Source organism: Streptococcus sp. SN-1, assembly GCF_041154385.1.
Lineage (GTDB): Bacteria > Bacillota > Bacilli > Lactobacillales > Streptococcaceae > Streptococcus > Streptococcus mitis_CT.
The window spans coordinates 634,387-692,057 of record NZ_AP028929.1 but is presented as its reverse complement, the minus strand read 5'-3'; the positions used below and the strand labels follow the sequence as shown (position 1 = coordinate 692,057).

The following is a 57,671-nucleotide window of genomic DNA, read 5'->3' as shown; positions in this document are numbered from 1 at the left end:
AGGTCTTGTAACAGGTGTCGCAGGAACTGTCGCTGCACTTGCAGGTGCAGTATACGCATTTAAAAAGAAAGTGATTGAACCAGAGGAGCAAAAAGCAGCTTTCATCGAAGAAAACCGTAAAAAAGCAGCTCGTCGCCGCGTATCACGTTAGGAAATAAAAGAAGTTGGGATTCATTATCTCAACTTCTTTTTTTCTATTCTTTTAAATAGCTAAATCAAACTTCAACTGTGGTTTGACAGGGTCATAATCCACCAACTCAAAATCTTCTGCTTTGATATCAAAGAAATTAGTTCCATCAGGAACATTCAAAACCAAACGAGGTTGGCAGTTTGACGGCTCACGACGGAGCAATTCCTGAGCTTGTTCAAATTGATTGTCATAGATATGGAGGTTGTTGATAAAGTAGAAGAACTTTCCAACCTTCCAGCCGAAATGCTTGGCAATCATCATTTGAAGAGCTACGTACTGCATAGCATTGATGTGGTGGGCTACTAGCATGTCATTCGAACGCTGAGTCAAAGTCGCATCCAGATAGATCTCCCCATCTACACGACGGACATCAAACATGGTCTGAAAGGCGCATGGGAGCAGCCCTTCTGTTTCTTCGAAAGCTTGGTAATCCCAGAGCGAAATAATATTGCGGCGGTTCCAAGGGTTGGCTTCCAACTGTTTAAGAAGCTTATTGATAATGTCGTGTTTCTTAACGACCGCCCCGTAACGCTCACCAATAGTTCCCGTATCTCCCACTTCCCAGTCATTCCAGTAGTGGACATTGTACTTGTCATTGAGCACGTCTAAGCTATTGGACTGGTCTTGGTAAATCCAAAGGACTTCCTTGATGGCTGATTTGATGGCAATGGGACGCAAGGTTGTGATGGGGAATTCCCCTTTTGCCAAGTCATACTCTGCAAAGGCACCCGTTACATACTTGGAGTTGGCAACTGTCCCATCCTTGTACTTGGGACGAGCCTGCTCAGAAAAGACACCGTCTTTGAGGATTCGTTCAATATTTTCTTTAAAAATCGTATCTGCTTTTGTCATTCTCTCTCACCTCATTTATTGTCCTAACTAGTATAGCATAAAAAAAGAAAGGAGGAAAATCACTCGCTTCTGGAAAGCAATTTTCTCCTTTTTTATTTTATTGCAATACAAGTGATGCTGCTCCGATAACTCCAGCGTCATTTCCTAGAGTTGCAAGAGCTAGTTTAGTAGATGTGCGTACTTGTGGGAAAGTATTTTCATCGTAGACTTTTTGAACACCTTGTAGAAGGAATTCTCCTGCAGCCGACACACCACCACCGATGACGATTGTTGATGGGTTTAGGATTGAACCGATGTTAGCACAAGCGATTCCCAAGTAACGTGAGAAGTTACGGTAAACAATCAAAGCAAGGTCGTCTCCTTCTTTTGCAAGGTCAAAGACAGTCTTAGCAGTTACTTCTTCTCCGTTATCAATCAAGCGTTTCAAGGCTGCATCGCCTTCGTATTCATCGGCATAGCGACGAGTCAAGTTGACAATCCCTGTTGCTGAAGCCACTGTCTCAAGGCAGCCTTTCTTACCGCAAGTACATGCGATTGGTTGGTCAAAGTCAACAGTGATGTGGCCAAGCTCACCTGCTGCACCAGCAACACCATGAAGCAATTTGCCTTCTGCGACGATACCGCCACCAACACCAGTACCAAGTGTCATAAAGACAACGTCTGGTTGGTTATCACCAGCACCCATCCAACGTTCACCAAGAGCTGCCACGTTGGCATCATTATCGATGAAGAATGGAATGCCCAAGGCTTTTTCAATTTTTTCTTTAATCGGTTGAAGGGTTTTCCAGTTCAAGTTGTAGGCACCGATAACAGTCCCTTTTTCACGGTCAACCACACCTGGTGATCCCATTCCAATACCTTGGAAGTCCGCTGCTATCAATCCAAGCAAGTCCAAACGGTGTTGAATAGACTCAATCATATCATCAACGATATGACTTCCCTCATCCAAAATATTAGTCTTGATAGACCATTTTTCTTGGATTTCTCCTGCTGTTGTCAAGATTGCAAATTTGATAGAAGTTCCACCAAGGTCAATCCCAATAATCTTTTGACTCATCATATTCTCCTTTTTCATTATGAATTAATTGAAAATGCTTACAGATATAGTATAACAAAATTCAGTCATTTATGCAAAGGTTTGCATTCAGCTAATATAGATTTTTAATCTAGATAGTCTCCACCATCAAAGCCATAGTATTCCTCTAGTGTCAAACCACTTGCAGCAATGTCTTTAGCTTCTTTCCCAATATAGCGCAAATGCCATTCCTCATGCATATAACCAGTTATACTTTCCTTACCACGAGGATATCGAACAACAAAACCATAGTCTGGCGCATGTTCTAATAACCATTGAGCAGCACTTGAATCTTCAACCAATTGACCATCTGTGCCAATCACATCAAAAGCAAGTCCTGTCTGATGTTCACTATATCCAGGACGGGCGGAATAACGATCCGCAGCAGCCTGTCCCTCTTGGTTCACATAACTTTGATACAATTGTGCTTGAGTTGCATAACTTCTAAATCCACTATAATTATCGCTAATAGCGTAGCCTTCTTCCTTCATCTGTGCAATCAGTTTTAAAAAGGCTGCTTTTGCAGTAGCATTTTCACCTGGATAGTAATCTTTAGACATAGGATAGTGTTTATTAGCAACTATGATTTCATCATACTTCCCTTGAAGGCTATAATAAGAACCTTTATTGGTTACTTTTGAATTGTCTTTCCACAAACCAGTGGTATCTACATAATAACGTCCACCATCAACCCATTCATTGACAGCCATTTTGCCATCTGATTTCAAATAGTAATTTCCTTGCCATGCATTGCGAGCGTATGAACCATCTGATTTCAAGTAATACCAGGCTTGGTAAGAAGAGTCATAAACCCACTCACCTTGTGCCATTTTACCGTTTGATTTAAGGTAGTAAGCTCCTTGCCATACATTTTTTGCATAAGAACCATCTGATTTCAAATAATACCAAGCTTGATAGGAAGAGTCATAAACCCATTCACCTTTGGCCATCTTACCATCTGATTTCAAATAGTAATTTCCTTGCCATGCATTGCGAGCGTATGAACCATCTGATTTCAAGTAATACCAAGCTTGATAGGTAGCATCATAAACCCATTCGCTCTGGGCCATTTTACCGTCTGCTTTCAGGTAATAGCTTCCCTGCCAAGCATTTTTCACTGGATTTCCATTTCCATCAAAGTAGTACCAAGCACCGTCCTGCTTAACCCAACCACTTGTTGTTGATGAACTTGTATCAGTTTGAGTTGTAGTCTCTTGTTTTGCTTTAAAGGCGCCCTTAGGGGCATTTTTCAATTCGCAAGCCACACCATCATGGTCGCTATCTAACTTGGCAGAATAACCAGGATCCCCCTCATGAAGATCTGAATAGCCATTAGCCCAAGCTTCCTTACAGCTAGAAAAATGGATGTTTTCTTCTGCTAAAACAGATTGTGAAAACAAAGCTAAAACTGACAACGTCGTCAAACTCATTTTAAAAAATAGACGTTTGTTCATTACTTTCTCCTATAGGAATGTTATCGATTTCATGTTTATTTTATCAGATTTATTTCTTCAATTCAAGAGACTTTATGAGCTCATCTTTCAAATAATTCCGAACTTCTTTCCAAGACTCTGCTGACTGTCCTAAGCCGTGTAAAAATATCAGTTTCATCTAGTTTTCCTGTAATATTAACTCATACAAGCCTCTCACTGCATTACAGCCGTATATAGCTTCTGCTTGGTCTATGTCTGCCAAGGTCAAGACTTTCTCTTCTGCCTGTCCTGTTTCCAGCAAATGCTGACGGTAAATTCCTGGCAAGATTCCAAGTCGGATAGGCGGTGTGTAAAGTTTCTCATCGATTTTCAGAACCAAATTTCCGATAGAGAGTTCAAGCAATTCTCCTCTTGTATTATGGTAAATTTTCTCTTGTTCTCCTAATCTCAAATGCGGTCGGTGAGTCGTTTTGAAATAGGTAAATGCTTGTTGCAAATCCGCTTCCTGAAGACAGAGTTGGGACTGACAAAAGCTTGTACTGAGGGATGTTAATACTTGACGATTGACTTCTATCTCTCCAGACTTGCTAAGGCTAATTCGCAAGCGGAAGTCTTGATTAATGTCACAAGCCTGACACTCTTCCTTTATCTTTTGTTTCAAGTCTTCTGCATCAAAAGGATAAGCAAAATAGCGACTAGCTGTACTCAGCCTTTCTAGATGTTGTTCTTCAAACAGCAGATTCTTCTGGCTGATTTTCCCAGTCGTAATCAGTTTGAAACGAGCTTGTTTACGATAGAGAACAGCCGCCTTTTGATGAACTTCACGGTATTCAGACTCCCAGGTGCTATCCCATGTAATTCCTCCGCCAACTCCATAGATGGCTTTCCCTTGATACAGTTGAATAGTCCGAATAGCAACATTAAAAATTCGTCTCCCATTTGGAAGTAAAAGACCAATCGTTCCACAGTAGACTCCGCGCGGTTGTGGCTCCAAGTCCTTGATAATCTCCATAGTCGCAATTTTCGGAGCGCCCGTTATGGATCCGCAAGGAAAGAGTGAGCGAAAGATTTCAACAAGGTCAACATCCTCTCGCAACTGACTCTTGATGGTCGAAGTCATCTGCCAAACCGTTGAATATTGTTCTACTTGGCAGAGACGCTTCACATGCTCGCTCCCCACCTCAGAAATACGGTTCATATCATTGCGCAAGAGATCCACAATCATCATGTTTTCAGAGCGATTTTTGGGGTCCTGTTCCAACCAACTGGCCTGCTCCAAGTCTTCTTGGTCAGTCATGCCACGCTGAGTCGTTCCCTTCATTGGTCGCGTTGTCAACTCGCGCTTATTTTGCTCAAAAAAGAGCTCTGGACTCATGGAAATCACTGCCATCTCATCGTGTTCCACATAGGCATTATAGCCCGCCTCCTGCTCTACCACCATACGATTGTAGATGGCAAAAGGATTGGCACTTAAGTCTTGCTTGAGTTGAACGGTGTAGTTGACCTGATAGGTGTCTCCTTGCCGCAAATGATGGTGAATCTGGGCAATCGCCTTTTCATAATCCTCTGCAGACGTTACTTCCTGCCAGTTTGAAGGCAAATCAACCTCATCATAAGTCAGAGGAATAGGGGAGGTCTCCACCTTATCGTGAACAGTAAAGTAAAGCAAATACTCGTCCAGTAAAGGTGCCTTGTGAACTGCTAATTTCTCCTCAAAAGCAGGTGCAGCCTCGTAGCTGACATAGCCCACCACATAATAACCTTGCTCTTGGTATCTTTCCACTTGTGCCAGCAAATCTGCCACTTCTGCTATATTTCTCGTTTTAAACTCTTTAATCGGCTGTGTAAAGGTGTATCTCTCCCCCAAAGCCTTAAAATCAATCACTGTTTTTCTATGCATATCTTAAGTATAGCACAAAATAAGAAAACCCTCATCCGCAAAGCAGATGAGAGATTTCAATTATTTAAAGATTGAAGTTTTAAAGCTGTTTGTTTGTTGAAGAAGTTTTTTGAAGATTTTTTCTTTCAGTGCAACAGTGTTGTCAAATTTAACTGAACCATTATTAAGAGTTGCCTTATCTTTATCAACTGCTTCAGCAAATGCTTGTTTTAATTCATCGTAACTATTATAAGTTGTTCCATCGATTTCAACAGCATTAAATCCTGCTTTAGCCTTATCAACAACTTCTTTGAAGTATGCTTTCTTCCACTCTTCTAGAGTATTAAATTTACCATCAGAAACCTTCTTAATGATAAAGTCATCACCTAGAGTAGCATGACCTGCTTGTTTAGACTCATTTTTCAGCATGTTAGAAGCATAATTTAGGAAGCCTTTTTCATATCCAAAGTACCCCCACATACGGAAGGTGTTATGTTTGAATGACATTGCTCCAGGAGCACCTTCACTCGTGTTACCACCATAGATACCAGCAGTGATAGGCACCGTTACATAAGCAGAACCGAATCCAGTTGGGTCATACTGACCATTACCAGGACCGTGTTTAGTCATGAAGTTTTTCTCTACTAAGTCGTTAACAGATGTTAAATTATATTCTTTTTCTTCTGCATTTAAATCTCTAACGTTGTCGTATTGGTTCTTCGTATTAGCTCCACGAAGTTGCTTATCTACTTTCTTGAACCAAGCGTTGTTTAGTTCTTTACTACCTTTATCAATTACAGCTTCACCTTCAAGGTAATCAAGAAGCATGAGCGTATCATTGAATCCTTTCATGTAGTGATCGATTTCAGCGCGAGATGCAAGATCGTTTGGATTAGTATTATACCATTGGTTTCCATCATTTGGACGTTCGTAAGCCATGTTTAATCCAAGTGCTTTAAAGTCACCGTTTGGACTTGTTTCAGCAGGTGATTGCAACATACCTTGTGCAAATGCTTCTAGGTCAGTACCTTCACGGTGTCTTGAACCACCTAGGTAAACCATACGGTCATTTACGTGAGTCGTTTCGTGAGTGAAGGCTGAGATACCAAAGTCACTAATCATATCAGTAACCATGAAGAAGACTGAATCATCCTTATAAGGATTACCGTAGATACGAGCTACAGCTCCCATACGCCAGTCAGTAGCATGGTAACGACCTGTTGGTCCGTACAATTCACGGATAGGCGCTACATCCTTACCGCTATTCGTATGTCCGTATTTATCTGTGCTGATTCCTTTATAGTTTTGGTTATCTAACACAGGAGTTGGAACCATGTTATTGCTCTTAAGCAGTTGGTTACGAACTTTATCTAATGATAGACGAGACCAGAAGTCTAGGTAATTTTGTTGACCTTTAGCGACTTTATTGATTTCAGCTTTGAATGCTTCGCGTTCTTCGGCAGTATTCTTACCGTATTTTTCAAATGAACTGTAAGCCATAGTGTTATATGTTGAGATTAAGAACATATGTGCATCTTTTAAATTCAGAAGTGGCAGAATCATTTTACCGTGAACATCATTATTCAATCCTTCATAGGCTCTGTGTTTCTTATCAGCAAACTCAGGAGTTGTTGTTTTAGGTTCAACGATATATACATTATCTTTAGTTGCTTTTATAAACCAATCGTTTAAGTCTGTATCACTTGTGAAGAGACGCATATTATAGTCTAAGAAACTATTTAACTCGCCTATACCAATAACTCCACCGATCGTTTCGCGATAAGCTTCTAAAGTTCTATCACCTTTAATGTTACTTTCTTTAGAACCAACCTTAATCAAGAAGTCTAACACATTAACATTCTTACCGTAGAAATCAGGTTTGAATAGCATTAATTCTTTAATGTTAAAGTCATCGAATTTAACGCCGTAGTAACGATTTAGGTAAGATAATCCAAGAAGAACGGCAGCCTTATTGTCATCAATTTTCTTAATCAAGGCACGTTTTGCAGCTTCATCAGTGTTAAGCTGGTGATCTTCATTTTCTACTAACTTCGTAACAAATTGAGTAAGATTATCTTTAACGTACTTGAAGCTTTCTTCTAAGTACAAGTCCTTAATTGCATTGACTTTGTTGCCACCAGTTCTGCCCAAGTGTTGGTAAATCGGATCAGATTGCAATTCAACCGGACTTAACTTACTTTCAATAGCGCTGATTAAATCTGCACGATCTTTAACAACCATGTTTGGTGTGTAAACAACTTCACCAAGCTCAGCGACACTATATTCTTTCACTTGTTGAACTTTAGATTCTTTCGGTGAAATTGTAAAGATATCTTTTGTCTTATCTGCGTAGTGAACCAAAATATGGTCAGCATCTGTAAGGTCTGTGACAAAGTTATTGCCTTTCATCGCCGTAACAGACAAGACTTCTTTAGTCATTAATGGACTATCAGCAGCTAATTTATTACCTTGATTTACAATCCATTCTTTATTGTAGAACGGTTGAAGTTTTTCGATGTTACGGTAAGCAAGCTCACGAGATGCATCGTAATCATCGATATTTTTGTATTGATTAGCTTTACTTACAATATTGTTCAGTTTGTCTTCAACAGGAAGTGTGCTTTCGAATTTATCAGCAGTGATTCCCATTTTAGCGATTAATTCATCAGCTTTTTCTTTAGTTATGCTAGGAATTTTTTTAGAATTATTATAAGTTGTTTTACCTTCACTTACACCCTCAACACTGAAGTTGCGCTTCGTTCTAGAGTATGTAAAGTAATCATCAGCATCAATATCAGAGTGACCAAAGACCATTTCACCAGTCTTAACTTTCATCATAGTGATGTTGTCTTCTATAGCACCTAGTGCCCAGTTAGTTCCTAGCAATCCACCAGACATAACTGCTTCTTTGAGTTCAATAGAGCCTTTTGCTACAGAGTTTCGAAGAGTACCTTCTTTACCTAAAGTATTGTTGTTACCACCGTTTTGAGATGAATATACAATTCCGGCAGCTTTAGCTTTGTTACCTGTGATTTCAGCATCAACATAAGCTTTTTCTACAATACCCTTCCAGTTTTCACCGACGATACCTGTTAAATAACCACCTCGATTTCCAGCAGCGTGTACTTTACCGATAAATGCAACATTACTTAATTTTCCACTACCATCAATTTTATTGATAACACCAGATACATCATTATTACCAACAACGTTACCTGTTACTTTAATATTCTCTACAGTGGCATTATTTTTGATAACATTCGCTAGTGGTGCAATCCTATCAGTCCCTGACATGTCGATATTTACATTTTCAAGTAGTAAATCTTTTACCGTACCACCGACAATATCACCGAATAAAGGTCTGTTCATATTGCTAATGGTAAATTTATTACCGTCAGTGCTTGTTAATGTTCCTTTGAAAGCATTAGTAACATAAGATTTTCCTGCTGGTTTAACGTTAGCAGCATTGATATTGCTACCAAGCTTAAATGTGCCAGTCGGGTCTTTTTGCATAGCTTTTACAAGGTCGTCAAAGCTATAATATACATCACCTTCGTGTGTTTTTTGTTTTTCAAAGTAATGAACATACTCTTCGCTAAGTGTGTTATCAGCATTACGTTGAACTAAGTCTGGTGCTTTGGCAGTAACTTTATATAAAGTTTTTCCGTCTTTTTCTACTTCTTCAATCTTGTCAACAGCAAGTCGTGTAACCTTGTTGTCGTGAGTGGTCACTCGTAGGTAAAGTGGGGCAACATCAGCTGGTTTTTCTGTAAGCAAACTAGTATCTGTTTCATTACCGTCAGCGTCCACACTCATCAAGCTTGTTTCTTTAATGTTTTTGATTTCAACTTTTTTGAGGTCAAGTCTTAGAGGTTCTTCATTCAGAACTACTTCCTCATCGCCTTCACCACGGTCATAAACCATCTTAGTTTCAATCTTATAATCTTTGTAGTATTGCAAATCTGTCAGGCTAGCTGTTAAGTTGTCAGGTGAAACATTCAAGGTTTTGACAATCTCATTACCTTTTTTCAGAGTTAAGGTGATAGATTTAATGGCTGCCTTACTTGGATTTTCTAGACTGTATTTAACATCTGAAGTACGTTTCAAATCCTTAGGTTCAACTGCAGTGAGGGTCAATACTGGTTTTTCAAAGGTCTTAGTACCACGTTTCAAAATTCGGTCTTGAGGGGCCTCAATGACTTCTTCCGTTACTTTTGGTGCATCCTCAGTCTTAACTCCTTTGATAGTATTAAAGGTCTTAGTGATTTTTTTCTGACCTTCTTTACCTTCTTGAGCTACAACTTCTAAACCGTTTTTCAGTTGAGCATCTTCTTCAATCTTTTCTTCGAATGGAATCTTTTCAAGGCTTTCCTCTACAAGAGTTCCTTCAATTGGTTTTGTACCACGGCTTACCTGTTGGTTTACAGGCTCCTTGGTAACTTCTGTGCTAGTTGAAAGAACTTGGTCAGTTTTGACACCTTCTACCGTTTTATAGGTTGTTTTTGTAACTTGACTTCCTTTTTCACCATTTCGTAGGACAGTTTCTTCGTCTGTATACTTAGTTGGATCCTCAGTCGTTTCAGTTTTGTAGTCTAAATCTGTAGTAAATGTTTCAACAAGGGTTCCCTCAGTTACTTTGTACTCAGGTAATTGATCTTGAACAAGTGCTTGACCTTCCTTGCCTGCCTCTTGGGTTCCTTTAGACTCTACTTTAGCTTCTGGTAGTTCCGGTTGTGTTAGTGCTTGACCTTCCTTACCTGCCTCTTGAGTTCCTTTAGACTCTACGGTAGCTTCTGGCAATTCTGGCTGTGTTAGTGCTTGACCTTCTTTGCCTGCCTCTTGGGTTCCTTTAGACTCTACTGGAGCTTCTGGTAGTTCCGGTTGCGTTAAAGCTTGACCTTCCTTACCTGCCTCTTGAGTTCCTTTAGACTCTACTGGAGCTTCTGGTAATTCCGGTTGCGTTAGGGCTTGACCTTCCTTACCTGCCTCTTGAGTTCCTTTAGACTCTACCATAGCTTCTGGCAATTCTGGCTGTGTTAGGGCTTGACCTTCTTTGCCTGCCTCTTGGGTTCCTTTAGCTACTTGGTGGCTTGGTTCAGTTTGTGGTACTGGAGTTGGGGCAGGTTGCACCTCTTTCTTCGTTCCGACTGCAATGACTTGCGACACAGGATTTTGAACCACTTGGTCTTCAATGACTTCTCTAACTTCTTGACCATTGACCATCGATACTTTAGTTACAAGACGACGCTGACCCTTTACTCCGGCTGTGACGATACGAGTCTTTCCTTCTGCTAGATTCGTATCTGGGTTTGTGACCGTTTCAAAAGGAATCTCCACCAAGTTCTCTTCTTGTCTTGTCTGAGGCTTCTCAGAAACTGGTTTTTCTTCAACAGCAGGAGCAACTGGATTTTGTACTAGAGGTTTCTCGACAACAGTTTCAGGAGTGACAGCAGGTCTTTCTTGAACGACTTCTGTTTTCTCGATTTCATTTGCATTTTGCTTTTCTACTGGTAACTGAGACTTCTCAGCTGAAGCTGGTCTTGATGGATGGAGTTCTGCTTCCTTGAAGTATCCGATGTACTCATAGCCATCAATATGAATAATCCCTTCAGCTAAACCTTCATGTGTAGTGGCCGAAATAGTTTGGTTATAAGAAAGCAATTCTTTATTTTCAAATGCAAATGTCCCGTAAGGCACAAAGGTGCTAGCTCCTAAAGAACCAATCAGAAGAACACCTAGAACCTCTTTGCGACCTTTTTTGGACACCAAAAAGACTGCTAATGAGGCCGTTGCCAAACCAAGACCTGCCAAGGCTAGTTCCTTACTTCCTGTGTATGGAAGTTGTTGACTGTTAGTTGCCTTCTTACGATAAACTACATATAGAATATCATCATCTTGAAATTCTGTAGGAACCTCATGATGAATCAGGGCTTTTTCAGACTCGGTCAATTCCTGCTCCGCCAAATAACGGTAATGAACACTATGAGCACTGCCAACTTCATTGGCTTGAACCTTATCTACTGAAAGGGCACTGGCTCCAAAAAGGAAGGCTCCGATGGCTACAGGACCTACCCCAACAGTTAGCTTACGAATTGAATATTTTGTGATTTTTTCTAGTTGTTGTTTTGTTTTTCTCATTCTCACGACTTTCTAATAGAATCTTGTGGATAGTGCGCACGCGCACCTCCAATTAATTTTGGACGACTAGCCAGCGCCGTTACGTGGGCATGACCAATTTCTCTCAAAAGAGGGCGAATCGGAACCTGAACATGCTTAACATGCATGCCAATTGCAGTGTCTCCGATATCCAATCCAGCATGGGCCTTGATAAATTCAACCTCAACTGGATCCTTCATAAACTTGAAGGCTGCCAACTGACCTGAACCTCCTGCATGAAGGGTAGGAAGGACACTGACGATTTCTAGACCAAACTGCTCTGCCACCTGACGTTCAACGACGAGGGCCCGATTGACATGTTCACAACCTTGAACAGCTAGATGAATTCCTTTTTCCTCTAAGATATCTAGGATGGTCTTCACAATGATTTCTCCAATTTCTTGGCTGGATTCCTTGCCAATCTGACCACCTATCACTTCACTAGAAGAAAGGCCCAAAACAAAGATGGATCCTTGCTTCAAATTGGCCTTTTCCAATACATCTTCTACAATCTGGCTTGTTTCTCTTTGAATGTCTTTTTCCTTCATACTTGATACCTCTTTTGTCACTATCTATCATATCGTTTTTTCTACGTTTTAGCAAGATAGACAACCTGAAAATCTTACTCCAACCTGCATAAAACTCCCAGAATTGACTGGGAGTTAGCTAGTTTCTATTCTATTTATGTATATTTCAACTGTCGTCCCTTTTGAGGGAATAGAATCGATCTTCATTTGGTAATCTTCTCCAAAATGAAGTTTGAGCCGTTGGTCAACATTTTGCAGACCAACTCCCCCACGTTTAAGTTGACTTTGACTACTATCGCCAGCATCTTGGAAGCCAACTCCATCATCTTCAATACGGATGACCAAGCCCGAATCCTGTTTCTGGACAGAAACTCTAATATGTCCTTGACCTTCCTTTTCCTTAATGCCATTGTAAAGAGCATTTTCTACCAAGGGTTGTAACACCAACTTGGGCAAGACTAAATTATCAAAGGCAGGATTTTCATCAATCTCATATTCCAGCTTATCTCCATAGCGTTGTTTCTGGATAAAGAGATACTGGCGGACATGATTGATTTCGTCAGACAGGCAAATCAAATCCTTCCCCTGATTGAGAGCTAAGCGGAAATAGGTCGCCAAAGACTTGGTCACCTGAACCACTCGCTGACTGTCCTGAAATTCAGCCATCCAGATGATAGTATCCAAGGTGTTATAGAGGAAATGCGGATTAATCTGGCTCGATAGGGCTTGAAGTTGGTACTGACGGGTCGTTTCTTCCTGCCTGCGAATAGCTGCCATCAGCTGATCAATCTGATCCAACATGGTATTAAATTGGCGAGTTACTTCTCTCAGTTCATGGGCACCAGTTTCCTTGGCACGAAGATTCTGATTACCAGATGCAATCTCCAGCATGGTATCTCTCAAATCCTTCAAAGGAGCAATCCAGCGCTTAAGACTGAACCACACCAAACAGAGACAAGCAAGAAGAGATGTGACACTAGCCCCAAGCAAGGTCCACAAGAGTTGATTCCGAACCTGGTCTAACTTCTCTAGTGAAGACACGCCAAGCACCGTCCAATCAGTTCCAGCAATCTTTTCTTGACTGACGTAGGATTTGTGATCTGGAGTATAGCCCTGCCCTGTCTCAATATAGGGTTTCATAGCTTCCATTTCGCTAGACGAACTATAAACTGTGTGTTGAGGATGATAAACAAATTCATGGTTTTCATTGATGATAAAGGCAAAGCCCTGCTGACCCAACTGAAGTTGATTAAGATAGGCTTCCAGAGTTTCATAAGAAATATCCAAACGAAGCACACCTAGATTAGCTCCCTTTGCATCAACAAGTTCTTGAGTGACAGAAATGACCCACTGACTATCTGATTTACGAGCTGGTGTCAAAACTGGCTTAGCCCCCTGATGAATGGCCTTTTGGTACCAATCCTCAGCCATCATATCAGAGGAAGTTCTCATTTGCACACTATCATCTGTAGAAATGACCTGACCTGATTTGGTGACCAGTACAACAGTTTTCAAGTCCTGGTCTGCCTTCAAGATAGTCAAAAATAGATCTCGAATTCCCTTAACCTTGTCTTGACTGGGATTCTCAGCATAGGTCAGGACATCTGCCTGCTGGGTCAAACTAGTCGAGGTGGTTTCTAATTTTTTGATATAAGACTGGATAAAGTGGCTAGTCTGGCTGATAGTCGTTTGGCTATTGCCTTCAATGCTAGCCTCAATGGCCGAGGAACTAGATTGATAGTAGAAAGTCCCAACCAGAGCTAGGAGAATGAGAAAGACCAGAAAGATGGAAATAACCATTCTGACTAGGAGAGAAGAACGTTTCATCGACCGTCCCCCTTCTTAAACTGACGAGGTGTCACACCTGCAATCTGCTTAAAACGTTGGGTAAAATAGTTCATATCTTCAAAACCAACCTTCTCTGCGATCTCATAAATCTTCAGATCTGTAGTTAAAAGCAAGAGCTTGGCTTGTTTGACACGTTCTCTCACCAGGTAATCCTGAAAAGGCAGTCCCAACTCTTTCTTAATCAAAGAACTCAGATAAGTCGGACTAAAGCCCAAGTCACTGGCCAAAGATTTTAAACTAAACTGGCTATCAGCCAAATGGGACTGGATTTTCTGAGCCATATTTCCCTCAAACTTATCGGTCAATAAATCTTGTAACTGCTCTTCCTTTTCTTCCTTATCCAACTTTTGCTTGATTTTCCCCAACATTTCCTCAATATCCTGACGAGAAAAGGGCTTGAGCAGGTAGTCATCCACACCGAGTTTGACAGCAGACAAGGCATAATCAAAATCATCGTAACCTGTCAAAAAAACTAGATGCACCTGAGGATAGGTTTCTCGGACCAGACTGGCCAACTGGATGCCATTTAACTGAGGCATGTTGATATCGGTTAAAATGATATCTGGAACCTGCTTTTGTATCAATTCCCAAGCCTGTCTTCCGTTTTCAGCCTGACCGATGATTTCCATATCGTAGGCTGCGACATTGACCAGCTTGGTCAAGCCTTGTCTTACCAGATATTCATCTTCTACGATTAAGATTGTATAGGTCATGCTTCTCTCCTTTGTCACTTACTAGTATCAGTATAGCAAAATTCTCCTCTAACTGCTTAGGAAAGACTTCTTAATCAACATAATCTAGTAAATAAGCATAACCTTTTTCTTCCATTTGGTCTTTGGGAATAAAGCGGATAGAGAGACTATTAATACAGTAGCGCAAGCCACCCTTGTCCTGTGGGCCGTCCGTAAAGACATGGCCAAGGTGAGAATCTCCAACTCGGCTTCTCACTTCCATACGTGTCATATTGTAGGACTTATCTTCCTTGTAGGTGGCGACATCTGGACTGATTGGTTGGGTGAAACTAGGCCAGCCACAACCAGACTCAAACTTATCCTTTGATGAAAAGAGAGGTTCTCCAGTTGCTACATCCACATAGATACCAGATTCAAATTTATCCCAGTAGCGGTTTGAGAAAGCCCGTTCTGTTTGATTTTTCTGGGTGACTGCATACTCCTCAGGTGACAGGGTCTTTTTCAATTCCTCATCACTTGGTTTTGGGTATTTGCTGGCATCGATGACGGGATAGGCTGCCTGATTGACATTGATATGGCAGTAGCCATTTGGATTTTTCTTGAGATAATCTTGGTGATAATCCTCCGCCACTACAAAATTCTTCAAGGTTTCCTTTTCAACTGCTAGAGGTTGATCGTATTTCTTAGCTACCTCATCAAAGACTTGGTTAATCACCTCTAAATCCTTGTCATCTGTGTAATAAACACCGGTACGGTACTGGGTTCCCACATCATTTCCTTGTTTATTTTTGCTGGTTGGATTGATAATGCGGAAATAATGAAGCAGGATTTCCTTGAGGGAAATTTGATTGGCATCATAAGTAACATGAACAGTCTCCGCATGACCTGTTTGGTTAATCAATTCGTACTTGGTTGTTTCCCCTCTACCATTTGCATAGCCTGATACGGCATCTGTCACACCGGGAACGCGTGAGAAGTATTCCTCAACTCCCCAGAAACAACCTCCAGCCAGATAAATTTCGTGCAAGTCTGCATCTTTACTCACTTCTGTTTTTTTCACTGTTTTTACTCCTTGGCTAACTGATGCTTTCTCAATTTGCGAGCTATCTGTCTGCCCTGCATTTCGCATCAATAGAAAATAGAAACCGCTTATAGCTAGGAAAAAGATTCCTGCCAAGACAAACAATTTTACTTTATCATTCATGACCTTTCTCTACCCCATTTCTTTCAATGTTTTTAAAATCATATCCTTATCCATAAAACCAGGTTGCGTTTTGACTAGCTTACCTTCCTTGTCTATAAAGGCTTGAGTTGGGTAAGAGCGAACGCCATAAGTTTCCAAAAGTTTACCTGACGGGTCAATTAAAACTGGGAAATTTTTATAATCCAAGCCCTTGTACCAGTTCTTAAAGTCTGATTCTGCTTGTTCCCCCTTATGTCCAGGAGACACCACTGTCAAGACCACATAGTCGTCTCCAGCATCTTTGGCAATTTCATCCGTATCTGGAAGACTAGCTAGACAGATGGAACACCAAGAAGCCCAGAATTTGAGATAGACTTTCTTGCCCTTGTAATCAGACAAGCGGTAAGTCTTGCCATCTACTCCCGTCAGTTCGAAATCAGCAACTGCCTGACCTTTAGTCGCAGTTTGCGCACTGACTTGTTCTGTTTTGGTTTGCTCCTTCATAGTAGCTTCGTCTGACATATTTTTAGCCGAACAGGCTGCCAAGCAACAGATTGAGCCTACTCCAAGGAGACATGTTTGCCATTTTTTCATTTCTTTTTCCTCTCTATTCAAATAATGTAGTCAAAATGGAAGCATTTCCCAAAAGCACCAAGATTCCCATCACGATAATGAGGAAACCACCTACTTTTTTGAGGGTTCCAAGGTAGGGATGAAGTTTTCGGAAATGTTTCAAAACATAGCTGGAGGCAAGAGCTAGAACCAAGAATGGTAGTGCCAAACCCAGCGTGTAAACCAACATGAGACCAGCTCCCTGCCAAGCACCTGAACCACCTGAAGCCGCCAAGGCTAAAACAGAGCCAAGAACTGGTCCTACACATGGAGTCCAAGCAAAACTAAAGGTCAAGCCCAGTAAAAATGCCTGACTATAGCCCTTACCCTTTTGCACCTGTCTCTTTAATTGTAGCCTTCTTTCCTTGTAGAGTCCCTGAAAATGTAAGACTTCCATCTGGTGTAAGCCCAAGAGAATGATAACGGCACCTGTCACATATTGAAACCAAGAAGCATACAGCAAATTGCCTAAAAAACCAGCTCCATAGCCTAGTAAGATAAAAACAAAGGAAATCCCTATTATAAAAGCTAGAGTTCGCAATAAACTGACAAGTGAGATTGAAAATTTGCCACTAGAAGCCTGAGCACCATCTTTGTCATCCAACAAGACCCCTGCATAAACCGGTAACAAGGGTAAAATACAAGGAGAAAAGAAGGAAAGAATTCCAGCAAGAAAAACACTGATAAAAAAGATAATCGTATCCATTGTCTTCCTCCATTCTTTGGTTCGATAGGACTATTATAGCCCCAAAACTCCAGAAAAAACAGGGACAATGATAGGGAAAAATAGGAATTTAATCAGGTTATACTTCAAATAAATCAAAAAAACATGAGTAAAAGGGTAAGCTATCTTAGTTTTTTGAGCCAACATTTAGTAAATTAAAAAACAGATTCTTCCATCTATCACGGAAAAATCTGTCATTGATTTACTGATTTACAAAAACTCCAACCACGGTTTACGAACCTTATCTTTGCTGGTTCCTCTGTATTTTTTAGTTCTAAGAACCCCATTTTAACCATTATTGGTAATAGTCTTACAACAAGGCCTCAAACTCAGCAACGGTCATTCCCAATTGCTGGCTGGCAACCTCAGGTGTTAGAAGACCTTGGCGAACTAGATTTACTAAACCTACTTTTAACCCCTCTTTGATTCCCTCTGCACGGCCACGTTCTAAGCCTTTTTCTTCAGCTTGCTCCAAGGCATAGTCATGAGCCAATAATGCTTGTTCTTCTCGCATACGTAGTTGACTAAACATTTTCCTGTCCTCCTCGGACCAGCTCTTGTAGTCCAGCAGTTGGTCTGCTTGGCTGATGGCTCGCTCAGGTTGTTGGGTAAAGGGCTTGTTACCAAAAAACTCCAACCACGGCTTGCGAACCTTGTCTTTGCTGGTTTCTCTGTATTTTTTTAATTCCAAGAATGCCATCTTGACCAGATGGTTTTCTTGACCGTTATTTGTTATGGTTAAGACCTCACCTGTCGTGTCCTCTCGCATACTAAAGCTATGAAAAGCTTGATCATCTTGAAAGTAGTTACTATCTACAATTGCGATAGCGTATACTGGTGCGATGTGTTTATAACTCTGGTGAGTATTGCCTTCTTGCTGGCGAATTTTTTCAAGATTTTGATTGACCTGACTACACAGGTAAGCCCACAGGCGATTGATGAAAAAATTCTGATGATGCACCTGAATCTCAATAATTACTTGTGTCCCATTGTCCAACTCCGCTAAGACGTCTATACTGGTATAGAAATCCTGCGCCGAGTACGACAGGGTAGGCAAGACATGAATATTGCTTCCCTCCAAAATCGTTACAGTTTTTGCAGGTAAATCCAACATATCGCGAATAAATTGACAAGTGATTTCTGGATTGCTAAAAATCTTCTTAGCAACCAAATCGTTGGTCGGGCTGATGCCCGGATGTCTGAGAATCATTCTTTCTCTCCTTTCATTATAACACATTTTTTAATCTAGGATTACTAGATTCACTGACTCTATCTATTTATTCGGAAAAGAAAGGATAAATGAAATAGTAAATAAAAAAATAAGAACAGCGGATAAGCAATAAATGTTAAGCTTATCTATCCTTCTTACTTATCTGGTAATAAATGAGGTCCGCAAGATAGCCCTTTCTCTCCACCCCATTTGCAACAGTTTTTAGATAGGACATTCCAGCCTTCTCCATGACACGACCTGAAGCTGGATTGAGACTGACATAACGTGCCTTGACTTCTTGAAAACCTGCTTGAGTAAAACAAAAGTCCAAAACAGCTTTCAAGGCCTCTGTCATAATCCCATGTCCCCAGTAAGCCTTGCCTAGCACATAGCCAATTTCACAAGAAGAATCGTTCTCATCTATTGCAACGATACTGATATCTCCTATCACCTGCTCTGGCTTTTCTTTGAGACAAATGGCCCATTTGTAATAGTTGGGATTTGTATAGGAGGTAACCCAATTACGAATGGAGTTTCGAGTCACCTCGACATCAGGATGAGGATCCCAGGTGACGTAGGTTAGATTCTCAGCAGATGAAGCCCAATTCTGAAACATGGCTTCTGCATCACTTTCCACAAATCTTCGCAAGATTAAACGATCTGTCTGTAACGTTTGCGTACCGATTGATTTCATGACACTACCTCGCTTTCTGATAGATGATTCTCTGCCTAACCTCAATTTAAATTTACTTTGCTTTTGAATTTCAAGGTAATAAGCAAAAAAGGTCCACCGGACCTTCCTCGCTTTCTTATTTCTAAACTCAGGGTAAAAAGGTCCCCCGGACCTTTTTACTCCCAAAAGTTATCGAATACGGTGATTGGTAGGTGGCGTTTATGTTGGCCTTTGTGCCACCAGTTTTCGATTCTTGCTTGGGCTTCTGGGCTGATTGTTTTGCCTTCTAGGTAGTCGTCAATCTCTTCATAAGTGACTCCAAGTGCGACTTCGTCAGCTAGACCTGGTTTATCTTCTTCTAGGTCTGCTGTTGGGATTTTTTCATAAAGGGCTGGGTCTGCACCAAGTTCCTGCAAGAGTTGTTTTCCTTGGCGTTTATTGAGGCGGTAAAGAGGGAGAATATCCGCACCACCGTCACCAAACTTGGTAAAGAAACCTGTGATATTTTCCGCGGCGTGGTCTGTTCCAATGACCGATCCGCTATGGGAACCAGCAAGGGCATACTGAGCAATCATACGGCAACGAGCCTTGATATTTCCCTTGTTGAAGTCTGAAACAGGGCTTCCTGTCGCTTCAACTGCAGCTGTCATGGCGTCAGCTGATTCCTTGATATTCACAACCAAGCTGATATCTGGTTGGATGAAAGCAAGAGCTTTTTGAGCATCTGCTTCATCGGCTTGTACTCCGTATGGCAGACGGACAGCGATAAATTTGTAGCTATCATCCCCTGTCTCTGCTCGCAGTTCTTCCATGGCCAGTTGAGCCAATCGTCCTGCTAAGGTTGAGTCTTGTCCTCCAGAAATCCCTAGTACAAAAGTTTTAAGGAAGGGATGTTTTTTCAGATATCTTTTTAAGAAATCAATCGAACGACGAATTTCTTCCTGGGCATCAATCACGGGTTTGACACCCAGTTCTTGGATAATCGTTTCTTGCAAACTCATTCTTCTTCTCCTTCACCAAGAGCTTCCTTGCGCATTTTGTCAATCAAGTCCATCTTGTCTTGCCATACATCACGCGCCAAATCCACTGGATAATGCTGAGGATTGAGCACGCGCTTGTACTCATCCCAAAGCTTGTCAAATTCCTTACGGGCATAAGCCTGAATCTCAGTTAAGCTAGGCAGGTTGTAAATCAATTTTCCGTCTTTGAAGATATCCACCAAGAGAGGCACGGCATCAAAATTACGAACGGTCTTCTTGATGTAGGTATAAGTCGGATGGAACATCTTGATTTCTGTCATGTCGCTTACATCTACGCCATCATAAGTGATATAATCGCCTTCTGACTTGCCTTTTTCACGACTGGTAATACGCCACACCTGCTTCTTACCTGGCGTAGACACTTTTTCAGCATTATTTGACAGCTTAATAGTATTGCGCATCTGGCCATTTTCATCTTCGATTGCAACAATCTTGTAAACTGCCCCAAGAGCTGGCTGGTCATAAGCTGTAATCAGCTTGGTACCCACGCCCCAGACATCAATCTTGGCCTTTTGCATCTTGAGGTTGAGGATGGTATTTTCGTCCAAATCATTTGAAGCATAAATCTTAGCCTCTGTAAATCCAGCCTCGTCCAGTTGCTGACGGACTTTCTTGGAAATGTAAGCAATATCCCCAGAGTCAATCCGCACACCCATAAAGTTAATCTGGTCACCCAGTTCACGCGCCACCTGAATGGCAGCTGGAACTCCAATGCGAAGGGTATCATAGGTATCCACAAGAAAGACGCAATTTTTGTGGGTCGCAGCATAAGCCTTGAAAGCTTCATAGTCATTTCCATAAACCTGAACCAAAGCATGGGCATGGGTTCCCAAAACAGGAATGTCAAAGAGTTTACCAGCGCGCACGTTGCTGGTTCCATTGGCTCCACCAATCACCGCTGCGCGTGTTCCCCAGATAGCCGCATCCATTTCTTGAGCCCGACGTGTCCCAAACTCCATCAAGGGTTCATCTTCGATGACCGAACGAATACGAGCTGCCTTAGTCGCCACCAAGGTCTGGTAGTTGACGATGTTCAAAAGAGCCGTTTCGACCAACTGACATTGGGCTAGAGGACCTTCCACCTGCACAATCGGTTCATTGGCAAAAACCAAATCCCCTTCTTGGGCAGAACGAACGGTCAACTCCAACTGGAAATTGCGAAGGTAATCCAAGAATGCTCCATGATAGCCTAGAGACTCCAAATAGGCAATATCACTATCTGAAAAACGCAAGTCTTCAAGATAATTCACAATTCTTTCCAAACCTGCAAAAACCGCATAGCCATTCTTAAAAGGCTGTTGGCGGAAATAAACCTCAAAGACCGCCTTTTTATTGTGAATTCCTTGGTCAAAGTAAACCTGCATCATGTTAATCTGGTACAAGTCCGTGTGCAATGTCAAACTATCATCTGGATACATACTTTTCCTACTTCCTTAGCTAGAAACCCATGAAAATTTTCAAGAACTTTCATGTATTCCAATAAATTAGTACTATTATATCACATTTTATCTGGATTGAGAAAAGAGTAACAAGCTATTCTCCACTCTCCAGTTCATCCATGTCTTGCTCAAATTTTTTCTGAGCCCATTCGCCATAGCTCTTAAGACCAAGATTGCCAATAAAGACCCAGGGAAGATAAATAACATAAGTAATTGCCCAAGCAGATAGGTATTTAACGTTCAAAGGATTGTGCTGATAAACTTCTATGTTGAATTGATAATTCTGTAACATCAAAAGAGCCGTAATAGCCAAGGTTAAGAAAAAACAACCCAAAATCGTAAAATGAAAACGACTATAGTAGGTTACTCCCAGATAACGGGCACGATTGAAAAAGAAGAAAATTCCTACTATCAGAGTATACACTAGAAAATTCGGATTAAAAAGAGATGGAGATAACACTGCTACTAAATAGCTTAGAAGTACAAGCCCAATAAAGAGTGAAAAAGACTCTGCCCCAGCTTTATTGATTAGTTGTTCTTCTCTTTCGTCAAGTAATTGATAATGAATGAATTTATTTACCATCTTCTTCCTCCCAAAATAGTTGGTCTAGGGTTTTTCCTAAACATCTGCAAATAGACTGGCAAAGCGAGAGACTGGGATTGTATTTTCCCGCCTCTATCAAACCAATAGTCTGGCGCGTCACCCCCACAGCCTCTGCCAGTTGACCTTGAGTTAAATCAAGCTCTACACGAGCTAATTTCAATTTTAAATTTTTAGCCACCTGCGTCCTCCTTATAGTTTTAATACTCATCTACTCTTAAAAAATCCAAAACCAACACAAGCTGTCAGCTATTTATTATAACCTCATTAATTAGCACTCCAATATTATCTTCAGCCTAAAATCAGTATGTTGGATTGTTTGAAATAAACTTCCTAGTTTGCTATTTGATTTTTTGTTTAGTATTAGCTTTAGTAGGGTCTTTTAAACGAGTTTTGATTGCTTATATTTCTTATTTAGTTGATTTCATATCACTATTATATAATGCTTTTGGAAATGAGTCTAGCATAAGACAAAAACGTGTACACAACAAGAGCAGGAGCATACCAAGATGACTGATTTTTTGCTGGATTTTAAGTCTGTAAAATAATACTAAATGAAACTAAAATGAATACTTCTTGCTTTTCTTGAGAGTGAAAAAGTACAATAAAATGATTGTAGTGATTACCACAAGATACTGACTAATAGACATCGTATTTGAAGCAACAAATACAGGTAAGGAATAAAAAGGAAGAAGTTCAATTGCTTTGATAAACAAATCATTACTAGTATTCATCATAATCGTATTTAATATATTAGGGACAAAGAGTAGTAAAGCTACTAAAATACCAAATACCAAGCCACTTTTCAATTTGTATAAATAGAAAATGTAAGATAATAGAAAATAAAATAGGACTAACAAAATTGTATTGACTACAATGACTGCTATAAAATCTAATCCTAAATCACCTGGAACACCCAATTTACTTACGATGACTAGTAGCACAATGCCATTCAAAGCATAAATAATGGAAACTGAGATGGCATATAGAAAATTAGACAAGACATAAATCATCCGATTTTTCTGTTGATTATAAAACAAACTTACCGTATTGTGGGAAAAATCTCTACTAATGACTCGGTTAGCATGTATAACAGCCATTAACATACCGAGCATAGCATAAAAGTTTGAAATATGCTTAATACCAAGCGATGTCCCTTGAGTATTTAGAATAAAGAATGTAACCAATATCGGCGGTATAAACGAGATAAGCAAACCGAGATATATTACGCCTGATGAATATAAATCTCTTATATTTTCCTTAAGAAAATTCAATTTATTTAATTTCATGATTATAACCTTCCTTTATTTTGAACGATTTAGATAAATATCTTTAAGCGTTTCTTTTTTAGTTTCAAAATCAACTACTTTAATAGAGTTTTCGTTAAAAAATTTAAAAAGCTCACTACTTTGAATATTCCCAGACATAGTAATTCTCAGTCCCTCTTCCTGAACAATATCCCCAAATTCTTGTTTGGTAATGAAAATGTCTCTATCTGTAGCTGATGAAAAAGCTATCTCAAACAAGCAATTATGACTATCTTTTCCTACTTTTTGAAATGTCAAAAGCCCGTTCTCCAAGAAAAGAACCCTCTCACAAATTTCTTCAATATCTTCTAATTTATGACTCGATATTAAAATTCCAACATTTTCATGTAAAGCTAAATTTTTTAGAACCGCTAAAACTATTTGTGATGATTCAATATCTAAACCATTAGTCGGTTCATCTAAAATCAATATATCAGGTTCCGTAACAAGAGTTAGAAGCAAAGCTAATTTTTGTTTTGTACCCAAAGAATAGGTCTTTACTTTTTTATTAATAGACTGAGTCGAATCTAACTCTTGGATCAAACTTCCAAATCTTTCTTGATTGTAGTCAACACCATATAAGTTTGACAAATATTTTAAATTCTCTAAACCTGTTTTAGATAAAAATAATTTTGGTTCTTCGATTAAATACCCAACATTATCACTACTTATAATATTCCCTGAAGTCGGTTGATTATTCTGAACAAGAATTTTCATCAACGTACTCTTACCAACTCCGTTTCTCCCTACTAGACCAACAATTTCACCCTTGTTAAGTGCGAAATTTATATCTTTGAGAATGGTTGAATGACCATAATGCTTACTTACATTTATAACTTCCATTTTTTATTCCTCCATTAATATTCTTGGTTTTCTCTTTGATTCTCATTAATTTTAAAAAGTTGCGCCTCTTTTTAACAACATTATATCATATATCTAACTCAATGCAATATATAAATGTCATTTTGTAAAATTTTATTAACAAAAAACTCTCTACCATAAAAAATAGAGAGTGTTAAGTTTAAATATAGGGTTTCAAAATATCGACGACATCACTTCTTTTCTTAACCTGATAAGACTTGATTCCCAATTTCTCAGCTGCAATTGTATTGTCCTCAATATCACCTAGAAAGACACAATGTGTAGGATTTAACTGGTATTTATCGAGAATCTACTTCATACTTATGTCAAGCCCCCCTCTTTGATTTATGCTTTCATATTCTCCTTACAAATCCTTTTGGTAATAATATCTTTGCCCAATGTAGGGATAGTCTTGTAACCTAAAGACTTCCTTGTAGCCATGCCTTTTATAAAAATCAGGAGCTTGAAACTGGTAGGTATTGACAAAAGCAAAACGACAGTTTCGATTCTTAGCTTCAGTTTCTGCTTGCTGCAATAGCTTTGAACCGATTCCTTGCCTTCTCAGTTCCTCTTTTACAAATAAATACTCGATTTCTAGCCAATTTCCAAAAGTCTCTGCTATCAAACCTGCCAGGAGATTGCCCTTTTCATCTTCGACATAAAGATTAAGTGGCTCACTTTCAGCCTCTTCTCTTTTGGAACGATTATAAGCACGAATCAGATTCCCAATTTCTTGCGCCTTCTGGGAATCCTCATTTTCCAATTTAAAGTACATCTAAACCTCCTTGAAAACTGATACAGCTTGATTATAAATTTATTACAAGGATTTAGAAGTTGCGGTGCACTATTCTAGATTCAATATACTATACCTCTTCCTCCCTACTCACCTGAGTACAATCCTATTTAAAAAACATGGGCTCATATCAAAAAGCACCTCAAAAAGGTATTACCAAGTTGCAATACTTTTTTTGAGGCTCTTTTGTCTTGTTATTTTTTCAATTGACTATAAAATCTCCAATTTAATTGCTCGTCATTTTGTAAAGAGACTAAGAGGAACTGTATTAAACGAATTATAATCTGTATAAATAACCTTAATGTTCCATTATTAGATGTACACCGTAAAATACCTGCATAACAAATATAAAATATTAATCGTTATGCAGGAAACCTATCTATCCAATCAAGTAAGAAATAATCAGTAGGATATGTTCCAAAACTTCAAATCGCTTGTATATCAAATATCATGAGACGCTTACAAAAGTTTAAATAACATAATTTTTAACTATATTTTCAGCTACAATATTCCTCTGCTAATCTTACACATTATATTTAATCTTCTTTTCTTCGACCTACATATAGGCTCAATAGAATACCGCTACCTAAAAGAACAGATATATAATCAGATTGACTTCCAGTTTCTGGTAATTTTTCCCCATGGTTTTCTTTAACTGGAGTTGCTACTACTGGGTTAGCATTTACTGGAGTTGCTGGTTGACCCGGTGTTGGTACTACTGGTGGTTCTGGTTTAACCGGTACTTCTGGTGTTGGAACAACTGGAGTTGGAACAACTGGAGTTGGAACAACTGGAGTTGGTTGTACTGGCACATTTGGTGTTGGTTGCGCTGGTACTGTTGGAATATCTAATTTTGGTACCTCTTGTACTTCTGGCATTCCTGGTACTCCACCATTGAATTCTGGTAATTCGTGATTTTCAGGCATTCCTGGTACTCCACCATTGAATTCTGGTAATTCGTGATTTTCAGGCATTCCTGGTACTCCACCATTGAATTCTGGCAATTCATGAACTTCTGGCATTCCTGGCACACCACCGTTGAATTCTGGCAATTCATGAACTGGTGGTTCTGGCATTGCAAATGTTGGTCCTTCTGGCACATTTGGTGTTGGAGGAACTGGTTTGTCATTTGATGGTGTTACTGGTTTGTCTTGGCATCCACATTTATCATCTTTGCCATCCTTACCGTCTTTGCCATCACGTCCATCACGACCATCTTTACCGTCTTTAACAACTATTTTTGTCACAGTTCCGTCAGAATTGATGATTGTGATTGTATGACTACCATCTCCATTATCTTCAACAGAAACTTTTGGTGATTTACCATCTTTACCGTCTTTAATCACCATTTCTGTCTTACTTCCATCAGGATTAATAATTGTAACAACGTGAGTTCCATCGTTATTATTTTTAACAGTTACAGTTGGTGAAACGCCATCTTTGCCATCTTTGATAATAGATTTGTATTCACGACCATCAGAATCAACGATTGTTAAGGTGTGAGTTCCGTCTCCGTTATCAACGATGTTCGCTTTTGGTGATTTACCATCAAAGATTGTAGTTGTCGTTTCTTTACCATCAGTTCCTGTCACCTTAATAGTGTGTGAACCATTGTTGTTATCAATCACTTCAAGTTTTGGTGCTTTACCATCACGAACTGTAGTTGTTGTAGTTGTACCGTCTGAGTTCACAACTGTGATAGTGTGAGTTCCATATCCGTTAGCCACAACCTTAGCAGTTGGTGATTTACCGTCACGAACTGTAGTTTCAGAAACAGTACCATTACCGTTTTCTACACGAATTGTGTAAGTACCATCATGGTTATCAGTAACAGTGGCTACTGGTGATTTACCATCTTTAACAATGGTTTCAGTAGTTGTTCCATCTCCATTTAAAACTGAAATCTTATGTGTTCCATTTTGTTCATCAGTTATAGTAACTTTTGGTGATTTACCATCACGAACTGTAGTTTCAGTTGTCACACCTTCTGGATTTGTAATAACGATTGTATGACTTCCGTCTCCATTATCACGAACTGATGCGGTTGGAGTACGTCCGTCAACACCGTCACGTCCATTTTTCACAACAAATTCATTCTTAGTTCCATCTGGGTTTGTAATAGTTACTGTGTGGCTTCCGTCTGGATTTTCTCTTGTTGTAGCTGAAGCAGCTTTACCATCTTTACCATCTTTGATAATAGCATTTGTAATATTACCTTCTCCATCTATCACTTTAACAGTGTGAGTTCCATCGTTATTATCTGTTACTTCAACTTTTGGAGTCTTACCGTCTTTACCGTTTTTAACAACTGTTTCTTTTGTTGTTCCTTCTGGATTTGTTACAGTGATTGTATGACTTCCATCTGGATTATCTGTTGTTGTAATAGTAGCAGTTTTACCGTCTTTGCCATCTTTGACTTTAGTAGTTGATTCAGAGCCATCTCCATTGCGTACTGTAATAGAGTATGTGCCATCTCCATTATCTGTCATCGTTACAACTGGTGATTTACCATCTGCTCCGTTTGCTCCTGTTTCACCTTTATCACCTTTTGTAATTTTAGGAACCACAGTTGCTGTAACTAATGGACTAGTAGCTTTATTTGGTTCAGTTTGTGTTACAAAAATATTATCACCTTTCACCACGGCTTTGTCTAAAGTAACTGACCATGTTCCCTCCGAAACTGTAGCTGTTTTAACGGTACTATCTGGAAGGGTAACACTAATAGTAGAATCTGTTATCCCTGTTCCTGTAATCGTTGTAACACCTTCGATAATGGCATCTACCATCGCTTCCTTGGATACAACTAATCCCGATTGAGGAACAACAGTGGCACTGATGTCATTACTAATCGTTTTGTTTACTTCTTTTTGTCGAGCAGAAATACTTTGTCCTTTTACAAGAGGTGCTGGCGTATCTACCATCCATGTTCCATCCTCTACCACTAAAGCTGTTTTCTCAACTCCATCTGGAAGCGTAACGGTAACCGTAGCTCCTGCAACACCGCTTCCTTTAATTACATTAGAACCTTCTTTCGCATCTGTAATAATAGGAATCTTAGAAATAACTTCTACTACATTCAAGACAAAGGTTTCTCTAGCTTCACCACTACCTAATAGATCATCATTTCGCGCAATAAAAGTAAAAGTTATAGTACCCGTTCGCGTAGGAGTCCCACTAATGGTGTGTGTGCTGGCGTCATAGGTCAATCCATAAAACATCTTTAAGAATGCATCAATGTACGATTCCTCCATACCTCTTTCACTAGCATGATTAATATATCCACTACTGCCAAAAGAATCAAGTAATGCATCACTACCGTAAATCTTTGCATGATCATTTAGTTCTATCGTTGAGGGTTCCATAGGAGTCCCTACTTGGATGGTTTGATGATTGTGGGGAATCCTAATAGTAGCTGGAAGTGGATCTACCTGAATAGTCACTGTAGCTTTTCTTTCATTACCACGTATACCACTTGGGTTAGCAACCATTGTAATTGTAAAGGTTCCAGCTTGAGTAGGCGTTCCTTCAATCACCTTCTTATCGCTATTGTAAATAATCCCCTGAGGAAGAGTCCCGCTTTCTACACTAACCTCTATCCCATCTGGTACACTCACCGCCACTGGAGCAATCGCTGACATAACAGTCGTATGTCGTTCCTGATTATCCATAAAGTTAAATTCCTTAGCAGTCACCGTCAATGGAATCGTTAATTCATTTCTAACACCACCAGCAACTCCTGTGAAATTTTTGTCTAAGAATGTTGACAAATAGATTCTGTGATTCCCAACGACTGTAGGTATTCCCGTAATCTTACCTGTTGACGCATCATAGCTTAAGCCAATATCAGATAGAGAACCAAAATAACTATAGTCACGTTCCTTCACCAGTACATTTAGTTGTAAGGTAGAATGTGGTTCCTTGGTGACTGTAATAGTCGGAATAGAATCCTCGGCTGTTACTTCAACAGATGACCTATCTGCCTCTAAAATCGGTGTTAACGGTTCTACACGAAGAGTTACCTGCCTTCTTGTCACTTGACCTCCAAGTGCCTGTGGCATAACCGCCCGAATATTAAATTCATAGGTACCTACCCCTTCTGTTGGACTTCCTATAATTTGATGATTGGATGCATCATATCTCACTCCAGACGGAGCATTCTCTAAATCAATTGTTGCACGTTCATCAAAATCCGATACCGTAATTGGAATCATCTCTTTATCTGCAGCAAATGTCTGGTTTTCATTGTTAATACTAAGAGCTGATGTTATAGGAGTAACTTCAATATAAATTGTCTTCCAAATAGTTCTGCGAACGTTGCTATCTGCATAGTTATACGGCATTTCGGTCTGAACTAAAATTTGATAAACATATCCCTCGTAGGACATTGCACTTGGAATTCCTGTAATAGTTCCTGTATGTGTCGACTCATCATACGAATAACTCAAACCAGCTGGTAAAGAATTTGAATCGACTGTCAGTTTTGAATGCGAATCATGCTTGATTGTAATAGGTAGAATCTCTGTTCCAATCGATGCTGGGAGACGTGTTTCATTAGAAGTATAAGCATCTGTTGCTTGAGTTCCTGATCCGATTGTCAAGCTCGGACTTAGCCCTGTTACGTTAATGGTATAGGTAGTAGTTGTAGTACGAACAAGCCCATTTGAACCTCTTCTACTAATTGTTGCAGTGAGCTCATAGCGACCAACTGCAGTCGGTATCCCTGTAATTTTAGTCCCATCATTACTAATTTTTAGACCAGAATTAGAAAAATTATAGGAATCATTCGCACGATAAGTTACCACTGCATCGTCAGGTACCTCTTGCAATCCAAGAGCAGATACCTTGGATAAGACCGAAACTTCTGTGTTTTCTGGAGGAACGACAAATTCCTTCGGCTTCACAGTTAGACGCACAACAGTCGACTTAACAACATCTCCCTTAACAGCAAGTACTGGAACTTCATACTGCCCTTCATAAAGACCTTTCCCTATAATTTTATTATCAACAAATCGTGTCCCTTTTGGAAGTTTTGTCTTATCAACTTTAATGGTCACACCTTCACTTGGAGTCGTTGTGATGACCATTTCTTTCCAATCTTCACCCTCGGAAATTGTTTGATCTGTATTAGTAACATTAACCGCTAAATCGTCTACTATATTAGATTCTATCACATAATAAAAATCGGTAAAGGTTTCATGTTTTTTCCCTTCGTCATCTGTAAATGTCACATAAACACGCGCCTTTTGTTGTGACGACGTGTGCTTCAAACCGTAAATAGAAATAGTAGAGTCATTAGGGTTCCCTTCAAAAAAGGCATAACCGCCACTTGATTCCACACGAATTCCTGTTATTTTGGAGTTGTTTTCCATAGAAACTGGAATAGGGGTTGGAACTGTTCCCTCATGCCAATGCTGGTTTGGAATCGGATTAATAGCGTCTACTATCTCAAACTCAAATGTCCGCGGAGCACCAGTCTGATAGTGACCATCATAGGCATTCACTGAAAAAGAATATTTTCCCTTCGCAACTTTAATACCTGATTTTTTGACAACATAGGCTTCTGTCGGATGTCCTTCCGTAACCTTTCCAGGAACTGCCCTCAACTCAACCCCTGCTGGAAAACTATCTGCTTTTATATAGGCATTATCTTTATTGAGAGTTACTTTTCCTAAGATTTGTTCTTCATCAGAAATCGGAAGCGTAACCTTATCAGTAGATTTATCTACATACTCTTCATTAGGTTCAAAAAGAGCATCTGCATTGGTTAACGCATAAGTACGATTATCTGAAGCGTTGGAGTCTGAGCGTTCACTAGAAATAGAATTTTCATAAGTTGTAAAATTCAATGTAATCGTTTTGACTAAGTTCAAGCTATCAGTCATTTGAAATTTCACTGAATAGTTACCTGCTGTTTTAGGCAATTTCGTAAATTGAAGATAATATGGAGTTTTATCCAAGATACCATACATGTTATCTTTCAACAATCCACTTGACAAATCATACCCTGGCATTGTTTGGAAATCTACAGTATTACTGTAAACTCCCTTATCTGGAGCCTTGTCTTTCCTTAAGTCCACCAACTTAACTTCTACTCCATCTGAAGCGGATAACAACCGAAAATCTGTAATAGATAATCCTTGTTTATTATTATTAGCATAATCTGTAGAACGATCCATTAGAGCAAAGATTGGAATCATGGCATAATAACGTTTCGTATCTGCGGTAGCATTTTCAACAGTTTGATTACTAGAATCCATAAAATAACCAAAGGGAGTCGTTGGCATTCTGATTCCATCAATCGTGATGTCTATTTTTGGTCCAGAAGAATCTTTATATAGATCATTCAAATTACTTACTCCTTTATAAATAACCGGAGAAGTTCGAGAAGGATCTGTTATGCTACCATCATATGTAAACTCAGTCCTATCATCTCTATTATTGGGAAAATAAGACAAAGGATTGTCTCTCCCTGAAGTTGCTAACACCATAAATCCAAAGTGAGTTGTTGTCGTAATATTTATAAATCCAGCTACTTTCACTTCAGGATGTGAACGGGATTGGAATCCAACTTCATATTTTCCTCCTATTTCTCTTGTTGGCGTAAGGGTAGCAGTTAACCAGCCACCTTCCAAGTCTAAATTAAAGCCTAAATCCTTTGCCCCTTGGGTCATTTCCAAGTCAGAAGCGTCAATGTTTGAAAAACCAACTTTATACTTTATTTCATAAGTATGCTGAGCATTTCCAGCAAGAGTAATACTTTCTTCACCTAATTTGCCCGGAGTTATCTTTTCTAGTGTTAAGTATGGTTGCCCAGTAACGGCAGGGGAAGGATACTCTACTTTCCTCTTTTGCCTCACCTTTCCCTTATCAGAGTTATGGAGTTTAAAAATAACCTTTACAGGAACCCCTTCTGATAAGGTGATAGTTTGATGGCTTGTTGCATTATCAGAGATACTCCATCCCTTGAGGGATTCATTTCCATCAATGGAAGCTTGAACAGTCACTTCCTTTTTCACAACTGCTTCAAAGGTAGAAACCGTTTCTTCCTTGTCCTCACTATCTAGGACAAGCCCCGTCTTTTCATCAACGTATTCAACTGTATACTTAAGCGTGACAGTACGGTCTGTAGCTTCTGATTTCCCAAATCCCTCTACTTCGTAGACAAAAACATTGTCCTCCCCTTCAACAATTTCTTTTGTAAAGGTTGTTGGATTACCATCTGGAACATAGTAACTTTCTAATTGACTATCATTTGCTAGCTCTCCACCAATTTCTGTAACGATAACTTTTGCTTTTGCTTCAGTAGTTTCTACCGTCTTCGTCTTCGTTACCTCATGAACTACTTGATGAGATTTGCGATCTACATAGCGTACTTTATAGACAATACTTACTGCTCTTTTAGGAGTTGTAAGTTCTTCACTTGCTCTTATTCCTGTTTCTACCCCTGAAGCAGCTGTTTCAGTCGCATTTTCTTCTGGATGAGACGATGTAACAATAAGATGATTTGTTTCAATATCTCGGGTACTTGATTCACTACTCTCCGCCCTATCCAATGGCTTCAAATCAGGAATAGAAGCACTTTCTTCTGCTTGTACAGGAGACATCAGTACCCCCATTAAAACAGCCGGACCCACTAATCCAATCAAAGCCGAATTAGCTCCATATGCCTTATACTTACGGATTGAAAAGATTTCCTTATGTTCTTTTTTCACTACTAGTTCTCCTTTTCTATTTTTTCTACTTTAATACAATTTGATTTATTAAGGCGCGGGAGAAAGATAACCTGTTTTGAATTCTCACAAACATCTTCTGTTCGAGTAATATCTATTTCTATTTGTTCTTTTATTCGAGCAAAGTCCTCGGTCTCCGAGTTTTCAAAAGCATCTTTATATCGTCTCAAAGTGTCTTGCAATTCTTTAGATAACTCCTCTTTCTGCGCAACAACTCTATTTTTGATTCCGTTTAAAATTTCCATCGATTGATGAAAACGTGCAAATTCATCTGATATTGTTTTATTAGCATTATATAGCAACTCCGTTGCTTCTTGCTTAGCCTCTTCCACTAAACGTTTTGACAATTGTTTCGCATCAATAATAACCTCAGAAATAAGCTCCTCTTGAGAGCGAAATCCATGTAGTTGAACATTCAACTCTTCAATCATTTGTGCTTTCCCTTCAAGTTCTTGTTTGAGGCGTTCTTTATCCCCCTCTAAACTGCTAATCACATCATCAACTTCCTTTTTGTTATATCCAAAAAGACTTCTTCTTATATTCACCATATTTATTTCCTCTTTTGCAACGCCTGATACATAGTCGGATTTACCACATTTGTATTTCTTTATTCTACTTCACCAAACCATCATTATTATCAACTTGAAGTCCAAGTGATTTTTCATCATTGTTCCTTTCCTCAACTTTCATTTAACTAAAATATCTATGTAGAAAAAACATATAAAATTTATAACATTACATGGTTTCTAACTTATTTTCCGTATGCTATTTTAACAACTATACATTTTTACCTCTTCCTCCCTACTCACCTGAGTACAATCCCATTGAGAAAACATGGGCTCAATCAAAAAGCGCCTCAAAAAATATTACCAAGTTGCAATACATTTTACGAGACTATTTTATTCTCTTCTTGTTTCAATTGACCATGCTCTTTACTTTAGTTACACAAAGTCTCATATTAATTCTATTACCCCCCCCCCCCGAAATTGTCAATGATTTTTATGTTAAGTTTTTATTACATTTTCTTTACGTAGCACCTGTTTTCCTAAGAGATTAAACCTGACAGCTCAAAAATAATACTGATATAATACAGCGTACTATCCTAGATCCAAGCCGCTATATTTTTAAACAAAGAAAAACCCACCAACCTAAGCTGATGAGTTTCAAATCTATTTTCTAAATTTCCACTGGCTGTAAATCCCGAAACCAATAATCCAGATAGCTGAGCCGATTGCTCCTACAAATGTAGACTCTTGTAAAAAGAGGGTTACAAAGACAAAGACAAAGAAGAGCATGGTTAAAGGATTTAGGAAACGATAATGGGGCATGAGGTAGCCATCCGCCATAAAGTCTGGTGACTTGCGATATTTAAGGTGAGCAACCATGATCAAGATATAAATGGCGATATAGACACCTGATGACGATGCCGTAATCAAGGCAAAGGCATCGGAAACACCTGGCAATACGTTGATAAAGGCTGCTAGGGCAATCAAAACCGCTGAGGCAATGATGGCATTTTGTGGCACATTATGGCGAGAAAGGGTATCCGCCTTGATTGCTTTTAGGAATGGATTTGGCGAATCATGGGCAATCTGGTACAAATGACGACCTGTTGAGTAGAGGGTCGAGTTAAGGGCAGATGCTGCTGATGTCAAAACGACGAAGTTAATCAAGGCTGCCGCCCACTTGATACCGGCCAATTCAAATACTGTTACAAAAGGTGAATCAGCAGAAGCAAGCTCACGCCAAGGAATGATAGCCATAATGGCTAAGAGGGCACCACCGTAGAAAAAGGCGATACGCAAAGGAATTTCCTTAACGGCTTTTGGCAAGACCTGACGTGGATTTTTTGTTTCTGAAGTTGTGACCCCGATAAACTCAATCATAAGGTAGGCAAAGAAAACCATCTGGAAGGCCATGACAAAGTTAACTCCACCATTTGGGAAGAGGGAGAAATTGTCAGTAATATTTGCTAAACTTGCTACTCCATGAGGTGTCTTAAAGCCTGTCAAGACCATAAAGACTCCTGTGGCAATCATAGCTAAAATAGCCACAATCTTGACCATAGCAAACCAAAACTCAACTTCCCCAAAGAGCTTAACTGCAATCAGATTGACCAAGGCTAGAATGGTCAAAAATCCAATCTCAATCATCCAACTTGGCCAGCTAGGGAACCAAAACTGAACGTAGTGAGAGATAGCTGTGATTTCCGCCATACCGATAAAGACAACGGATAGCCAGTAAGACCAAACTGAGAAATAACCCCAGCCCTTACCCAAATGACGCGTGATAAAGTTGATAAAGGTATGTTGCTCAGGATCTTGATAAAGCATTTCCCCAACCGCACGCATCATGAGGAACATAAAGGCTCCAGTAATCATATAAATCAGTACAATGGAAGGACCTGTTAGGCTGATAGAGCGACCTGCTCCCAAAAAGAGTCCTGTTCCAATTGTTCCCGCAATGGCCATAACCTGCACGTGACGATTGGTCAGACCACGCTCCATCTTATTTTTTTTCTTCTTTGAACTCATATCGTCTCCAATTCAATTTAAAATGGAAAAAGGAGTGAGTGAAGCGCACTGCCTCCCCACTCCTTTCTTCTGTTTTTAGGCTGTTTTTTCAACCTTTAAGATTTTTACATCATAGCTACCAACAGGTGTTTCAATAGTTGCTGTATCACCTGTTTTCTTACCAATCAAGGCTTGTCCAATTGGACTTTCATTTGAAACTTTACCTGCAAAGGCATCCGCACCAGCTGAACCTACGATAATATAAACTTCTTCTTCATCCTCACCAATTTCTTGGATAGTGACTGTTTTACCAATCGCTACTTCGTCTTGGGCAACTGAGTCACTATTGACGATTTCAGCATAACGGATTTTTGTTTCCAAGCTAGAGATTTGTCCTTCGACAAAGGCTTGTTCATCCTTAGCCGCTTCGTATTCACTGTTTTCAGAAAGGTCACCGTATGAACGGGCAATCTTAATGCGTTCTACCACTTCTGGACGGCGAACCAATTTCAATTCTTCTAATTCTTTTTCAAGTTTTTCCTTTTCCGCAAGGGTCATAGGATATGTTTTTTCTGCCATTTTTCTCAACTTTCTTCTAATGATATTCTCTAAAGAAAATTATGTGAAGCATCACATGATTTTAGTTTGTTTGGTTTAATTTGCTGTTGACATGTTCAGCGACATTACGATCATGCTCCTCCTGAGTAGCAGCATAATAGACCTTGCCATCTGTAACATTAGCTACAAAGTATAAGTTATCACTCTTAGTCTGATTAATACTTGCCTCGATGGCATCCAAACTTGGACTATCTACTGGGCCTGGCATCAAACCAGCTTTCGTATAAACATTATACGGTGAATTAATTGTCGTATCAATTCCAGCATCATCAGCAAGACTAATCTTCTGACCAAGTTTGCCTTGGGCATACAAGATGGCAATATTGCTTTGAAGTGGCATACCAAGATTCAAGCGATTGTAGAAGACACCTGCAATCAACTTACGATCTTCAGTCTTAGCACCTTCTTTTTCAACAAGTGACGCAATTGTTAGCAATTCATTGACTGTCAAGTTTTTAGACTTGATTGCACTATAATGAGGCGCCAAAGTCTTGTCCATAGCTGCCAGCATCTCATCAATCAAGCTTTCAATAGTTGTGCTTTCCTTGATAGAGTAAGTCGCTGGGAAGAGGAAACCTTCTAAACGATAACGAACTCCACTTTCTTTCGTTGGCAAGCTTTCAAGTAGACTAGGATATTTGGCAACTTCTTGGCTGATAAAGTTCTCATCTTGAACTTTTGCCAGAAAGGCATCCGCTGTCAAAGGCTCTTTGAATTCACCTTGCAATTGACCTACTGCTTGTGCAATTTGATCAATCGTATAACCTTCTGGAATTGTTAAATTCGCAAGCGCAGGTTCTTGAGCTTCAGCTGTTCCACCTTTTTGTAGTTCGTGGATGATGTCTTCTGTACTCATGCTCTTTTGCAAATTGTAATAGCCAGATTTCAAATCTGAATAATTTTTATATTTCGCATAAAAAGCAAAAATCACTCCGTGTTTAATCAAGCCAGACTTTTCAAGAGTTGAACCAATTGTTTGAACATTAGCCCCTTCTGGGATTTGCACTGTCACATATTGTTTAGATGAAGCATCCACAGGCTGTAAAGATGACTGAACATACTGATAACCGAAGTAACCACCTGCTGAAATCAAACCTAGGAAAATCAGCAGAGAAATGAAGAAGGCCTTGAATCCTGATTTTTTCTTCTTAGTAGGCTGAATTGTCTCACGACGGCTACGACGTGGAGTTGCAGGCATTTCTTCTACAGCTTTCTTTTCCACTACTGGTTTTGAAGTAGGAACTTCTCTTTTTACCTCTCTCTGACCTTCCGTCTTATAAGAAACAGCTACCCTTGTTGGGATTTCATTAAATTCCTTCTCTACGTTTCTAGGACTAACAGGTCCTGGAGTTGGTCTTGATACTCCTTCCGCTGATGGAGTAGAAGGTCCTTCTTGACTCGGGTGACTAGGAGTAAGTGAAGCTTGTCTTGCAGTCTCTTCTGCTGGAGAAGAAGGAACATCTTGACTTGGATGGCTTGGAACAGTAAGAGTTTCTCTTTTTATCTCATCTGATGGAGAGGCTGGTAAATCTTGGCTGGGGTGAGTCGGCACGGTAGGAGCGTTTCTCATAATATCCTCTACAGCTGATAGAGAATCTTCCATCAAATCTTCTATTGACTGATCATTTTTAGAAGAAAGTTGGGGTTTTATTGAAGCTAAATTAACTTCTTCCTGATCTTCTTCATGTTTTTTAACTCGTTCTAAATCACGTAAAATCTGCTCTTTAAAGCTTAATTTTTCGTCTTCTCTTGATTTTTCACTCAAAAGTTTTTCCTCCTCGTTGACAATCCATAATATTATATCTTAAAAACGAAAGAAAAGCAACCTAGCATGCTTTTCTAGCTTATTTTTTACCTTCCCAGACCATATCATACCAGGTTTCCCCTGCAAAGGTTGACTGAGACAGACCTTCATTGACAAATCCATGCTTTTCGTAGTAGGCGATAAGATAGTCATGACAGGTTAGGTTAATGCCTTCTCTTTCGTGGGTAAGAGCCAGTTCTTTCAAGGCTGTTAGCAATTTCTGACCAAGCCCAAGTCCCTGTGCTTCCTTAGCAATAGACAGGCAGGTCACAGAGATATAGCCACCAGTCTCATGACTATAATCTTCTATCTCCTCTGTAAAAGACTGGTCTTGCAGATGGCGGTGCGGTCCAACTGGCCCTTCTATGTAACCCATGATTCTGCCTGCTTTTTCTGCAACCAGAAACGAGGTCTGAATTTCTCGCAAATGCGCCTCAAAAACAGAGCGAGGAATGGCTTCTTCAATCGAGAAATTTTCTAGTTCAATCTCAACGATACGATCCAAATCTTCTAATCTTGCTTTCCTAATTTCCATTTTGCCTCCTAAAAAAAGAGATTAAACCAAATCATACTAAAACACTGGCTAGTTGCATAAAGCGAAGTTTCTTCATCAATAAAACCGTTCATTTCAAAATAGGAAAGCAACTCAGAAGGACTCTCCAAACGAATCCCTTTGTAATCCAGCTCAACTGCCACATCTTTCAAAGCCGCAAGAAGAAGCGTGCCCAAGCCCTGTCTCTGATGGTCAGTATCAATGACTAAAGAATGTATTTCTAGACATTTCGGATTGTGTGGGTAAGGACCACCTAGAACATAGCCCAGAAGCTGATTTTCATCCCTAGCTAGAAGAAAGGTATCCGCACACTTACGGATACTTTCTTCTAAAATATGGGAAGGTTGATGCTTTTCAGCTGGAAAAGATGAAGCCTGGAGCGCCTCTATCTCAGCCAAATCAGACTTACTCGCCTGAATGATCTTAATTGAAATTTCCATGGTAATAGCCTATTGAACATTGCTTGTCAAGTTAGACAAGAGACGCTCAAATGAGTATTCATAGGTTTGGATGTCTCCTGCTCCCATAAAGACATAGACAGCATTATCATGGTCTAGGAGTGGAGAAACATTTTCAACAGTAATCACTTGATGTTTTTTGTTGATTTTATTGGCTAGGTCTTCTACCTTAACATCACCATGATCTACTTCACGAGCTGACCCATAAATTTGCGCTAGGTAAACAGCATCCGCTTGGTTCAAAGCGTGAGCAAATTCGTCCAACAAGGCAATGGTTCTTGTAAAGGTATGCGGTTGGAAGACTGCTACAATTTCCTTGCTTGGGTATTTCTGACGAGCCGCATCCAAGGTTGCAATAATTTCTGTTGGATGGTGGGCAAAGTCATCGATAATCACTGTATCATTGACAATTTTCTCAGTGAAACGACGCTTAACACCGGCAAATGTTTTCAAGTGCTCACGCACCAAGTTCAAATCAAATCCTGCTGTGTAAAGAAGACCAATAACAGCTATCGCATTCATGATATTGTGACGACCAAAGGTTGGGATGTGGAATTGACCCAATTCTTGTCCACGGAAATGAACTGTGAAGGTTGAACCAGTTGTTGAACGAAGAAGCTCACTAGCTACAAAATCATTGCCTTCAGCTTCAAAACCATAATAATAAATTGGTGAATCAGACGTAATTTTACGCAATTCTGCATCTTCACCATAGACAAAAAGACCCTTGGTAATTTGTTTGGCATAGTCGTTAAAGGCATTGAAAACATCCTCGAGACTTGTGAAATAGTCTGGATGGTCAAAGTCAATGTTGGTGATAATAGAGTATTCTGGATGGTAAGGCATAAAGTGACGCTCATATTCGTCAGATTCAAAGACAAAATATTTGGCATTGGCCGAACCACGACCTGTCCCATCCCCAATCAAGAAGCTAGTGTCTGTGATGTGAGACAAGACATGAGACAACATACCTGTCGTTGAAGTTTTTCCATGCGCTCCTGCTACTCCCATGCTAACAAAGTCACGCATAAAGCTACCTAGGAACTCATGGTAACGTTTGTAGCTGATACCATTTTGGTCTGCATAGGCAATTTCAACGTTGTTATCTGGACGAAAGGCATTTCCAGCGATAATTTCCATATCACCGTCTAGATTCTTTTCATCAAAAGGAAGAATGGTGATTCCTGCCTGCTCAAGACCACGTTGAGTAAAGTAGTACTTTTCAACATCTGATCCCTGTACCTTATGCCCCATTTGGTGCAACATCAAGGCCAAGGCACTCATCCCTGATCCCTTAATTCCGATAAAATGATATGTCTTTGGCATGTTTTCTCCCCTATTCTGTAATTCTGGTCAGATTCAACTCTTGGGCAACCCGACGTTCTTGTTCTGTTTGTTTACTTTTTTTATTGTAGATTTGGCTCTTCTTTAGAAAATCATAGTTGTTTTTCTTTGGAGCAGGTGCTGACACTTCTTCATTCTTGGTAGGGATAGAATGAACTTCTTCCGCCAAGATATAATGAGACTGGGTCAATTTTTGGCTATATTTGACAAATTCACCAGGATTTTCCTTTTGGAAAGGAGCTGTCGGTTGGTTACCCTGTCTAAGAAGGCCTGATTTAGAATGACGTCTCGCACGGCTGAAATCCTGAGTTAGATAGTTAGCAGAGCGTTTCTTTTTCAAGTCTGCACGCGCTTCTTCACGCGCCACCTCCGCATAGCTCTTTCCTTCTTTTTTAACCCCTAAAGGAGCTTTTTTAGGTTTCTCGACTTGCTTTTCAATCGGTTTTACTGGCACCTCTTCAGTAATAGGAGCCCATTCTAAATAATTTTTATCTCGATACTCACCCTTGATATTACTGATCAGATCAGACTCATCGTACAAGTTCATGACTGGCATTTCAGTCAGCATGACCTCGTCATCTGACACCAATGGAAATCGTTCTTGTTTCATTTTCTATTTCCTTTCAACACTTCATTATAGCGTATTGTCTTGATTTTTCAAGTGCTGGCTTCAGAAATTCCCAAAATTTCTCTAATTTCTGCTAGGGTCAGACTGCCACGTGACTCTGTTCCATCCAATACTTGTGACACCAGATGTTTCTTTTGTTCTTGGAGTTCCTGAATTTTTTCTTCAATGGTTCCCTTGGTTACCAAGCGATAGACCTCAACCGTTTCTTCCTGACCCATCCTATGGGCACGGCCAATGGCTTGCGCTTCCACCGCAGGATTCCACCAAAGGTCAACCAAGATAACCGTATCAGCACCTGTCAGGTTCAGTCCGACACCACCAGCCTTGAGGGAAATCAGAAAGGCATCTCTTTCCCCTTGGTTAAAGGCTTTGGTCATGTCTTGTCTTTCCTTGGCTGGGGTTGAACCTGTAATTTTAAAGGAAGTCATGCCCAAGTCTGGCAGTTCTTGTTCAATTTTCTCCAACATTCCCTTGAACTGCGAGAAAATCAAGACACGGTGTCCACCGTCTGCCACCTGTACCAGCAAGTCTCGGAGACTATCTAGTTTGCCACTGGCTCCCTGATAATCCTCCATAAAGAGGGCAGGAGTGTCACAGATTTGGCGCAAGCGCATCAGACCAGACAAGATTTCCACTCGACTACGCTGAAATTCCTGATCTGACACCTGAGCTAAACGGTCTCGCATCTGTTGCAACTGGGCTAGGTAGATAGCCTTTTGCTGGTCCTCCAGTTCATTCTTATAAACCACTTCGATTAAGTCTGGCAGTTCGGTCAGAACTTCTTCTTTCTTGCGCCGCATCACGAAGGGCTTGATAAACTGAGCTACGCGCTCAGCTGGTAATTTCATAAATTCTTTCTTGCCTGGCAAGAGTCCCGGCATGACGATTTGGAAAATAGACCACAACTCACCCAGATGGTTTTCAATCGGAGTTCCTGACAAGGCAAAGATCGACGGCACCACAAATTGTCTCAAGGTCTGGGCAATCTTAGTCTGGGCATTTTTCATGACCTGAGCTTCATCTAAGAAAAGGAAGTCAAAGGACATCCCCTGATAAAGTTCACTGTCCTGACGGAAGGTAGCATAGCTCGTCACATAGATTTGATGGCTTTCAGCAAGAATCTCTTCACGACTAGCTTTCAAACCATGCACAACAGCCACATCCAACTGTGGGGCAAACTTCTGAAATTCATCTGCCCAGTTGTAAATCAAACCTGACGGAGCTAAAATCAAGACTCGACTTGCTTTTGTCACTTGGCTGGTCAAAAATGCAATGGTCTGGAGGGTTTTCCCCAATCCCATATCATCAGCCAAAATCCCACCAAAACCATAATGATGGAGCATTTGCAGCCAGCCGATTCCCTTTTCCTGATAATCTCGCAAATCAGCCTGAACCTGAGTTGCTTGTCGAGGGAAGTCCTCTGGATGCGTCAAGTCGTGGGCCAGATTTTTGAATTCTTGTGAGAAAGAAACACGGTCACGCCCTTCAAAAAGATGAGCTAAGCTATAAGCCAAAGATTTCCGAGCCTGCAAGGTCCCATCTTTTAATTCAAACTGTCCTAGTTCCTGTAGATTTTGGCGAATTTTCTTGGTTTCTTCATCAAAAAAGTAGACTTGATTAGATGAATCAATGTAAAAATTCTTGTTGGCAAGCAAGGCCTGCATGGCTTGGTCAATTTCCTCTTGGGCAATATCTTGAAAATCAAATTGGATTTCCAAGAGACCTCCCTTGGAAGTAATCTGCACTTGAGGACTCGCCAGACTATAAAGTTCTTCTAACTTGTCTGATAGATCAACATTCCCGAGTTTTTCAAAAACTGGAATGATATCATGGAAGAAATGATAGACAGATTCTGCTTTTAAGGCCTGACGCCAAGATTGAAAGTCTGCTTCAAAACCAGCAGCCAAACAGACTTGGAAAACTCTTTCTTCTAAATCCGCATCACTCGAAAATGGCAATTCTTCTAGCTCCTGTCGGCTAGATACCTGTCTATCCCCATAGTCAAACTGGATTTCCAGACGAATCCGATTATCCTCTTCCCTGTCAAAGTAAAACGATGGCGAAAACGTTTTGATTTGTAAGCGTTCTGGAGCTGAAACAGTCCCCATCTGGCCAAAAAGAGTCAGACAAGAAGCCAACTTATCGCGGTCACTGCTATCAAATTGCAGGTGTTTTTTCCCATGTTGATCCACAGGCAACGCTTTGATTTCCTTTAGAAGACGCATCTGCTGGTCTCTTAGGAAATAAACCTGTCCTTTATGGAAAAGTACAGCTCCCTGATAAAAGACATTGACCCTGGGGCTCTCGCTGATTTCCATTTCAAAATAATCCGAGTATTCTGTTACTGTAAAGGTAAAGAGATTGGCATCCGCATTCATATCCTGAAAAAGCAGGGTTTGGTAGCTATCCACTTGATGGTCAAATTGAAAATGCGGCAAGGTCATCAGTAAATTCACACCCTGCTCAAAAAAGGTCAGAGGGAAAAAGAGATGACGGCCTTGATTTTGGAAAAAGAGGTCTGGAGCTAGTCCTTCCTCCGTTAGTCCCCGCAAGAAAGTCAAAAGTTCTTGGCTGGCCTCATCAAAGGATTCCCAAGACAAGGATTCCTCATAGGTTTTCCCAATCATATAAGGTTTTCTCTTCTCGACAACTTTTAAAAAGAGTGGGATATCCCGAATGACATAGTATTTTTGACTATTGACTTGCCCGATTCTCAGGGTCCACAAGATATGATTGGTTCCTGCTTCCACCTGCCCCACAGCCGATAATTCATAGGTTCGGTCTGGGTTTGGAGACAAGATTCGATCTAAAAATTTGCCACCCAAGGTCACCTTGGTTTCAACGGCTTCTTTTTCCTCATGACCTTCTTCCAGACTCTGCAAGATTTCCTGACCACGCTCATCATTTTTAAGAAAATGCTCCAACGCTGCCAAATGCACACAGTAGCCCCTCTTTTGGAAAAAATCGCAAGCACAAAAAACCAAATCATCCTCTAAACTATAGCGCAGTTCTTCTTCTGCAACGCGAGCGTAGAGCCGATTATTCTTTTCCTTGATGATGTCAACTTTACCAGTTTCATAAAGGGCAACGCCTTCGATACGGATTTTCCCCGGAATCAATTTAGCCATATTTTTACCTGTACCTTATCTTTTCATTATACCATATTCCCTACGAAAATAGCCTCCTAGGAAGACTTTTCTCCTAGAAGGCTGGATTTTTAAAGTTTAGCAAAAGTTGTCACAATCCGCTGACAAACTTCTTGCAGCAGAGATTTAGGCATAGCTACATTGAGGCGGGCATGGAGACTTCCTTCCTCCCCAAAATCCAAACCACGGTTGAGGATAACCTTAGCTTCATTTCTCAACAGCTCTTGCAATCTTTCATCAGTCAGATCATAGGCTGAAAAATCAAGCCAAATCAAGTAGGTTCCTTGCGGTTTCATGACCTTGATTTTAGTCTCTTTTCCAAATAAATCTACCACATAATTGATATGGTCTTCAAAGACTTGCTTGAGTTCCTCTAACCAATCTTTACCGTATCGATAGGCAGCTTCTGTCGCCAAATAACCCAAGCCTGAAATTTCATGCTGGTTATTGGCCAACTGGCGTTTCTGGTAAGCCAGTCTCAACTTAGGATTTTCAATGACTGCATAGGAATTTTTTGTCCCAGCAATATTAAAAGTTTTAGTGGCACTGCTCAAGACGATAGCCAATTCTTTGAAGGCAGGATTGATGGTATTGAAGGAATGGTGCTTATGACCAAAGAGGGCCAAATCTTGGTGAATTTCATCTGAAACTAGCAAAACACCGTGTTTTTGGCATAGTTGGCCAATCTTCTCCAACACTTCTTTTTCCCAAACACGTCCACCAGGATTGTGAGGGTTGCAAAGAATATAGAGTTTGACCTCCTCTTCCACCAAATCCTTTTCAAGTTGATCAAAGTCAATCTCAAACAGACCATCCTTTTCCACCAAAGAATTGGTAATCAATCTACGGTTGTTCAACTTGACACTGCGAGCAAAGGGGGGATAGACAGGTGTGTTAATCAGAACCGCTTCGCCTTCTTTTGTAAAGGCTTGAATAGCTGTTGAGATGGCTGGTACCACACCCTCGATAAAGACAAGAGCCTCTTTGTCAAAGTGGTAGCCGTGTTGTGTAGCTTCCCACTTTTGAACTTCCTTAATTAACTCTTCACTGGCATAGGTATAGCCATAGACCAATTGATCAGCGTAAGTCTGCACAGCTTGGCGGATTTCAGGCAAGACTACAAAGTCCATATCCGCTATCCAAGCCGGTAGGACTTCACTATCCGTTTCTGCCTCTTTCCATTTATAGGTATGGTGCCCTAAACGATTGGGCAGAGTTGTAAAATCATATTTCCCCATCTTTTTCTTATCCTTCTAAGGCTTGACGCAAATCTGCAATCAAATCTCTAGCATCCTCAATCCCAATTGACAAGCGCAAGAGGTCATCTGTCAAACCATAAGAATGACGCACTTCTGCTGGAATATCAGCGTGAGTTTGCGTCGTTGGATAAGTAATGAGACTTTCTACCCCACCCAAACTTTCCGCAAAAGAGAAGACCTTGAGACTGTTCAAAATATGAGGAATGCGTGTTTCATCGGCTACTTTAAAGGAAATCATGCCTCCACTACCAGTGTAGAGAACTTCCTTAACTGCTGGAGAATCCTTCAAAAAGGCAACCACTTCTTGGGCATTGGCTGTTGAGCGCTCCATACGAAGAGACAAGGTCTTGAGACCACGAATCAATTGATAACTGTCAAATGGAGACAAGACTGCCCCTGTCGTATTGAGATTGTAGAAAAGCTTTTCGTATAGTTCTACACTATTGGTCACAACCACTCCAGCCAAGACATCATTGTGGCCTGCCAGATACTTGGTTGCTGAATGAAGAACGATATCCGCTCCATCTTCAATCGGACGTTGGTAGATAGGACTGTAAAAGGTATTGTCCACCACCACTTTGGCACCCTTATCATGAGCCAATTTTGCTAGCTTTTCGATGTCAAATTCCAACATCAAGGGATTGGTTGGGGTTTCGATATAGAGAACATCCACATCTTTTTCTAACTCCGCAATCAATTCTTCTTCTGTATTGGCATAGGTGAAATGGAAACGACCTTCCTGCTCCACTTGATTGAACCAGCGGAAAGAACCACCGTAAAGATCACGCACTGCCAAGACCTTACTTCCTACTGGAAAGACGCTAAAGGCCAGTACAATAGCTGACATCCCTGAGCTAGTCGCTAGAGCATAGTCTGCTGACTCAATAGCCGCCAAGACTTCTTCCGCCTTACTACGAGTTGGGTTTTTGGTGCGCGTATAGTCAAATCCAGTAGATTGACCAAACTCTGGATGCTGATAGGTCGTTGAAAAATGAAGCGGTGTCACCAAGGCTCCTGTCGCTTCGTCTGACTTAATACCCGCCTGGGCTAAAATTGTGTTAATGTGTAATTCCTTGCTCATACAATTCCTCCAAATCTATAGTAACTATTGTACCACTTATTTTCATCAACTCATTTTCTTCTTTTCAAGAGCTAGTTATAGTTTCAAACTATATAAAAAACGACAGCTTCTTTCGAAACCATCGTTTTTTCTTGAAAAATCCTTATTTGACATGTTTTGCCAATTCTTCTTGGGCTTTTTTATTGGACTCTTCTTTTTCCTTCATCCATTTTTCTTTGGCTTTTTCATACTCGTCTTTTGTGACTGTCTTATCTTGTAATTTGAGATACTTGTATGATTCGACCCCTTTATTACCCGCCAATGAGAATGGGCTAGAGAAAGGAACTGTTTTTCTCAAAGTTGGTGTACCACCAAGTGATACGTTTGGAATTGCTAGTGAGCTATCTACCAACCAAGCTTGAGCCTCAGCGTATTTTTCATAACGTTTTGCTGGATCTTGCTCTTTATTAGCATCTTCTAACATCTGAGTGTAAGTATCTAGTCCAACTGCCTTAGCCTTGTCATTTACTTCTCCAGGCTCTAGACCTAAGTTTTGTAGAACTCCACCACTTTTCACATTAAAGATTTCAAGATAACTTGATGGGTCTTGGTAGTCTGCACTCCAACCACCATTGTATAAATCGTAATCTTTCTGAGCTGCAGTCTGAGCCAAATAGCTTGTATTATCAAAGTCTTCAGTAGAGAGTTGGTGAACATCAATCACAACATTATCAGCCCCCAAGACAGATTCAATCGATTGTTTCATGGAATTAATTCCTTGAATTTCTGCCTTATTGGTCAAATCTACAGATTTATCTAAGTGGATAGGGAATTGGACTCCTTTAGCTTGGAGTTCTTTCTTAGCTTCGGCAAATTTAGCCTTGGCTTTTTCTGGATTGTAGTATGGATCTTGAGCATCAGCAAAGTTGATTCCTTGCCATTCTTTACCATAATTGACCATCTTAGAGGCTACTACTTCACCAAAGTCTTTTCCGTTGATACTTACGAAGTTTGGTGGAACAACCAAATTACGTAAAATCTTAGTAGCACCATCTTCACCTTGAGATTGAGCACCATAGGCTGTACGGTCATAGGCAAAGTTAATAGCTTGACGGAAGTTCTTATTAAGAACGGCTTCTTGAGTCGATTTCTTTTCAGCATCACTCGTCTTAGCAGTGAATTTATAAGATTTTCTATCTAAGTTAAAGTTTAAGAAATAAGATGTCGCATCTTGAAGACTATATACGATATTGTCCTTGTTCTTCTCTTTAATCCCTTCAAAACTTGAGCTATTTGGATAGAGACGAGCATAACTATAGGCACCCTCCACAAAGTTACGTGCTAGTGCATCTTGATCACTACCATCAAAGTAAGCCAATTTCACATCATCTACAAAGACATTCTTGGCATCCCAGTAATTCGGATTTTTCTTGAATTCAATAACAGATTTTGAAACAAAGGATTTCATTAAGAAAGGACCATTGTACAAAATGCTAGATGGATCCACCTTGCCAAAATCATCCCCTTTAGATTTCAAGAAATCCGCATTAAGAGGAAAGAGAATTGTTGAAGTTGTTTTTGAATTCCAGTAAGGTTCTGGGCGAGTCAAAGTATATTGAACCGTTTGGTCGTCAATAGCCTTTACACCTACAGTTGAAAAGTCTTTCGTTTTACCGTTAATGTAGTCATCCAAACCTACAACGGATTCTTGTACTAGGTACAAGGCTTCTGATTTTTTATCAGCAGCATACTGAAGACCAGTTACGAAGTCTTTGGCAGTTACTGGGGCATATTCTTCACCTTCAGAGGTATACCATTTCGCTTCCTTACGAAGTTTGTAGGTATAAGTCAAACCGTCCTTAGAAACACTCCAATCCTCTGCCAAGGATGGAACATAATTCCCATATTGATCATTTTCCATGAGACCATCAACTAGATTAGTGATAATATCATTAGTTGTCGCACGATTTTCTGCTAAATAATTAAAACTAGATGGATCACTAGCATAGACATAATTATATGTTTTTGACCCTGTGCTAGAATTTCCACAGGCACTTAACAAAATACCTGCACTTAACACGACACCTGCAAGTGTTGCATACTTGGCCTTAGACTTTTTCATCTCCAGAACCTCCTGATTTAAATATTTGTCTTATTATACAACTTGAGTTTTATTTAGTCAATAGTTTTTTAAGTAAAATTTAAGAAAAATAAAATTACCATCTACAAACTTTATCTATTATTCTACAAATTAATAAAAAAGAGAATAATTTAAGCATTTCACGATAGAAATGTTCAAATTATCCCTTTTATTTATAAATGTTTTTTAAGTTAACTTTAATTTGATTCGTAAGCGATCTGCTTGGGCTTTTCCAATCACCTTATCCAATAAACGGGTACGGAGACTCAAGAATCCATAAACACCGCCACCCATGGCACCAACAAGGGCTACGTATAGGAAACTCCACAAACGTCCACTTGGTTGGAAGACAAATCCTAAAATCCACTGCAATGTCCCAACTACTAGAAACATGAAAAGAGTTAACAAACTGATTAAAATGGTTCTCTTCAAAATCACCTTACGCTTAACACCAGTTACTTGACAAATGTCCCGATACATCAAGACATTAGGAATAATGAGACCGATTGTAGTGGAAATCAAGGGTCCGTAACTATGGAAGAGAGCGATGGTTGGAAGTTGCAAAACTAGCTTGGCAATAGAACCATAGATAAAATAGAGAACTGCCTTGCGATTGTGGAACATGGCCTGAAGCATTGGAGACAAGACCATGTACAAGCCTAAAATAGTAGACTGCAAAACTGCAAAGACAAACAAGCCCATAGCCAAACTATCTGGCTTGCCATAAAAGACTGTATAAAGAGGTTCCCCTACCATGACCACTCCAACCGTTGCTGGTAGCAGGAATAAGAAAAGCATGGTGATGCTGTCCTGAACCAGACGAGAAGCCGCCTTCAAGTCTCCCTTGACATAGTTTTCAGTCAAAAGCGGCAAACCAACACTCCCAATCGAAACCCCAACAGAAATCAAAATCATAGTAATTTTATTCGGATTGGCTGAGAAATAAGAAAACATGACAACCAAGTCTTCATTACTATAGTTGGTAAACCAGCTCATACTATTGATAAAGGTCATCTGATCCAAGATTTGGAAAAGCTGGATGGCAGACCCTGTCAGGATGAAAGGAATGGCTTCCTTAATGGTATCGGCCAAAAGACGCTTGCTGTTGATCTTATCTCCTGTTTCAAGGACTCTTTTGAGTAATCCTTCTTTGGCAAGGAAATAAATCAAAACTCCAAAACTGGCTACCATGCCGACAAAGGCAGCAAAGGTGGATTGGGTAACCGCTGCTAGATAATCTCCTGAACCAATCTTCATAATGATAAAGGTAGCTAAAAGCATCCAGATAACACGAATGACCTGCTCGGCGATTTGGCTCATGGCATAAGGTTTCAGGTTATTCATCCCTTGGAAGAAACCTCGGATAACACTCATAGATGGGAAAATCAAGACCGCCCAAGCCAAGCTCTGCATGATTGGGATTAAGTCTTTGCCCACGCCAGATAAGTCTGCTAGCCAAGGAGCAAAGACATACAAGATTAAAGCAAAAACCAAACCTAGTCCTGTCATAAAACCTAAAAAGCTCCGAATCAGGGCAAAGCTATGCTCTTCTTCTCGCATGGTATTGTACTTGGCAACTTGCTTGGCCACCGCAACTGGAATCCCTGCTGTTGAAACCAGCAAAAACCAGGCATAGATATTGTAGCCCATGGTAAAAAGACCATTGGCCGTAGCTGCATAAGACCCCATCCAGATGTACCATGGGATAATATAAATAGCCCCGAGTAGGCGACTGATAAAATTACTAGCCGTTAGCCAAGCAGTCCCCCGTAACATCTGGGCCTGCTGGTGATTGTTTTCGTGCGACATAGATTCCTCATTCAATTTTGATAACTAGGAAAAACTCCTTATCTTCCATTATAAACTTTTCCTTGTTACTTGTAAATTTACGACTTTCGGTTTACAATAGAAAGTATGATTAAGATTGAAACCGTATTAGATATTTTAAAGAAAGATGGTCTCTTCCGTGAGATTATCGACCAAGGACATTATCACTACAACTACAGCCATGTCGTATTTGACACCATCTGCTATGACAGCCGCAAGGCTAAAGAAAAGAGCCTCTTTTTCGTCAAGGGTGCTGCCTTTAAGAAGGAATTCCTGATTTCTGCCATCTCTCAAGGGCTCGATTGGTATGTGGCTGAAAAAGACTATGAGGTTGGTATTCCTGCTATCATCGTTAGTGATATCAAGAAAGCCATGAGTTTGATTGCCATGGAGTTTTATGGCAATCCACAGAAAAAACTTAAACTCCTTGCCTTTACTGGTACTAAGGGTAAGACAACAGCAGCCTATTTCGCCTATAACATCTTATCTCAAGGGCATCGACCTGCTATGCTCTCGACCATGAACACAACTCTAGATGGCAAGACTTTCTTTAAGTCTGCATTGACAACCCCTGAGAGTATTGACCTCTTTGATATGATGCATCAAGCTGTGCAAAATGACCGCACCCACCTCATCATGGAAGTCTCCAGTCAAGCCTATCTGGTCAAACGTGTCTATGGTCTAACCTTTGATGTGGGAGTTTTCCTCAATATCAGTCCCGACCATATCGGCCCGATTGAACACCCTAGCTTTGAAGACTACTTCTACCACAAGCGTCTCTTGATGGAAAATAGCCGAGCAGTCATCATTAATAGTGACATGGATCACTTTTCTGTCTTGAAAGAACAAGTGGCAGATCAAGACCATGATTTCTATGGTAGTCAGTCAAGCAACCAAATTGAGAATTCCAAAGCCTTTAGTTTTTCAGCTATGGGTAAACTCGCTGGAGACTATGATATCCAACTGATTGGTCACTTCAACCAAGAAAATGCCGTTGCTGCAGGACTTGCTTGTCTCCGTCTCGGAGCTAGTCTTGAGGACATCAAAAAAGGAATCGCTGCAACCCGTGTTCCTGGTCGTATGGAAGTCCTCACTCAGGAAAACGGAGCCAAGGTCTTCATCGACTACGCCCACAATGGTGACAGTCTCAAAAAACTCATCAAGGTTGTAGAGACTCATCAAACTGGAAAAATTGCTCTGGTTCTGGGTTCAACAGGAAATAAGGGAGAAAGTCGTCGTAAGGACTTTGGCCTTCTCCTCAATCAACATCCTGAGATTCAAGTCTTTTTGACTGCTGATGACCCCAACTATGAGGACCCAATGGCCATTGCAGATGAAATCAGTAGCTACATCAATCATCCTGTTGAAAAAATTGCGGATCGCCAAGAAGCCATCAGGGCAGCTATGGCTATCACAAATCACGAATTAGATGCTGTCATTATTGCTGGTAAGGGAGCTGATTGCTACCAAATCGTTCAAGGCAAGAAAGAAGCCTATCCAGGAGATGCAGCCGTCGCAGAAAATTATTTATAAGATAGAAAAATCAAGGGAAATGAAACCCCTTGATTTTTTCTATCTTTATTTAAAAGCGTTTTTCAAGCCTTCAACGGCACCTTCTACAGCACCTTTAGCATCTTCAACAACTTCTTTTGCCTTAGCAACTGTCTTTTCTACAGCGCCTTCTGCTTCAGTCTTGCTATCCCCAGCAACCTTACCAAATCCTTCTTTGATAGCGCCTGTTGCTTGTTCCAATTTGTTTTCAAGTGACATTTGATTGTCTCCTTTAGTTTATTCCGATATGTGTTACCGGTTACATATAGTTTATACCGAATACTAAGGAAAGTCAAACAATGTGCTCAGAAATAAGAAATCACGCCAAGTAGAAAGTTAATCTTTCCTTATCAAAATCGATAGCCAACTTATACTTTCCATCTTCATTTTGGACAATATAACCTAGGACAACTAAACTGTCCACAAAGATATCACGGCGTTTCTGCATAAGCTGGTCTTTTTTGAGAAATTTCAACAAAAAAGTCGTCATATATTTAAGAGCATACTCAGGATTAACATCTCCCAAAATGGCATAGAGTTCTTGCTGTTTTTCTGTCAAAGGATACTGATGTTTGATCTTGTAGAAATAATTGGAAAGAGTCATTTTAGTTCGCGCAAAGTCCGTCTTTTCAACTAAAATAGCTGCATTGGTTTGATTGCGCAACTCCGTCTCAAACCCCTGCTCTAACAAGGCTTGATAGGTCGGACTATCTTCGCTGACAAAAATCTCTTGGTCCAGTTCGAGACTATCAAGGGACTCCAGCATAGGAAGATTAAGATAATAGCGCTTATTTTCTCGTAGAATCAAGCCAGCCTTTATATACTCTTCCATGAGTTTATCAACTGCTAGATCTGGAAATTGAGCCTTGATTTCCCGCAAAATCACATCCTCATGCTGGTCCAGATAGCGGATCAATTCTCCAAAAAAAGGCTGTCTCGTCAAACGAGATGGATTAAAAATCTGAATCATGAAGATTCCTTTCTTTACATTCTAACAGAGGCGATGCTGCCAACTGACTAGTATTGGTACCAGCTTGATTCATAGAAACAGGCAGGCCTAGTCCTCTGTAATATTCTCTCCAAAAATCACTAATATCCTGCTCCCCATCTCCAAATTTCATGGGTATGGTCTCAAAAATCGGGAGGATTTCTACCATATACTGAGAACAATAAAAACCAATTCCATCTGGATAGAAAGAAGCATTATAGGGAGCTCCAAGATGTTTGCAAGCTTTTTCCTTCACAGACTGGATATCCATTTCTGGGTAGACATAGAGGTCGTACAAATGATTGGGCTCAAAGAAGTCTGCCGGTTCTTGACAGACAACACCAGCCTATCCACTAGCGTGGTAAATCCATCCCATCCAAATAAATCGCAACATGGTTATAGTTGCCTGTGGAAGTCTGGATGGCCTATCACATATCTGATTCATCTCTCACAAAAATCATACTCTTCGAAAATCTCTTCAAACCACGTCAGCGTCGCCTTACCGTACTCAAGTACAGCTTACGGCTAGCTTCCTAGTTTGCTCTTTGATTTTCATTGAGTATCAAATCGCCATTTTCTAACATGCTTCACTCCTAGAAAAAAGGAGCCGAAACTCCTTTCGATATAAGGCAAACTAGCCTATTCTAATTTGAATTAACACTCAAAATCTTAAGAATTGAAGCTTTCAGTCAATTGAGGTACCACTTGTTTCTTACGTGAAACGGCACCAGCAAGGAAAGCATGGTTGTTTTCAAGTTTGAAGTTGAAAGCCGCTTCGACCTTGTCCATATTGGCACCAAGAGCCAAGATTTCTGAGTTTGAGTTGACGATATCTGTAATCATCAAGACAAAGTCAGAGTAACCGTTTGCTGCGTTGGCAGCTTGCATTGCAGCTTCAATTTCTGCTTGACGTTCCAAAACTTCAGCGATGTCAACTGTGTTTACTTGAGCAACACGGACATTATTTCCGTTCAATTCAAAAGTTTTAGCATCGATGTCAATCAATTCTTCAGCAGATTTGCTAGCCAAGTTTGTACCAGCTTTCAACATAGCCAAACCATACTCTTCCAAGTTTACACCAGCCAATTCAGCCAATTCAGGAGCAATAACTTTATCTGTTGGATGTGTTGTTGGTGATTTCAAAAGAAGGGTATCTGAAATCAGACCTGAAAGCATCAAACCAGCAATCTCTTTAGGCACAGCCACACCATGTTCTTTGAACATACGATAAACGATTGAAGACGCTGAACCAACTGGCTCCAAACGCATGTAAAGTGGACTTGCAGTTTCAAAGTTAGCCACACGGTGGTGGTCTACAACACCATAAACTTCTACTTCAGCGATATCTGATACAGATTGTTGGAATTCATTGTGGTCAGTCAGGATAACTTGCTCTGCGCCTTCTGCTTTAGCAGAAGTGATAACACGCGGTGCTTCCACACCAAAATAGTTCAAGACAAAGGCTGTTTCTTCATTTGGAGTTCCAAGGGCAACAGCTTCCGTATCCAAACCGTAAGCTTCTTTTGCAAGGTAGGCAAAGGCTACAGATGACCCGATGGCATCTGAGTCTGGATTTTGGTGACCAAATACTAGAATCTTAGACATGATAATACCTCATTTTGTTTATTCTCTTTATTGTAGCATTTTTTTCGCTTTTTGACAAAAGTAAGAGGAGTCAAAGGACTCCCCGCTACTCTTCAAAATAACTGATACTCTTCGAAAATCTCTTCAAACCACGTCAGCTTCGCCTTGCCGTAGGTATGGGTACTGACTTCGTCAGTTCTATCCACAACCTCAAAACAGTGTTTTGAGCTGACTTCGTCAGTCTTATCTACAACCTCAAAGCAGTGCTTTGAGCAACCTACGGCTAGCTTCCTAGTTTGCTCTTTAATTTTCATTGAGTATAAGTAAATTTCTATCTTGATTTTCAGATAAAAATTGCTCCTTCTGTGGTCGCTTCTTACGCTTGAGAAGGGCTTCTGCTGACATGGCTTCTTCCTTACTGGCAAAACCTTGAGCATAGATAAGTTTGACTGGCAAGCGTGCTCGTGTATATTTGGCTCCCTTCCCACTATTATGAACAGCGAGGCGTCTCTTCACATCAGTCGTATAGCCTGTATAGTAGGATCCATCACAGCACTCCAGCACATACATATAAGCCTTATGATCCATAATAAATCTCTTCAAGTTCAGTCGTATAAGAGCCATCATCATTGTGAACAATGAGAGGTGGCAATACCTTAAAGCCGCTTGTTGAACCATCCTTGATAGCCTCAATCAAAAGCATATTGGCTTCCTTTTCCTTTTTGGGATAGACAAATTGCAGGCGCTTAGGAGCTAGATTATGCCGTTGTAACGTATCCAAAATATCCAGAAGTCGATCAGGACGATGAACCATAGCCAACCGTCCATTAGACTTGAGAATACTCTGGGCACTACTACAGATTTCTTCCAAATTAGTCGTGATTTCGTGTCGAGCCAAGAGATAATGTTCACTCTCGTTCAGATTAGAATGAGGATCCACCTTGAAATAGGGCGGATTACACAAAATCATATCCACCTTACTTCCCTGGATGTAAGCAGGCATATTTTTCAAATCATCACAGATGACCTCCATCTGTTCTTCCAAACCATTCAAACGGACAGAGCGTTCAGCCATATCCGCCAAACGTTCCTGAATCTCAACAGCCAAAATCTGTGCCTGAGTCCGAGTGCTAGCAAATAGCCCCACTGCTCCATTTCCAGCGCAGAAATCCACTATCAAGCCCTTTTTAGGAAAACGTGGAAAGCGTGACAAGAGAACACTATCCACCGAATAGCTAAAAACCTCTCTATTTTGAATGATTTTAATATCTGTCGAAAAGAGCTGGTTAATGCGCTCCCCTGATTTTAATAATTGTTCTTCTTCCATGTTCTTATTATATCAAATTTATATTAACATTACAAAAGATAGAGATTTCTAACTAGTGCTTCTGATTCTTCAAATGTTGAAGGGCTTCCTTAGTCCAAATTGGCATCATTCGTTTGAGAGGAGCAAAGCCATAGTTAAAACGATCGCTTGAAAAGCGTCTCCGTCTCGGAAACTGGTGCTTTTCTTCCTCTAAAGTGCGGATAGAAAGACTGGCTTTCCCTGTAAATTCATCTAAATCCACTACTTGAACTTGAACCTCTTCATCGACTTTCAAGGCTTCATGAATATTTTCAATAAAGCCTGTCCGAATTTCTGAAATGTGAATCAGCCCTGTATCACCCGTCTCTAGCTCAACAAAGGCACCGTAGGGCTGAATCCCTGTAATACGGCCCTTTAGTTTATCACCGATTTTCATCTTAGTCCTCGATTTCAATTGTTTCAATCACGACATCTTCAACTGGCTTGTCCATAGCCCCTGTCTCAACAGCAGCAATATCATCCAAGACAGCGTAAGAAGCTTTATCAGCTAGCTGACCAAAAACAGTATGATGGCGGTCTAGGTGAGGGGTCCCACCTTGGTTGGCATAGATTTCTGCGATCGGTTCTGGCCAACCTCCACGAGCAATTTCTTTCTTAGAATAAGGCAGATGTTGATTTTGCACGATAAAGAACTGGCTACCGTTGGTATTTGGACCAGCATTGGCCATAGAAAGAGCACCACGGATATTGTAAAGTTCTTCTGAGAACTCATCCTCAAATGATTCACCATAGATTGACTCGCCACCCATACCAGTTCCAGTTGGGTCTCCACCTTGAATCATAAAATCCTTGATAATACGATGGAAAATGACACCATCATAGTAGCCATCTTTTGAAAGAGCTACAAAGTTAGCCACTGTTTTAGGAGCATGTTCAGGGAAAAGCTTGATACGCAAGTCTCCGTGATTGGTCTTAATAGTCGCCAACGGACCTTCTACTGTTTCAATGTCTACTTGTGGGAAATGCAATTCTTTTTCTACCATACCAAATCCTTCTAAGGCATCAAAAATGCCATCTTCTTCTAATGTTTTTGTAATATAATCTGCTTTTTCTTTGATTTTATCATGAGAAATTCCCATGGCGATGCTGATTCCAGCATAATCAAAGAGTTCCAAGTCGTTGAGGCCATCTCCAAAGACCATGACGTTCTCTGGTTTCAAGCCAAGGTGTTCCACAACTTTTTCCACACCTGTCGCTTTGGAGCCTGAAATCGGCACAATATCAGACGAATGCTCATGCCAACGAACCATGCGAAGTTTGCCTGAGAGACTGTCAGGCAAGTGCAAGTCATCTCCTTTATCTTCAAAAGTCCACATTTGATAGATATCTTCTTTTTCATGGAAATCTGGGTCTACATCTAAGTCGGGATAAATTGGATTGATAGCCTCACTAATCATATCGGTGCGAGTCGACAACTTGGCATCATGACTCCCAACCAAACCATACTCAATTCCCTCTTGCTTGGCCCAAGAGATATACTCCTCAACATCTGACTTCTCAATCTGATGTTGATAAATGATTTGACCTTTTTTATCTTCGATGTAGGCCCCATTTAAAGTCACAAAAAAGTCAGGCTTGAGTTCACGAATCTCAGGAACGACACCAAAAATCCCTCGTCCAGAAGCAATACCCGTCAAAATTCCTTTCTCACGTAATTGCTTAAAAACAGTTGGGATTGAAGCTGGAATAAAACCTGTCTTGGAATTTCTCAATGTATCATCAATATCAAAAAAGACAATCTTAATCTTTTTTGCCTTGTATCTTAATTTCGCATCCATATCACTACCTCTTTCAATCTAACTCTTTCCATTATACCATAAAGTAGCTAAATCCCACATCCCCAATAAAATCCTTATCTCTTATCCGAATTCCTTTACTAGATACAAAACCAAATCATCATTATTTTGGCTAGTTGCATTCATTTCCAAGGGTTGATTTCGATACCAGACACCTGTCCCATCTGGAATGTAGCCCCGTCTGATATACAATCTCTGGGCAGGGCCATAG

Annotated in this window: 42 protein-coding genes and 7 pseudogenes (2 of these 49 only partly in view); 4 read left to right on the top strand and 45 right to left on the bottom strand. The window is 40.2% G+C overall.

Translation table 11 applies throughout. The features are described 5' to 3' along the window. Positions 1–151, top strand: the 3' portion of a protein-coding gene (locus ACAM22_RS02970; protein WP_001051777.1) for a DUF3042 family protein. The gene continues 20 nt to the left of window position 1, outside the view; the window shows 151 of its 171 coding nt (coding positions 21–171); its start codon lies beyond the left edge, outside the window; its stop codon occupies positions 149–151. A 51-nt stretch (positions 152–202) separates the two neighbouring features. Here ACAM22_RS02970 and ACAM22_RS02965 read toward each other — a convergent pair whose 3' ends face one another. From ACAM22_RS02965 to ACAM22_RS02860, 22 genes and pseudogenes are all read right to left on the bottom strand, one after another. Next, the gene (locus ACAM22_RS02965; protein WP_101781345.1) at positions 203–1,042 is read right to left on the bottom strand and encodes a thymidylate synthase; all 840 of its coding nucleotides are present in this window, start codon (positions 1,040–1,042) and stop codon (positions 203–205) included. 97 nt (positions 1,043–1,139) lie between these two features. Next, positions 1,140–2,099, bottom strand: coding sequence for an ROK family glucokinase (locus ACAM22_RS02960; RefSeq protein WP_265471671.1), 960 nt, complete (start codon positions 2,097–2,099; stop codon positions 1,140–1,142). Between the two features lie 104 nt (positions 2,100–2,203). Then, positions 2,204–2,758, bottom strand: a pseudogene (ldcB, locus tag ACAM22_RS02955) (LD-carboxypeptidase LdcB/DacB); the annotation flags it as partial. A 3-nt stretch (positions 2,759–2,761) separates the two neighbouring features. Further along, positions 2,762–3,571 (bottom strand): annotated as a pseudogene (locus ACAM22_RS02950) (excalibur calcium-binding domain-containing protein); the annotation flags it as partial. Between the two features lie 58 nt (positions 3,572–3,629). Continuing rightward, positions 3,630–3,728, bottom strand: a pseudogene (locus ACAM22_RS02945) (alpha/beta hydrolase); the annotation flags it as partial. Continuing rightward, on the bottom strand, positions 3,729–5,450 hold the full coding sequence (gene pabB / locus ACAM22_RS02940) for an aminodeoxychorismate synthase component I (RefSeq protein WP_261052037.1): 1,722 nt from the start codon (positions 5,448–5,450) through the stop codon (positions 3,729–3,731). 60 nt (positions 5,451–5,510) lie between these two features. Then, positions 5,511–11,567, bottom strand: coding sequence for a ZmpA/ZmpB/ZmpC family metallo-endopeptidase (locus ACAM22_RS02935; protein ID WP_369606938.1), 6,057 nt, complete (start codon positions 11,565–11,567; stop codon positions 5,511–5,513). A 2-nt stretch (positions 11,568–11,569) separates the two neighbouring features. Next, the gene (locus ACAM22_RS02930) at positions 11,570–12,133 is read right to left on the bottom strand and encodes a TIGR01440 family protein (protein WP_000659511.1); all 564 of its coding nucleotides are present in this window, start codon (positions 12,131–12,133) and stop codon (positions 11,570–11,572) included. Positions 12,134–12,247: 114 nt separating this feature from the next. After that, a complete protein-coding gene (locus ACAM22_RS02925) occupies positions 12,248–13,939 on the bottom strand; it encodes a sensor histidine kinase (protein WP_261052034.1) in 1,692 nt (563 codons plus the stop codon). Beyond that, complete coding sequence (locus tag ACAM22_RS02920; RefSeq protein WP_261052033.1) at positions 13,936–14,673, bottom strand: response regulator transcription factor; 738 nt, start codon at positions 14,671–14,673, stop codon at positions 13,936–13,938. Before ACAM22_RS02920 ends, ACAM22_RS02925 begins: the two co-directional genes overlap by 4 nt. Positions 14,674–14,743: 70 nt before the next feature. Beyond that, positions 14,744–15,856: a peptide-methionine (R)-S-oxide reductase MsrB gene (gene msrB / locus ACAM22_RS02915; RefSeq protein ID WP_261052032.1), complete on the bottom strand. Its 1,113-nt coding sequence runs from the start codon at positions 15,854–15,856 to the stop codon at positions 14,744–14,746. Between the two features lie 9 nt (positions 15,857–15,865). Continuing rightward, a complete protein-coding gene (locus ACAM22_RS02910) occupies positions 15,866–16,429 on the bottom strand; it encodes a redoxin family protein (protein WP_203175294.1) in 564 nt (187 codons plus the stop codon). A gap of 13 nt (positions 16,430–16,442) precedes the next feature. Next, positions 16,443–17,153 carry a cytochrome c biogenesis CcdA family protein gene (gene ccdA2 / locus ACAM22_RS02905; RefSeq protein WP_203175293.1) on the bottom strand — a complete coding sequence of 237 codons (711 nt, stop codon included), beginning with the start codon at positions 17,151–17,153 and terminating at the stop codon, positions 16,443–16,445. Positions 17,154–17,481: 328 nt separating this feature from the next. Further along, positions 17,482–18,381, bottom strand: coding sequence for an Rpn family recombination-promoting nuclease/putative transposase (locus ACAM22_RS02900; protein ID WP_000603352.1), 900 nt, complete (start codon positions 18,379–18,381; stop codon positions 17,482–17,484). A 142-nt stretch (positions 18,382–18,523) separates the two neighbouring features. Beyond that, positions 18,524–19,075, bottom strand: coding sequence for a GNAT family N-acetyltransferase (locus ACAM22_RS02895; protein WP_369606937.1), 552 nt, complete (start codon positions 19,073–19,075; stop codon positions 18,524–18,526). A 155-nt stretch (positions 19,076–19,230) separates the two neighbouring features. Further along, positions 19,231–20,055 (bottom strand): ammonia-dependent NAD(+) synthetase, encoded by an 825-nt coding sequence (nadE, locus tag ACAM22_RS02890; protein WP_261052029.1) that lies wholly within the window; start codon positions 20,053–20,055, stop codon positions 19,231–19,233. Beyond that, positions 20,052–21,512 carry a nicotinate phosphoribosyltransferase gene (locus ACAM22_RS02885; protein ID WP_261052026.1) on the bottom strand — a complete coding sequence of 487 codons (1,461 nt, stop codon included), beginning with the start codon at positions 21,510–21,512 and terminating at the stop codon, positions 20,052–20,054. Before ACAM22_RS02885 ends, nadE begins: the two co-directional genes overlap by 4 nt. A gap of 115 nt (positions 21,513–21,627) precedes the next feature. Next, a complete protein-coding gene (locus ACAM22_RS02880; protein WP_023943216.1) occupies positions 21,628–22,116 on the bottom strand; it encodes a DUF6773 family protein in 489 nt (162 codons plus the stop codon). Beyond that, positions 22,106–22,315, bottom strand: a complete 210-nt coding sequence (locus ACAM22_RS02875; protein ID WP_001107500.1) for a helix-turn-helix transcriptional regulator — start codon at positions 22,313–22,315, stop codon at positions 22,106–22,108. Before ACAM22_RS02875 ends, ACAM22_RS02880 begins: the two co-directional genes overlap by 11 nt. 379 nt (positions 22,316–22,694) lie before the next feature. Beyond that, on the bottom strand, positions 22,695–23,423 hold the full coding sequence (locus tag ACAM22_RS02870) for an ABC transporter permease (protein WP_023943220.1): 729 nt from the start codon (positions 23,421–23,423) through the stop codon (positions 22,695–22,697). A 15-nt stretch (positions 23,424–23,438) separates the two neighbouring features. Beyond that, positions 23,439–24,330: pseudogene (locus ACAM22_RS02865) on the bottom strand (ABC transporter ATP-binding protein). A gap of 336 nt (positions 24,331–24,666) precedes the next feature. Next, the gene (locus ACAM22_RS02860) at positions 24,667–25,077 is read right to left on the bottom strand and encodes a GNAT family N-acetyltransferase (RefSeq protein ID WP_023943224.1); all 411 of its coding nucleotides are present in this window, start codon (positions 25,075–25,077) and stop codon (positions 24,667–24,669) included. 90 nt (positions 25,078–25,167) lie between these two features. Here ACAM22_RS02860 and ACAM22_RS02855 point away from each other — a divergent pair. Further along, positions 25,168–25,305, top strand: a pseudogene (locus tag ACAM22_RS02855) (IS630 family transposase); the annotation flags it as partial. Between the two features lie 326 nt (positions 25,306–25,631). Here ACAM22_RS02855 and ACAM22_RS02850 read toward each other — a convergent pair. Together ACAM22_RS02850 and ACAM22_RS02845 are read right to left on the bottom strand one after the other, a co-directional pair. Beyond that, positions 25,632–32,807 (bottom strand): SIALI-17 repeat-containing surface protein, encoded by a 7,176-nt coding sequence (locus ACAM22_RS02850; protein ID WP_369606936.1) that lies wholly within the window; start codon positions 32,805–32,807, stop codon positions 25,632–25,634. Between the two features lie 2 nt (positions 32,808–32,809). Next, positions 32,810–33,373 carry a DivIVA domain-containing protein gene (locus tag ACAM22_RS02845; RefSeq protein WP_000247238.1) on the bottom strand — a complete coding sequence of 188 codons (564 nt, stop codon included), beginning with the start codon at positions 33,371–33,373 and terminating at the stop codon, positions 32,810–32,812. A 239-nt stretch (positions 33,374–33,612) separates the two neighbouring features. Here ACAM22_RS02845 and ACAM22_RS02840 point away from each other — a divergent pair. Further along, positions 33,613–33,748 (top strand): annotated as a pseudogene (locus ACAM22_RS02840) (IS630 family transposase); the annotation flags it as partial. Between the two features lie 246 nt (positions 33,749–33,994). Here the strand turns inward: ACAM22_RS02840 and ACAM22_RS02835 are convergent. The 12 genes from ACAM22_RS02835 to ACAM22_RS02780 all read right to left on the bottom strand — a co-directional run bounded on the left by ACAM22_RS02835 (position 33,995) and on the right by ACAM22_RS02780 (position 50,157). Continuing rightward, on the bottom strand, positions 33,995–35,359 hold the full coding sequence (locus ACAM22_RS02835; protein ID WP_261031000.1) for an amino acid permease: 1,365 nt from the start codon (positions 35,357–35,359) through the stop codon (positions 33,995–33,997). A gap of 75 nt (positions 35,360–35,434) precedes the next feature. After that, positions 35,435–35,917, bottom strand: coding sequence for a transcription elongation factor GreA (gene greA / locus ACAM22_RS02830; RefSeq protein WP_000818750.1), 483 nt, complete (start codon positions 35,915–35,917; stop codon positions 35,435–35,437). Positions 35,918–35,978: 61 nt separating this feature from the next. Beyond that, positions 35,979–37,721, bottom strand: coding sequence for an endolytic transglycosylase MltG (mltG, locus tag ACAM22_RS02825; protein WP_369606935.1), 1,743 nt, complete (start codon positions 37,719–37,721; stop codon positions 35,979–35,981). A gap of 79 nt (positions 37,722–37,800) precedes the next feature. Beyond that, entirely contained in the window at positions 37,801–38,295 is a 495-nt protein-coding gene (locus ACAM22_RS02820; protein ID WP_369606934.1) for an N-acetyltransferase family protein, read from the bottom strand. A gap of 8 nt (positions 38,296–38,303) precedes the next feature. Next, positions 38,304–38,753: a GNAT family N-acetyltransferase gene (locus tag ACAM22_RS02815; protein WP_369606933.1), complete on the bottom strand. Its 450-nt coding sequence runs from the start codon at positions 38,751–38,753 to the stop codon at positions 38,304–38,306. A gap of 9 nt (positions 38,754–38,762) precedes the next feature. Next, positions 38,763–40,097: a UDP-N-acetylmuramate--L-alanine ligase gene (gene murC, locus ACAM22_RS02810; protein WP_369606932.1), complete on the bottom strand. Its 1,335-nt coding sequence runs from the start codon at positions 40,095–40,097 to the stop codon at positions 38,763–38,765. A 10-nt stretch (positions 40,098–40,107) separates the two neighbouring features. Next, complete coding sequence (locus tag ACAM22_RS02805) at positions 40,108–40,725, bottom strand: cystathionine gamma-synthase (protein ID WP_369606931.1); 618 nt, start codon at positions 40,723–40,725, stop codon at positions 40,108–40,110. 47 nt (positions 40,726–40,772) lie between these two features. After that, positions 40,773–43,871, bottom strand: coding sequence for a DEAD/DEAH box helicase (locus ACAM22_RS02800; RefSeq protein WP_369606930.1), 3,099 nt, complete (start codon positions 43,869–43,871; stop codon positions 40,773–40,775). An 89-nt stretch (positions 43,872–43,960) separates the two neighbouring features. After that, positions 43,961–45,127 (bottom strand): MalY/PatB family protein, encoded by a 1,167-nt coding sequence (locus ACAM22_RS02795; RefSeq protein ID WP_369606929.1) that lies wholly within the window; start codon positions 45,125–45,127, stop codon positions 43,961–43,963. Between the two features lie 7 nt (positions 45,128–45,134). Further along, complete coding sequence (locus tag ACAM22_RS02790) at positions 45,135–46,229, bottom strand: cystathionine gamma-synthase (protein ID WP_369606928.1); 1,095 nt, start codon at positions 46,227–46,229, stop codon at positions 45,135–45,137. Between the two features lie 142 nt (positions 46,230–46,371). Then, a complete protein-coding gene (locus ACAM22_RS02785; protein WP_173278119.1) occupies positions 46,372–48,330 on the bottom strand; it encodes a peptide ABC transporter substrate-binding protein in 1,959 nt (652 codons plus the stop codon). A 204-nt stretch (positions 48,331–48,534) separates the two neighbouring features. After that, complete coding sequence (locus tag ACAM22_RS02780) at positions 48,535–50,157, bottom strand: polysaccharide biosynthesis protein (RefSeq protein ID WP_261202824.1); 1,623 nt, start codon at positions 50,155–50,157, stop codon at positions 48,535–48,537. Positions 50,158–50,262: 105 nt separating this feature from the next. Here ACAM22_RS02780 and ACAM22_RS02775 point away from each other — a divergent pair, with 105 nt between their 5' ends. Further along, positions 50,263–51,708 (top strand): UDP-N-acetylmuramoyl-L-alanyl-D-glutamate--L-lysine ligase, encoded by a 1,446-nt coding sequence (locus tag ACAM22_RS02775; RefSeq protein ID WP_369606927.1) that lies wholly within the window; start codon positions 50,263–50,265, stop codon positions 51,706–51,708. Between the two features lie 45 nt (positions 51,709–51,753). Here the strand turns inward: ACAM22_RS02775 and ACAM22_RS02770 are convergent, their stop codons facing one another. The 9 genes and pseudogenes from ACAM22_RS02770 to ACAM22_RS02730 all read right to left on the bottom strand — a co-directional run. Then, positions 51,754–51,945, bottom strand: coding sequence for a CsbD family protein (locus tag ACAM22_RS02770; protein ID WP_173267004.1), 192 nt, complete (start codon positions 51,943–51,945; stop codon positions 51,754–51,756). A gap of 100 nt (positions 51,946–52,045) precedes the next feature. Then, on the bottom strand, positions 52,046–52,696 hold the full coding sequence (locus ACAM22_RS02765; protein ID WP_369606926.1) for a DUF1803 domain-containing protein: 651 nt from the start codon (positions 52,694–52,696) through the stop codon (positions 52,046–52,048). Further along, positions 52,680–53,136 (bottom strand): annotated as a pseudogene (locus tag ACAM22_RS02760) (UDP-N-acetylmuramoylalanyl-D-glutamate--2,6-diaminopimelate ligase). Before ACAM22_RS02760 ends, ACAM22_RS02765 begins: the two are co-directional and overlap by 17 nt. Before the next feature lie 247 nt (positions 53,137–53,383). Then, the gene (locus tag ACAM22_RS02755) at positions 53,384–54,319 is read right to left on the bottom strand and encodes a manganese-dependent inorganic pyrophosphatase (RefSeq protein ID WP_023943262.1); all 936 of its coding nucleotides are present in this window, start codon (positions 54,317–54,319) and stop codon (positions 53,384–53,386) included. 282 nt (positions 54,320–54,601) lie between these two features. Continuing rightward, entirely contained in the window at positions 54,602–54,886 is a 285-nt protein-coding gene (locus tag ACAM22_RS02750) for a GIY-YIG nuclease family protein (protein ID WP_369606925.1), read from the bottom strand. Continuing rightward, positions 54,876–55,625 carry a tRNA1(Val) (adenine(37)-N6)-methyltransferase gene (locus tag ACAM22_RS02745; RefSeq protein WP_369606924.1) on the bottom strand — a complete coding sequence of 250 codons (750 nt, stop codon included), beginning with the start codon at positions 55,623–55,625 and terminating at the stop codon, positions 54,876–54,878. The genes ACAM22_RS02750 and ACAM22_RS02745 overlap by 11 nt, the downstream gene beginning before the upstream one ends. Before the next feature lie 52 nt (positions 55,626–55,677). Then, the gene (locus tag ACAM22_RS02740) at positions 55,678–56,040 is read right to left on the bottom strand and encodes a S1 RNA-binding domain-containing protein (protein ID WP_000689591.1); all 363 of its coding nucleotides are present in this window, start codon (positions 56,038–56,040) and stop codon (positions 55,678–55,680) included. 1 nt (position 56,041) lies between these two features. Continuing rightward, complete coding sequence (locus tag ACAM22_RS02735; protein WP_369606923.1) at positions 56,042–57,442, bottom strand: bifunctional Cof-type HAD-IIB family hydrolase/peptidylprolyl isomerase; 1,401 nt, start codon at positions 57,440–57,442, stop codon at positions 56,042–56,044. An 81-nt stretch (positions 57,443–57,523) separates the two neighbouring features. Further along, positions 57,524–57,671: the 3' end of a GNAT family N-acetyltransferase gene (locus ACAM22_RS02730; RefSeq protein ID WP_369606922.1), read on the bottom strand. It continues 356 nt past the right edge of the window; 148 of the gene's 504 nt are visible here — the last part of the coding sequence; the start codon falls outside the window, past its right edge — the gene reads right to left on this strand; its stop codon occupies positions 57,524–57,526.

Coding starts and splice junctions, on each gene's coding strand:
- ACAM22_RS02965 (WP_101781345.1), bottom strand. CDS start 1,042: ATGACAAAAGCAGATACGATTTTTAAAGAAAATATTGAACGAATCCTC.
- ACAM22_RS02960 (WP_265471671.1), bottom strand. CDS start 2,099: ATGAGTCAAAAGATTATTGGGATTGACCTTGGTGGAACTTCTATCAAA.
- pabB (WP_261052037.1), bottom strand. CDS start 5,450: ATGCATAGAAAAACAGTGATTGATTTTAAGGCTTTGGGGGAGAGATAC.
- ACAM22_RS02935 (WP_369606938.1), bottom strand. CDS start 11,567: ATGAGAAAAACAAAACAACAACTAGAAAAAATCACAAAATATTCAATT.
- ACAM22_RS02930 (WP_000659511.1), bottom strand. CDS start 12,133: ATGAAGGAAAAAGACATTCAAAGAGAAACAAGCCAGATTGTAGAAGAT.
- ACAM22_RS02925 (WP_261052034.1), bottom strand. CDS start 13,939: ATGAAACGTTCTTCTCTCCTAGTCAGAATGGTTATTTCCATCTTTCTG.
- ACAM22_RS02920 (WP_261052033.1), bottom strand. CDS start 14,673: ATGACCTATACAATCTTAATCGTAGAAGATGAATATCTGGTAAGACAA.
- msrB (WP_261052032.1), bottom strand. CDS start 15,856: ATGAATGATAAAGTAAAATTGTTTGTCTTGGCAGGAATCTTTTTCCTA.
- ACAM22_RS02910 (WP_203175294.1), bottom strand. CDS start 16,429: ATGAAAAAATGGCAAACATGTCTCCTTGGAGTAGGCTCAATCTGTTGC.
- ccdA2 (WP_203175293.1), bottom strand. CDS start 17,153: ATGGATACGATTATCTTTTTTATCAGTGTTTTTCTTGCTGGAATTCTT.
- ACAM22_RS02900 (WP_000603352.1), bottom strand. CDS start 18,381: ATGATTCTCAGACATCCGGGCATCAGCCCGACCAACGATTTGGTTGCT.
- ACAM22_RS02895 (WP_369606937.1), bottom strand. CDS start 19,075: ATGAAATCAATCGGTACGCAAACGTTACAGACAGATCGTTTAATCTTG.
- nadE (WP_261052029.1), bottom strand. CDS start 20,055: ATGAGTTTGCAAGAAACGATTATCCAAGAACTGGGTGTCAAACCCGTG.
- ACAM22_RS02885 (WP_261052026.1), bottom strand. CDS start 21,512: ATGTATCCAGATGATAGTTTGACATTGCACACGGACTTGTACCAGATT.
- ACAM22_RS02880 (WP_023943216.1), bottom strand. CDS start 22,116: ATGGTAAATAAATTCATTCATTATCAATTACTTGACGAAAGAGAAGAA.
- ACAM22_RS02870 (WP_023943220.1), bottom strand. CDS start 23,423: ATGAAATTAAATAAATTGAATTTTCTTAAGGAAAATATAAGAGATTTA.
- ACAM22_RS02860 (WP_023943224.1), bottom strand. CDS start 25,077: ATGTACTTTAAATTGGAAAATGAGGATTCCCAGAAGGCGCAAGAAATT.
- ACAM22_RS02845 (WP_000247238.1), bottom strand. CDS start 33,373: ATGGTGAATATAAGAAGAAGTCTTTTTGGATATAACAAAAAGGAAGTT.
- ACAM22_RS02835 (WP_261031000.1), bottom strand. CDS start 35,359: ATGAGTTCAAAGAAGAAAAAAAATAAGATGGAGCGTGGTCTGACCAAT.
- greA (WP_000818750.1), bottom strand. CDS start 35,917: ATGGCAGAAAAAACATATCCTATGACCCTTGCGGAAAAGGAAAAACTT.
- ACAM22_RS02820 (WP_369606934.1), bottom strand. CDS start 38,295: ATGGAAATTAGGAAAGCAAGATTAGAAGATTTGGATCGTATCGTTGAG.
- ACAM22_RS02815 (WP_369606933.1), bottom strand. CDS start 38,753: ATGGAAATTTCAATTAAGATCATTCAGGCGAGTAAGTCTGATTTGGCT.
- murC (WP_369606932.1), bottom strand. CDS start 40,097: ATGCCAAAGACATATCATTTTATCGGAATTAAGGGATCAGGGATGAGT.
- ACAM22_RS02805 (WP_369606931.1), bottom strand. CDS start 40,725: ATGAAACAAGAACGATTTCCATTGGTGTCAGATGACGAGGTCATGCTG.
- ACAM22_RS02800 (WP_369606930.1), bottom strand. CDS start 43,871: ATGGCTAAATTGATTCCGGGGAAAATCCGTATCGAAGGCGTTGCCCTT.
- ACAM22_RS02795 (WP_369606929.1), bottom strand. CDS start 45,127: ATGGGGAAATATGATTTTACAACTCTGCCCAATCGTTTAGGGCACCAT.
- ACAM22_RS02790 (WP_369606928.1), bottom strand. CDS start 46,229: ATGAGCAAGGAATTACACATTAACACAATTTTAGCCCAGGCGGGTATT.
- ACAM22_RS02785 (WP_173278119.1), bottom strand. CDS start 48,330: ATGAAAAAGTCTAAGGCCAAGTATGCAACACTTGCAGGTGTCGTGTTA.
- ACAM22_RS02780 (WP_261202824.1), bottom strand. CDS start 50,157: ATGTCGCACGAAAACAATCACCAGCAGGCCCAGATGTTACGGGGGACT.
- ACAM22_RS02775 (WP_369606927.1), top strand. CDS start 50,263: ATGATTAAGATTGAAACCGTATTAGATATTTTAAAGAAAGATGGTCTC.
- ACAM22_RS02770 (WP_173267004.1), bottom strand. CDS start 51,945: ATGTCACTTGAAAACAAATTGGAACAAGCAACAGGCGCTATCAAAGAA.
- ACAM22_RS02765 (WP_369606926.1), bottom strand. CDS start 52,696: ATGATTCAGATTTTTAATCCATCTCGTTTGACGAGACAGCCTTTTTTT.
- ACAM22_RS02755 (WP_023943262.1), bottom strand. CDS start 54,319: ATGTCTAAGATTCTAGTATTTGGTCACCAAAATCCAGACTCAGATGCC.
- ACAM22_RS02750 (WP_369606925.1), bottom strand. CDS start 54,886: ATGGATCATAAGGCTTATATGTATGTGCTGGAGTGCTGTGATGGATCC.
- ACAM22_RS02745 (WP_369606924.1), bottom strand. CDS start 55,625: ATGGAAGAAGAACAATTATTAAAATCAGGGGAGCGCATTAACCAGCTC.
- ACAM22_RS02740 (WP_000689591.1), bottom strand. CDS start 56,040: ATGAAAATCGGTGATAAACTAAAGGGCCGTATTACAGGGATTCAGCCC.
- ACAM22_RS02735 (WP_369606923.1), bottom strand. CDS start 57,442: ATGGATGCGAAATTAAGATACAAGGCAAAAAAGATTAAGATTGTCTTT.